This window comes from Paratissierella segnis (assembly GCF_014385195.1).
GTDB classification, from domain to species: domain Bacteria; phylum Bacillota; class Clostridia; order Tissierellales; family Tissierellaceae; genus Paratissierella; species Paratissierella segnis.
Genome location: NZ_JACRTG010000028.1, coordinates 1 through 57,671 on the forward strand (window position 1 = coordinate 1; position 57,671 = coordinate 57,671).

Annotated in this window: 61 protein-coding genes, 3 tRNA genes and 1 riboswitch (1 of these 65 running past the window's edge); of the genes, 2 read left to right on the forward strand and 62 right to left on the reverse strand. The window is 33.5% G+C overall.

Annotation, left to right across the window (positions count from 1 at the left end; all coding sequences use genetic code 11):
* Positions 1–241: 241 nt before the first annotated feature.
* From H8707_RS11445 to H8707_RS11485, 9 genes are all read right to left on the reverse strand, one after another.
* A complete protein-coding gene (locus H8707_RS11445; RefSeq protein ID WP_262430272.1) occupies positions 242–1,297 on the reverse strand; it encodes a hypothetical protein in 1,056 nt (351 codons plus the stop codon).
* Between the two features lie 89 nt (positions 1,298–1,386).
* Positions 1,387–1,806 (reverse strand): type VII toxin-antitoxin system HepT family RNase toxin, encoded by a 420-nt coding sequence (gene hepT, locus H8707_RS11450; protein ID WP_262430273.1) that lies wholly within the window; start codon positions 1,804–1,806, stop codon positions 1,387–1,389.
* Complete coding sequence (gene mntA / locus H8707_RS11455; protein ID WP_262430274.1) at positions 1,796–2,203, reverse strand: type VII toxin-antitoxin system MntA family adenylyltransferase antitoxin; 408 nt, start codon at positions 2,201–2,203, stop codon at positions 1,796–1,798. The genes hepT and mntA overlap by 11 nt, the downstream gene beginning before the upstream one ends.
* A gap of 249 nt (positions 2,204–2,452) precedes the next feature.
* Positions 2,453–2,549 (reverse strand) — tRNA-Sec (locus H8707_RS11460).
* 45 nt (positions 2,550–2,594) lie between these two features.
* A complete protein-coding gene (locus tag H8707_RS11465; protein WP_262430275.1) occupies positions 2,595–3,281 on the reverse strand; it encodes a response regulator transcription factor in 687 nt (228 codons plus the stop codon).
* 21 nt (positions 3,282–3,302) lie between these two features.
* On the reverse strand, positions 3,303–5,204 hold the full coding sequence (gene selB, locus H8707_RS11470) for a selenocysteine-specific translation elongation factor (protein WP_262430276.1): 1,902 nt from the start codon (positions 5,202–5,204) through the stop codon (positions 3,303–3,305).
* 13 nt (positions 5,205–5,217) lie between these two features.
* Positions 5,218–6,624, reverse strand: coding sequence for an L-seryl-tRNA(Sec) selenium transferase (gene selA, locus H8707_RS11475; protein WP_262430277.1), 1,407 nt, complete (start codon positions 6,622–6,624; stop codon positions 5,218–5,220).
* A 12-nt stretch (positions 6,625–6,636) separates the two neighbouring features.
* On the reverse strand, positions 6,637–7,677 hold the full coding sequence (gene selD, locus H8707_RS11480; RefSeq protein ID WP_262430347.1) for a selenide, water dikinase SelD: 1,041 nt from the start codon (positions 7,675–7,677) through the stop codon (positions 6,637–6,639).
* A 6-nt stretch (positions 7,678–7,683) separates the two neighbouring features.
* Positions 7,684–8,328, reverse strand: coding sequence for a helix-hairpin-helix domain-containing protein (locus H8707_RS11485; protein ID WP_262430278.1), 645 nt, complete (start codon positions 8,326–8,328; stop codon positions 7,684–7,686).
* 208 nt (positions 8,329–8,536) lie between these two features.
* On the opposite strand from H8707_RS11485, the gene H8707_RS11490 reads away from it, so the two are divergent.
* On the forward strand, positions 8,537–9,802 hold the full coding sequence (locus tag H8707_RS11490) for a D-alanyl-D-alanine carboxypeptidase family protein (RefSeq protein ID WP_262430279.1): 1,266 nt from the start codon (positions 8,537–8,539) through the stop codon (positions 9,800–9,802).
* A gap of 38 nt (positions 9,803–9,840) precedes the next feature.
* On the opposite strand, the gene H8707_RS11495 is transcribed toward H8707_RS11490, so the two are convergent.
* From H8707_RS11495 to polA, 35 genes are all read right to left on the reverse strand, one after another.
* A complete protein-coding gene (locus tag H8707_RS11495) occupies positions 9,841–10,215 on the reverse strand; it encodes a RidA family protein (RefSeq protein WP_262430348.1) in 375 nt (124 codons plus the stop codon).
* 111 nt (positions 10,216–10,326) lie between these two features.
* Positions 10,327–10,662 carry a ribosome silencing factor gene (rsfS, locus tag H8707_RS11500; RefSeq protein ID WP_262430280.1) on the reverse strand — a complete coding sequence of 112 codons (336 nt, stop codon included), beginning with the start codon at positions 10,660–10,662 and terminating at the stop codon, positions 10,327–10,329.
* Positions 10,655–11,275 (reverse strand): bis(5'-nucleosyl)-tetraphosphatase (symmetrical) YqeK, encoded by a 621-nt coding sequence (yqeK, locus tag H8707_RS11505; RefSeq protein WP_262430281.1) that lies wholly within the window; start codon positions 11,273–11,275, stop codon positions 10,655–10,657. The genes rsfS and yqeK overlap by 8 nt, the downstream gene beginning before the upstream one ends.
* Entirely contained in the window at positions 11,220–11,849 is a 630-nt protein-coding gene (gene nadD / locus H8707_RS11510; protein ID WP_262430282.1) for a nicotinate-nucleotide adenylyltransferase, read from the reverse strand. The genes yqeK and nadD overlap by 56 nt, the downstream gene beginning before the upstream one ends.
* 53 nt (positions 11,850–11,902) lie before the next feature.
* Entirely contained in the window at positions 11,903–12,196 is a 294-nt protein-coding gene (yhbY, locus tag H8707_RS11515; RefSeq protein ID WP_262430283.1) for a ribosome assembly RNA-binding protein YhbY, read from the reverse strand.
* 14 nt (positions 12,197–12,210) lie between these two features.
* A complete protein-coding gene (gene obgE / locus H8707_RS11520; RefSeq protein WP_262430349.1) occupies positions 12,211–13,485 on the reverse strand; it encodes a GTPase ObgE in 1,275 nt (424 codons plus the stop codon).
* Positions 13,486–13,623: 138 nt separating this feature from the next.
* On the reverse strand, positions 13,624–13,914 hold the full coding sequence (rpmA, locus tag H8707_RS11525; protein ID WP_262430284.1) for a 50S ribosomal protein L27: 291 nt from the start codon (positions 13,912–13,914) through the stop codon (positions 13,624–13,626).
* Positions 13,907–14,263: a ribosomal-processing cysteine protease Prp gene (locus H8707_RS11530; RefSeq protein ID WP_262430285.1), complete on the reverse strand. Its 357-nt coding sequence runs from the start codon at positions 14,261–14,263 to the stop codon at positions 13,907–13,909. Before H8707_RS11530 ends, rpmA begins: the two co-directional genes overlap by 8 nt.
* Before the next feature lie 2 nt (positions 14,264–14,265).
* Complete coding sequence (rplU, locus tag H8707_RS11535) at positions 14,266–14,577, reverse strand: 50S ribosomal protein L21 (RefSeq protein ID WP_262430286.1); 312 nt, start codon at positions 14,575–14,577, stop codon at positions 14,266–14,268.
* Between the two features lie 114 nt (positions 14,578–14,691).
* Positions 14,692–15,921: an Rne/Rng family ribonuclease gene (locus tag H8707_RS11540; protein ID WP_262430287.1), complete on the reverse strand. Its 1,230-nt coding sequence runs from the start codon at positions 15,919–15,921 to the stop codon at positions 14,692–14,694.
* 99 nt (positions 15,922–16,020) lie between these two features.
* The gene (locus H8707_RS11545; protein ID WP_316699669.1) at positions 16,021–16,707 is read right to left on the reverse strand and encodes a TIGR03936 family radical SAM-associated protein; all 687 of its coding nucleotides are present in this window, start codon (positions 16,705–16,707) and stop codon (positions 16,021–16,023) included.
* 4 nt (positions 16,708–16,711) lie between these two features.
* A complete protein-coding gene (locus H8707_RS11550) occupies positions 16,712–18,559 on the reverse strand; it encodes a TIGR03960 family B12-binding radical SAM protein (RefSeq protein WP_262430288.1) in 1,848 nt (615 codons plus the stop codon).
* A gap of 119 nt (positions 18,560–18,678) precedes the next feature.
* Complete coding sequence (locus H8707_RS11555) at positions 18,679–19,335, reverse strand: M23 family metallopeptidase (RefSeq protein WP_262430289.1); 657 nt, start codon at positions 19,333–19,335, stop codon at positions 18,679–18,681.
* A 56-nt stretch (positions 19,336–19,391) separates the two neighbouring features.
* On the reverse strand, positions 19,392–19,670 hold the full coding sequence (gene minE / locus H8707_RS11560) for a cell division topological specificity factor MinE (protein ID WP_262430290.1): 279 nt from the start codon (positions 19,668–19,670) through the stop codon (positions 19,392–19,394).
* A 12-nt stretch (positions 19,671–19,682) separates the two neighbouring features.
* A complete protein-coding gene (minD, locus tag H8707_RS11565; protein WP_262430291.1) occupies positions 19,683–20,495 on the reverse strand; it encodes a septum site-determining protein MinD in 813 nt (270 codons plus the stop codon).
* 14 nt (positions 20,496–20,509) lie between these two features.
* Positions 20,510–21,157 carry a septum site-determining protein MinC gene (gene minC, locus H8707_RS11570; RefSeq protein ID WP_262430292.1) on the reverse strand — a complete coding sequence of 216 codons (648 nt, stop codon included), beginning with the start codon at positions 21,155–21,157 and terminating at the stop codon, positions 20,510–20,512.
* Positions 21,158–21,208: 51 nt separating this feature from the next.
* Positions 21,209–24,544, reverse strand: coding sequence for a penicillin-binding transpeptidase domain-containing protein (locus H8707_RS11575; protein WP_262430293.1), 3,336 nt, complete (start codon positions 24,542–24,544; stop codon positions 21,209–21,211).
* Positions 24,545–24,555: 11 nt separating this feature from the next.
* A complete protein-coding gene (mreD, locus tag H8707_RS11580; protein ID WP_262430294.1) occupies positions 24,556–25,056 on the reverse strand; it encodes a rod shape-determining protein MreD in 501 nt (166 codons plus the stop codon).
* Between the two features lie 14 nt (positions 25,057–25,070).
* A complete protein-coding gene (mreC, locus tag H8707_RS11585) occupies positions 25,071–25,919 on the reverse strand; it encodes a rod shape-determining protein MreC (protein ID WP_262430295.1) in 849 nt (282 codons plus the stop codon).
* A 13-nt stretch (positions 25,920–25,932) separates the two neighbouring features.
* Positions 25,933–26,964: a rod shape-determining protein gene (locus tag H8707_RS11590; protein ID WP_262430296.1), complete on the reverse strand. Its 1,032-nt coding sequence runs from the start codon at positions 26,962–26,964 to the stop codon at positions 25,933–25,935.
* A gap of 21 nt (positions 26,965–26,985) precedes the next feature.
* The gene (gene radC, locus H8707_RS11595) at positions 26,986–27,693 is read right to left on the reverse strand and encodes a RadC family protein (protein WP_262430297.1); all 708 of its coding nucleotides are present in this window, start codon (positions 27,691–27,693) and stop codon (positions 26,986–26,988) included.
* Between the two features lie 86 nt (positions 27,694–27,779).
* On the reverse strand, positions 27,780–28,358 hold the full coding sequence (locus H8707_RS11600; protein ID WP_262430298.1) for a Maf family protein: 579 nt from the start codon (positions 28,356–28,358) through the stop codon (positions 27,780–27,782).
* A 10-nt stretch (positions 28,359–28,368) separates the two neighbouring features.
* On the reverse strand, positions 28,369–28,887 hold the full coding sequence (locus H8707_RS11605) for a Gx transporter family protein (protein WP_262430299.1): 519 nt from the start codon (positions 28,885–28,887) through the stop codon (positions 28,369–28,371).
* 13 nt (positions 28,888–28,900) lie between these two features.
* Entirely contained in the window at positions 28,901–29,281 is a 381-nt protein-coding gene (locus H8707_RS11610) for a NusG domain II-containing protein (protein ID WP_262430300.1), read from the reverse strand.
* A 114-nt stretch (positions 29,282–29,395) separates the two neighbouring features.
* Positions 29,396–30,208 (reverse strand): RnfABCDGE type electron transport complex subunit B, encoded by an 813-nt coding sequence (locus H8707_RS11615; protein ID WP_262430301.1) that lies wholly within the window; start codon positions 30,206–30,208, stop codon positions 29,396–29,398.
* A gap of 12 nt (positions 30,209–30,220) precedes the next feature.
* Positions 30,221–30,793 carry an electron transport complex subunit RsxA gene (gene rsxA / locus H8707_RS11620; protein WP_262430302.1) on the reverse strand — a complete coding sequence of 191 codons (573 nt, stop codon included), beginning with the start codon at positions 30,791–30,793 and terminating at the stop codon, positions 30,221–30,223.
* 28 nt (positions 30,794–30,821) lie between these two features.
* Positions 30,822–31,421: an electron transport complex subunit RsxE gene (gene rsxE / locus H8707_RS11625; RefSeq protein WP_262430303.1), complete on the reverse strand. Its 600-nt coding sequence runs from the start codon at positions 31,419–31,421 to the stop codon at positions 30,822–30,824.
* Between the two features lie 16 nt (positions 31,422–31,437).
* Positions 31,438–32,013, reverse strand: a complete 576-nt coding sequence (locus tag H8707_RS11630) for an RnfABCDGE type electron transport complex subunit G (RefSeq protein ID WP_262430304.1) — start codon at positions 32,011–32,013, stop codon at positions 31,438–31,440.
* A complete protein-coding gene (locus tag H8707_RS11635) occupies positions 32,014–32,979 on the reverse strand; it encodes an RnfABCDGE type electron transport complex subunit D (RefSeq protein ID WP_262430305.1) in 966 nt (321 codons plus the stop codon).
* Positions 32,980–32,997: 18 nt separating this feature from the next.
* The gene (rsxC, locus tag H8707_RS11640) at positions 32,998–34,326 is read right to left on the reverse strand and encodes an electron transport complex subunit RsxC (protein WP_262430306.1); all 1,329 of its coding nucleotides are present in this window, start codon (positions 34,324–34,326) and stop codon (positions 32,998–33,000) included.
* A 190-nt stretch (positions 34,327–34,516) separates the two neighbouring features.
* Positions 34,517–34,603 (reverse strand) — tRNA-Leu (locus tag H8707_RS11645).
* Positions 34,604–34,650: 47 nt separating this feature from the next.
* The gene (locus H8707_RS11650; RefSeq protein ID WP_262430307.1) at positions 34,651–36,375 is read right to left on the reverse strand and encodes a peptide ABC transporter substrate-binding protein; all 1,725 of its coding nucleotides are present in this window, start codon (positions 36,373–36,375) and stop codon (positions 34,651–34,653) included.
* 9 nt (positions 36,376–36,384) lie between these two features.
* A complete protein-coding gene (locus H8707_RS11655; protein WP_262430308.1) occupies positions 36,385–37,026 on the reverse strand; it encodes a lytic transglycosylase domain-containing protein in 642 nt (213 codons plus the stop codon).
* 17 nt (positions 37,027–37,043) lie between these two features.
* A complete protein-coding gene (gene coaE / locus H8707_RS11660; RefSeq protein ID WP_262430309.1) occupies positions 37,044–37,661 on the reverse strand; it encodes a dephospho-CoA kinase in 618 nt (205 codons plus the stop codon).
* Positions 37,648–40,320: a DNA polymerase I gene (gene polA / locus H8707_RS11665; protein ID WP_262430310.1), complete on the reverse strand. Its 2,673-nt coding sequence runs from the start codon at positions 40,318–40,320 to the stop codon at positions 37,648–37,650. The genes coaE and polA overlap by 14 nt, the downstream gene beginning before the upstream one ends.
* Positions 40,321–40,442: 122 nt before the next feature.
* Here polA and H8707_RS11670 point away from each other — a divergent pair.
* Positions 40,443–40,526, forward strand: a tRNA-Leu gene (locus tag H8707_RS11670).
* A 254-nt stretch (positions 40,527–40,780) separates the two neighbouring features.
* Here H8707_RS11670 and H8707_RS11675 read toward each other — a convergent pair.
* The 18 genes from H8707_RS11675 to H8707_RS11760 all read right to left on the reverse strand — a co-directional run.
* Complete coding sequence (locus H8707_RS11675) at positions 40,781–41,476, reverse strand: conjugal transfer protein TraX (RefSeq protein ID WP_262430311.1); 696 nt, start codon at positions 41,474–41,476, stop codon at positions 40,781–40,783.
* Positions 41,477–41,615: 139 nt separating this feature from the next.
* Positions 41,616–42,026: a helix-turn-helix domain-containing protein gene (locus H8707_RS11680; RefSeq protein WP_262430312.1), complete on the reverse strand. Its 411-nt coding sequence runs from the start codon at positions 42,024–42,026 to the stop codon at positions 41,616–41,618.
* A 245-nt stretch (positions 42,027–42,271) separates the two neighbouring features.
* Complete coding sequence (locus H8707_RS11685) at positions 42,272–42,766, reverse strand: virulence RhuM family protein (protein WP_262430313.1); 495 nt, start codon at positions 42,764–42,766, stop codon at positions 42,272–42,274.
* A 910-nt stretch (positions 42,767–43,676) separates the two neighbouring features.
* Positions 43,677–44,075 (reverse strand): universal stress protein, encoded by a 399-nt coding sequence (locus H8707_RS11690; protein ID WP_262430351.1) that lies wholly within the window; start codon positions 44,073–44,075, stop codon positions 43,677–43,679.
* Between the two features lie 50 nt (positions 44,076–44,125).
* Entirely contained in the window at positions 44,126–45,124 is a 999-nt protein-coding gene (locus H8707_RS11695) for a GGGtGRT protein (RefSeq protein WP_262430314.1), read from the reverse strand.
* Positions 45,125–45,135: 11 nt separating this feature from the next.
* The gene (locus H8707_RS11700) at positions 45,136–45,828 is read right to left on the reverse strand and encodes an iron-sulfur cluster assembly scaffold protein (RefSeq protein ID WP_262430315.1); all 693 of its coding nucleotides are present in this window, start codon (positions 45,826–45,828) and stop codon (positions 45,136–45,138) included.
* A gap of 405 nt (positions 45,829–46,233) precedes the next feature.
* Entirely contained in the window at positions 46,234–46,371 is a 138-nt protein-coding gene (locus H8707_RS11705; protein ID WP_262430316.1) for a hypothetical protein, read from the reverse strand.
* Positions 46,372–46,405: 34 nt separating this feature from the next.
* A complete protein-coding gene (locus tag H8707_RS11710) occupies positions 46,406–47,599 on the reverse strand; it encodes a cation:proton antiporter (RefSeq protein WP_262430317.1) in 1,194 nt (397 codons plus the stop codon).
* Between the two features lie 433 nt (positions 47,600–48,032).
* Entirely contained in the window at positions 48,033–48,413 is a 381-nt protein-coding gene (locus tag H8707_RS11715) for a hypothetical protein (RefSeq protein WP_262430318.1), read from the reverse strand.
* An 85-nt stretch (positions 48,414–48,498) separates the two neighbouring features.
* Positions 48,499–48,572: riboswitch (Fluoride riboswitch) on the reverse strand.
* 37 nt (positions 48,573–48,609) lie between these two features.
* Positions 48,610–48,903 (reverse strand): hypothetical protein, encoded by a 294-nt coding sequence (locus H8707_RS11720; protein WP_262430319.1) that lies wholly within the window; start codon positions 48,901–48,903, stop codon positions 48,610–48,612.
* 106 nt (positions 48,904–49,009) lie between these two features.
* Complete coding sequence (locus tag H8707_RS11725) at positions 49,010–50,194, reverse strand: hypothetical protein (protein ID WP_262430320.1); 1,185 nt, start codon at positions 50,192–50,194, stop codon at positions 49,010–49,012.
* Positions 50,191–51,351: a hypothetical protein gene (locus H8707_RS11730; RefSeq protein ID WP_262430321.1), complete on the reverse strand. Its 1,161-nt coding sequence runs from the start codon at positions 51,349–51,351 to the stop codon at positions 50,191–50,193. Before H8707_RS11730 ends, H8707_RS11725 begins: the two co-directional genes overlap by 4 nt.
* A gap of 2 nt (positions 51,352–51,353) precedes the next feature.
* Entirely contained in the window at positions 51,354–52,205 is an 852-nt protein-coding gene (locus H8707_RS11735; protein ID WP_262430322.1) for an ABC transporter ATP-binding protein, read from the reverse strand.
* Positions 52,192–52,923 (reverse strand): hypothetical protein, encoded by a 732-nt coding sequence (locus tag H8707_RS11740; RefSeq protein WP_262430323.1) that lies wholly within the window; start codon positions 52,921–52,923, stop codon positions 52,192–52,194. The genes H8707_RS11735 and H8707_RS11740 overlap by 14 nt, the downstream gene beginning before the upstream one ends.
* A complete protein-coding gene (locus H8707_RS11745) occupies positions 52,910–53,455 on the reverse strand; it encodes an RNA polymerase sigma factor (RefSeq protein ID WP_262430324.1) in 546 nt (181 codons plus the stop codon). Before H8707_RS11745 ends, H8707_RS11740 begins: the two co-directional genes overlap by 14 nt.
* A gap of 244 nt (positions 53,456–53,699) precedes the next feature.
* Positions 53,700–56,300 (reverse strand): sigma-54-dependent transcriptional regulator, encoded by a 2,601-nt coding sequence (locus H8707_RS11750; RefSeq protein WP_262430325.1) that lies wholly within the window; start codon positions 56,298–56,300, stop codon positions 53,700–53,702.
* Between the two features lie 82 nt (positions 56,301–56,382).
* Positions 56,383–56,745, reverse strand: a complete 363-nt coding sequence (locus tag H8707_RS11755; RefSeq protein WP_262430326.1) for a VOC family protein — start codon at positions 56,743–56,745, stop codon at positions 56,383–56,385.
* Between the two features lie 12 nt (positions 56,746–56,757).
* On the reverse strand, positions 56,758–57,671 hold the 3' portion of the coding sequence (locus H8707_RS11760) for a zinc-dependent alcohol dehydrogenase (protein WP_262430327.1). 127 nt of this gene lie beyond the right edge of the window; only the last 914 of its 1,041 coding nucleotides appear in the window; its start codon lies beyond the right edge, outside the window; the stop codon is at positions 56,758–56,760.

Below are 57,671 nucleotides of genomic sequence, written 5' to 3' on the forward strand. Positions count from 1 at the left end.
CACATCTCTAAACATTTCCTTCATTGCATTCAGAATATCATCTGGGTTAGAAAAGCTTTGTTCCCTAACGTAATCTCTCAATAGCTCTTTTGAAACCTTTGACATAAAAATACTCCTCCTTGTAATTGGTATTTATCTATTCCAATTATTAACAAAGAAGAGTATTATTTATACAGTTTACACAAAATATTTTACAGGCTCAATGAATTAAAGGTTAGGGCATAATCCTAACCTTTTTTCTTCACTCAAATATTTCATTGATTAACCTATCTCTAACTTGATTGATGCCCTCGTAATTTATGCATTTCTTATAGATATTTTCCAATACTAAATGATTTTTAGTTGCTCCCTCCAATGCGTATATTCCTCTGTCGACTAATGAGCTAAAGAGTCTGAAATCCTCTTGGTTCAAATTCTCGTCATCAAAGAATTCATCAAAATCTATGACAGCATGTATATATTTTTTAGTTTCTATTGAAGTAGATATAATTGTATCCAATTCAATGATTATAACTGAATCCAATTTTGATGGAATCAGAGGATTGTGGTAGACCTCAATATGATAATTTCGCATCTTCGCTTCTTCTATTATCCTATTTAAAAATGTAGTCTTTCCTGTTCCTATATTGCCTTCTAAATAATATCTATATTTTTTACCATCCAGTAAAGATGGCGTATAGTCTATATAGCCTTCCGGAGTATAAGCTTCCGAGAACAAATGTCTCTCCTTAAACCCAATAAAATCATCAACTATAACTCCTTCATTGAATATTCTATCTACATAGTTTAAGGTCAATTTATTTATCCTTTCAAAATCGACATTTGATTTATTTGTGTTCTCAATTTCTTCATATATAGACTTGCTCGCTTTAAAAAAATTGAAAGCTCTTCTATACGATGATTTATTATTTCCTTTAGCCAACATGATTTCATCCTTGTATAATTGCAATTTATCCATTTCAATATATTGCCCCAAATCGATAATGTGGTCTATTAAACCCGGATATACGGGCTCAATTGCATGAGGTAAGGTTCCATCTACTATTGCTATTCGTAGCTTATCTATAACTATTCCATCTATAGAATTCGGATCTGAAGGACAATGCTGATACTCTGCTGAATAGCCATTATCCGTTGCTATTTTCCCTATCTGCTTCATCATTGATGATTTTCCGCCGCCTGGCATTCCTTTGATTATATAGAGCATATTTCGATTTATATCAATTATATTATCATGCAGAGAATAAAAACCCTCAGCAGTATTTCCACCTAAAAAGACTCTTCTTATATTTGCCATAAAATGCCTCCCTAAAAAGATTATATACTACAATTTATTCCTGCGAGGTTATTATGTGCATTAAGATAGAAAAGAAATCATGATGTGAATTAAGCAAAATTGTCATTAACAAATAAAATGAACTTCTTAATATCAACCAAATTATTATGTAAAATATTATATATAATTTCTTTGTCTATTTTAAGATATTCATGGGATAGTATATTTCTAAGACCTACCATTTTCTTGAAAGTTTTAGTTTCTTCATCATTTAAGTATTTTTCATTATTTAAAATATTGAATGCCTCCCCAAGAGTCTCAGGACTACCTAAATTATTGTCCACTACAATATGAGTTGCAATATCAACCATCATATTTATTGCTATAAACAAATTATATTCTACCACATCCTGTACAATATCGTTTTTTAGAAATTCTTCTAAGGATAATTCTTCAAATCTTTCAATTTTATTCAAGGATATTGTCAATTGGTTTAATCTGCGTTTAATAACTTCTGTATTAACCATCATTTTCAACCTCTTTCCTTAATCTTTCAATAGTTTTATTATAAGATAAATCTAGATATCTATTAATATCATTATATTCAAACAACACCTTTACCTTATAATTAGTTTCTTCTGTTTTATCTCTAGTGAATAGCAATATATTATTTCTGTAAATCTCGTATTTTAGTAAAGGAGTTGCATCATTTAAGATAACCAAATCAATCTCTCTTTTACAAGCTTCCATCAAACTAATCTTAATTTCAAAATATGTTTCCATATCAATGCTATTTTCTAAATATATCGCAATATCTATATCGCTATCTGACCTTATCTTTCCTTGAGCATATGAACCAAAAATATACGCAAAGATTATATTTTCATGCTTTATCAGTATATCTTTGCTTTTATTAATAATATCCATATCACTTCATCTCCTAATTAGATATATAACCCTTTATAATATATTATTATACCAGATAATCTATTTTAATTTTATCATTTACATCTAAATATTTTAAAAAATAGCAATACTACTTTAATTGATGAAATTAGTTCTATTTATTAGCTTTTACATTGATTAGCAAAGGAATTCCGGAATATACCACTATCATAAGTAATTTTTGAGAAATAAAATAAGACTTACAAATCTTGCAAGCCTTGAATTTACTAGTGGCGGGAGTATGTGGGAATCGAACCCACCTAGGACGCTCCTAACGCCCCACGCTGGTTTTGAAGACCAGAGGGCACACCAGCACCCATCTACCCCCTTAAACATAAATATTATTATAGCCTAGCTTTAAAGTTATTTCAATCTATTTCCCTTTAAAATAATACCCTACTCCCCATTTAGTGAGTATATATTCCGAAGACTTGGGGTCTTGTTCAATTTTTTCCCTAATCCGTCTTATATGAACATCTACAGTACGTAAATCACCATAATATTCATATCCCCAAACCTTTTCTAATAGTTCTTCCCTTGTAAATACTTTTCCGGGGCTGGATGCCAATATATAAAGCAAATCAAATTCTTTACCGGTTAAATTTATGTCTTTATCCAAACGAGTTATTTTTCTCCCTAACGAATTTATGGTAAAATCATTGATTTCGATAATGTGCTTATTCCCTTCTATTACTTTGTTCACTCTTCTTAAGATTGCCTTGATTCTAGCTTTTAATTCCAAGATATTGAAAGGTTTTACTAAATAGTCATCAGCTCCATATTCTAGCGCTAAAATCTTTTTTATATCTTCATCGTTTTCCGTTAGAAAAATTATAGGTACACTGGAAACATTTCGGATATTCTGACATATGGTAAGACCGCTCATATCAGGCATTTCTAGTTCCAATAACACCATTTCATATGATTTTTTATTTATTTTGTCTACTGCATTCTTACCGGATGTCACAATTTCCGTTTCGTAATTGTCTTGTTCCAAGCTATATTTTAGACCTTTTACAAAAGCTTTATCTGCATCTACAATTAAAATTTTCTCCCCCATTATATCACCTCTATAGCTTATTTACACTAGTACCCTTTTTTCTCCCTCTCGTTTAGTTACCTTCAACTGATCAAAGTATTCTAAAAGCCCTAATGCAATCTTTCTGTTTGTATTGATTAAGTCCCTAAATTCTCCTATTGTTATGCTGTCATTCTTAGAAATATAATCCTTCAAAATATCCAATGCTCTATAGTAATTTTCCATGCTTAGACATATATCCTTTGATAACCTTATGATCTCTTGATTGTTTATCATAGCATTAAAAACTTCATCAAATTCCTCAGTTTTCACATCTAATTGTTTAGCTAAATCATCATTTTTAACAGGTAAGTAGTCTCTATAATTATTTAAGATTTCTTCTCTTATTTTATTTTGTTCCTCAGTAAATATAGGCTTAAATCCTTTTAGTCTAATTAAATCCAATTCTTGCTCTATGATTCCTTCTTCTTTCAATTTGTCCATAATCAAATCGGAGAGTTTAATCTTGCAATTCCCAAGGTATTTGCTTCTTACCTCTTCCTTGGGCATTCCTGTACGTAAGGGGTATCGAGAATGGAATTTATCCAACTCATTAATTATACTTTTTTTAATTTTATTAAAAAAATCAATATGAATCGGATATTCATCCTTCACCAAATTGAATACTAAAACACTCCCCTCGCTTTTAAGGCTTTCAATATATTTAGTTAAATCATCTTCCTTAAATCCGGTTTCTATTAAGACCTCTTTAAGGGTTGGAAAATCCTTGCTCTTATTTTTTATTACTTCTTCTAAAATATGTTTTGAATCCCCAGATTCCAATATCTTTAACTCTTCTATTGAAACATTGTCAAATCTTTTCTTTTTATCCGGATTTGGATCAAGCACTTCGCCTCCTCCTATGGTAAACATAGGAGAATAAAATCTCAATATAAATCTATCTCCTCTTTTAGCCACGATCTTTTCTTCCAAATGCAATTGGGCATATGCTTCTTCATTTGGATTAAGTACATCTCTATCCAATAGAATCATCCGACATAATACCTCTTTTGTTCCAATATATAATTTAAGTCTTATTCTATTGTAAATTTCTTTATCTATAGATTTTAAGAGCTTGACTTTTACATCAAGCATCATAGTATCTTTCATAGAATTAACAAAAGCTATTACAGAGCCTCTATTCACATCATCTTTTTTTACTCCTGCCAAGTTGATAGCGACCCTCTGACCTGCATAGGCTATATCAGAGTCCTTGTCATGTACTTGAAGATTTCTTATCCTTCCGTAATTATCTTCCGGATAGATTTGAACTTCATCTCCAATTTTAAATTTCCCGGATAGTAAAGTGCCGGTCACCACGGTTCCAAATCCAGATATGGAAAATACTCTATCTACGGGAAGCCTTGGCATATCGTCTACTTCTCTATCGTCTATTTCTAAGGAAATTTCGTTTATAAGTGCTATAACATCCTCAACTCCGTCTCCTTTTGTTGATGATGCTCTGACTATAGGGGAGCCCTTAAGAAATGTGTCTTCAACCTCAGTTTTGATGTCCTCTTCAACTAATTGGATCCACTCTTCATCTACTAAATCCGTTTTTGTAAGTACAACAAAGCCCTTTTTAATTCCCAGTAAATTGAGAATTGCAAGATGTTCTAACGTTTGAGGCATAATACCTTCATCTGCAGCTATAACTAATAGGACTATATCTATGCCAATTACCCCAGCCAGCATATTTTTGATAAATTTTTCATGACCGGGAACATCTATGATTCCGGCTCTTTGTCCATTTGGCAAGTCGAAATAGGTAAACCCCAATTCTATAGATATGCCACGTGCTTTTTCTTCTTTTAACCTATCGGTGTTCCGTCCTGTTATTGCTTTTATCAAGGTGGTTTTACCATGATCTATATGCCCAGCTGTCCCAATGATTATATGTTTCATAAAAATACACTCCCTAAAAATCTAATGCAAATTCAATACCTGCAACAATTACCGGAATTTCTTGATCTTTGATTGTCCTTAAATCAAAATAAATGCTATCCTTATATACCCTTGCAATAATTGGAGTATAAAATTTTCTTAAATTATCTTCAAAGCGCTGAATACTCATATTATCCACTCTTAAAACCAAGCATTTGGTAGGTATTTTCTCTAAAGGCAAAGAACCTCCTCCAACTTCTGAAAAATCATCCTTTATCTCATATCTAATATTTTTATTGTCGATATTTTCATTTATCAGTTTTTCTAATCTAAAAGCTTTTTCATCTATCTTCTCTATCGATGCAGTTAACATATTTAGAGTAGGTATCTCTCTTATTGCCAAATTTTCATCATAATAATATCTTAATGTTGCTTCCAATGCTGCAATTACAAATTTGTCAACCCTAAGTGCCCTGGTTAAGGGGTTCTTTTTCATATCATCAATATATTTCCTTTTTCCCACAATAATCCCGGCTTGAGGTCCGCCCAATAGCTTATCTCCGCTAAATGAAACTACATCTACTCCTTTTTTGATAGAATCCTGAACTGTAGGCTCATACTCCAGTCCATATTTTGATAAATCAATAAGAACTCCGCTTCCCAAGTCTTCTATTAGAGGGATATTATATTTTTCTTTTAATAAAAAAAGTTCAGAAGAATCAACAGAAGACGTAAACCCTAAAATTTTATAATTGGATGTATGAACTTTCAACAAAGCAGCCGTATTTTCATTTATTGCTCTTTCATAATCATAAATATGAGTTTTATTTGTAGTTCCTACTGATACCAAGGTTGCTGAGCTTTGTTCCATTACATCGGGTATTCTAAATGATCCGCCTATCTCTATTAACTCACCTCGAGAGACTATAACTTCCCTATTTTTAGCAATGGTATTTAATATAAGCATAACAGCTGCCGCATTATTGTTTACAACCATTGCAGCTTCACTGCCTATAATATCTGCAATAATTTCTTCTAAATGCTTATATCTGGATCCTCTAACTCCTGAATCTAAATCCAACTCAAGGTTTGAATAATTCGAAGCAACCTCTGTGATATTACCGATTACAGCTTCATTGATAGGTGATCTGCCCAAATTCGTATGGATAATTACTCCTGATGCATTTATAACCTTTTTTAACTTAAAACTATGATCCTTTTTTACTCTTTCTTTAATTTTGTCGGCTAAATTGTCTATAAAATATATAACTTCTTCCTCTGACGCATCATCTTTGATTTTATTTCTTAAAGTATTTACTTCTTCTCTTATTGCATTGAGTACAATTTTCCTTGGAAATATTTCTAACAGCCTCTTAATCTCTTCTTTGCCCAAGATTTCATCTACTTTAGGTATCAATGTAAATAAGTTGTTTTTTTCCATATAGCTCATCCTTTATTCAACTATCAAATAATAGCCGGCATTTTCGCATACTTCCCCAATTATACCATATTGAGTTGGAGAATTTTCAAGCGCTTTTAACAGACTGGAAACTCTATCCTTTCTTACGGATATTAACAATCCTCCGGAAGTTTGCGGATCATACATTATATCCTCTAAATACTTTGGAATATTGTCTTTAAAATAAACCCTATCTTTAATATAATTTTTATTTGAGTAAGCTCCGGCAGGTATCAAGCCCATATTAGCATATTCAATACTTCCTTCAATAACAGGTATATCTTTTGAATTAATCTTTATAGTCACATTGCTCCCCATTGCCATTTCAAGTGCATGACCCAATAATCCAAAGCCTGTTATATCCGTTACACTGTTCACTCCACCTGTCTTATCTATAGCTTTCTTACCATATTTATTTAGAGTTGTCATTACTTCCACAGCTTCATCATATGTTTTTTTATCTGCTATTTCTCCTTTTATAGCAGTATTAATAATCCCTATCCCTAAAGGTTTTGTAAGTACCAATACATCCCCTATTTTTGCGTTGCTATTTGTAAGAATGTTGTCCGGGTGGATAAAGCCTGTAACGGATAACCCATATTTAGGTTCATCATCAGAAACACTGTGACCTCCAACCAATATAGCACCTGATTCCGTTACCTTGTCATTGCCTCCCCGTAAAATTTCGCCTAAAATATCTGGAGATAGGCAATTTGGAAAACATACTATATTTAATGCTAATCTGGGTTCTCCTCCCATAGCATAAATATCGCTCAATGAATTTGCTGCTGCTATCTGCCCAAAGGTATATGGATCATCGACTACCGGAGTAAAAAAATCCAAAGTCTGAATCAAGCTTAAACTGTCATTTATCCTATAAACAGCAGCATCATCAGAGGTATCTAATCCTACTATAAGGTTTTTATCATTTATTTTTGGTAAGTGGCACAAGACCTGTGCCAATATATCGGGACCGATTTTTGCTGCTCACCCTGAGCTCTTTGTATATTGAGTTAATCTAATATCCACTTTTATCCCTCCCTACTTAACGGTAATAAAATCTTTCAACCCTTCAAATTTTTTATCCCCTATACCGGAAACATTTTTTAAATCATCGATTGTTTTAAAGGAATCGGATTTTCTATATTCAACAATCCTTCCTGCTATGACTTGACCTATTCCCGGCAAACTTTCAAGTTCGGAGATGCTGCATGTATTTATATTTATTTTATTTGAAGTATTATCATTTGAAGATGGCATTTCTGTAGAAGCAATTAATTCAGATTTATTTATTTCTTCGCCGATTTTAGGTATATATATTTTTTCTTCATCTTCCAATTTTTTAGCTAAATTTATTCTATCTAGGTCTGCTTCCTTCTTTAATCCGCCTGCTAACTCTACGGCATCTACAACCCTATCACCTGAGAACAATTTGATTAACCCAGGATTATATACCTCGCCGCTTATATGTACCATTATAATCTGATTATCTTCCTCTTTTTCTGTTTCTTCTTCTATTTCACCGGGATCTTCAATATCACCTTCATCTATTATATCATTAATTAAGCCAATATTTTTATTTTGTTTTAAAAGATTGCCATCTATAAAGTGAAAACCCAATAATGAGATTATAAACAAAACTACTACAAGTATAGCTATTTGTTCTTTTTTTGTAAAGGAATCCATGCAAATACCCCCATAATATTTTATTAATAATTTTTCTACTTACGTATTTTTACATAATAAATAAATATACCTCTTAGTATATATTCGAGTATATACTCGACAAATTTAACTGGTTTCCTCTATTTTAACAAATATTATTTAAAAGTTTAAAATTTAAGGCTTTTCTGATATAATTATTATATTATACTTTAAAAGGAGGGTGGTATATTTGAGAAGGGCTAGTTTTCTCTTAATTATTGCTATTTTGTTATGTACATACGGTGTCTGCTATGGTGAAAGCTTAAATATAACCGGAGAAGCTGCAATATTAATTGATTATGATACCAAAGCAATACTTTATGAAAAAAACATGAATGAACAACTTTATCCAGCAAGTACCACAAAGATGATAACAGCTATTTTAGCAATTGAACGAGGCAATTTGGATGATATAATAACTATTGATCAAGAAGTCGTAAGTTTAACAAAAGGCAGCCATATAGCATTAGAACCCGGAGAAAAGTTGACTTTAAGAGAATTATTGTATGCATTGCTTGTACAATCGGCAAATGATTCAGCTTTTGCAATCGGCAAGTATGTATCAGGATCCATAAATGGCTTTGTCAATCTCATGAATGAAAAGGCAAAAGAAATAGGAGCTATAAATACTAATTTTGTAAACCCAAACGGTCTTCACGTGGATGATCATGTATCAACTGCATATGATTTAGCTATGATTGCGCAATATGCAATGCAAAATGATATATTTAGAGAATATGTAAATACTGTGTCACATACTATAGAACCTACAAATATTAAAACTGAAGCCAGATATCTAAAAAGTACAAATAAGTTATTGTATAGCAATGAATTGATTAATTTGGATGGGAAAAATGTACCAATAAAATATAAAAATGCTTCGGGAGTTAAAACCGGATATACTAGTCAGGCTCAAAATTGCTTAGTATCCTATGTAGAAGAAAATAATCAAAGACTTATTGCAGTAGTCTTAAAATCCAGCGGAAATGATGTTTATTCAGATACTCATAGATTACTGGACTATGGATTTAATAATTTCCGCAATACCCCTATAGGATATGTAAACGAGTTTGTTGATAACGTAAAGATATCAAAAGGGTTACAGCCGGTTGTTGCAGGAATCCTTGATAAATCCTTTGTATATCCCCTCTTAAATGGAAATATAGAGAATGTTGAAAGAAAAATAGTTTATAATGATGATTTAGTTGCCCCCATTAAAAAAGGTGATGTTTTAGGGAAAGTTGAATACTTTATAGATGGGCAATCTATTGGTGAAAGCAATATAATCTCTACCATGGATGTGGCATTGGATCCTATGACAAAGACGCTTAATAAGATTTTAGATAAATGGTATTTATTTGTCTTTGCAATTATTATAATCTCTAGAATTCTTGTTTTAAAAAGTAAAAAAAGAAAAAGGAGACATAGAAGAAGATCTTATGCTCCATACGTCTAAAAAAACAACTTGGTTAAATGACCAAGTTGCTTTTTAGTTTATATTATTGCCATGGCTTCAATCTCAATATCTCCGCCTTTTGGCAATTTAGATACTTCTACTAAACTTCTTGCAGGTTTATGTTCGGAAAAATATTCTGCATAGACATCATTTATCAGTGGAAAATTATTCATATCAGCAACAAAAACAGTAACCTTAACAACATCATTTAAAGTAGCCCCTGCTTCTTCTAGAATAGCCTTAACATTCTCCAAGCTCTGGCGTGTTGCCCCCTTTATATCGCCTTTAAGTAATTCTCCGGTTTCTGGTACTATCGGAAGTTGACCGGAGGTATATATTATATGCCCTCTCTTGATACCTTGTGAATATGGTCCTATAGCCTCAGGTGCCTTTTTAGTTGAAATTAATTCCATTGTCATTTATGCCTCCCTATTTATCTATTATTTATTTGTAAACTACACATTGTAATTGTAATTGTTCTTCACTCTTCATTATGTTTTCAATTGTGCATTGTAAATTGAACATTAGTTGTCTATGCGTGTCCAAAGTCTTTCTAAATTATAAAAATCCCTTTCATCTTTGTGGAATACATGAACTATAATATCATTATAATCAATTAGAATCCATCTACCGCTATGATATCCTTCCATATTGGACATTTTATCATACCCTGCTAAAAACATCTGACTTTCAATTTCATCAGCTATAGCCATAACCTGCGTAGATGAATTACCACTTGCAATAACAAAGTACTCGGCTATGGGAGTCAAATGCGAAACATCTAATACCTTCACATCAAAACCCTTCTTATCATCTATTGCCTTTGTTATTACCGAAAGTTTCTTATCGCTTTCACTCATTAAAATTATCATCTCCCTCTATTTTTTCTTGTATCATATAATTTCTTGCTTTTATCGTATTTAAGTGAATAAGACTTTTTTGATCTATTAAATACTCTATTGTATTATCAATAGCCAATAAAATACTCCCATCCAAGTCATCAAAGGCTAGACTTCTCACTTTTTCGACTCCGGGAAAGTCTCTGCCAGGCTCAATATAATCAGAGATATATATGATCTTATCTAATAACGTCATATTCTCTCTCCCTGTAGTATGAAATTTGATGGCATCTAAAATTTCTCTATCTTTTATATTATATTCTTTTTCGGCTATTATCGCTCCCAACGGTCCATGAATGAGCTCATAATTGTATTTCAATACATCATCTAAAATTATATCAAAGTCATTTGCTAAATTCAATAAATAAGTTTTGTCAGGAAACTTTGCACAATCATGCAACAGTCCGGCTAATTTAGCTTTTTCTATATCACAATTATATTTTTTAGCTAATCTTACCGAGGTTTCCATAACTCTAAGCGAATGGTTATATCTTTTTTCACCGATTTCTTGTAACAGCTTATGTCTTATAAATGTCTCTATAATGATCCTCCCCTTTGTATAAATGGTTCTCATAGATATATTTTTCAACTTTTCCCGGAACTAGGTATTTAATTGACATTTGATTCTTTATTCTATCCCTTATTAAAGTAGAGGATATCTCTACTAAAGGTCCTCTTATATAATAGAAACTCGAATTATATTTGTTTTTAAGTTCATCTATTCTGCCTATAATAGATTTTTCCGAATTTTCTTTTCTACCATATACAAGAAAATTTGTTTTAGTAACCAGAGATTCAAAATCTTTCCATGAAGTTAAATCCAATAAAGAATCAGATCCTATGATAAAATACAATTCATTATCAGGATATATATTTTTGATTTCTTCTATGGTATCCACTGTATAACTCTTGCCAACCCTATTTAGTTCAATTTGAGATATGTCAAAATACGGATTTGAATTTATTGCTAATTTTACCATAGCCATCCTATGACTACCTTCAGCAATATCATTATCCTTATGAGGTGGTAATCCACTTGGGATAAATATCACCTTATCCAAAGGAAACATTACCCTGATAAATTCGCTAATTATCAGATGCCCCATATGTATGGGATTAAAAGTGCCACCCATTAAGCCAATTTTCATAGATTTTCCTCCTAAATTATAACTTCAGAGAAAAAGCTCTGAAGTTATAAATATTATCTAGGCAATTCGATTTTTTTATTTTCAATAGATTCCCTATATAAAGTAAATTTTCTACCTATGCTCTGTACAAATTCCGCATTTAACTCATCTGTTAGCTTATTTACTACTTCCATTATGTCCAAATTACAATTCTTCAAGACATTTATTTTAACCAACTCACGTGCTTCAAATGCCTCATCAACTTGTCTCACAAAATTTTCAGTTAATCCATTTTTACCCAATTGAAAAATTGGTTCTATATTGTTGGCAAGCCCTCTTAAATAACTTCTTTGTTTTCCTGTTAACAAAATATACCCTCCATTTACTCAAAAAATTCAAATTCATACCCACAAATAAAAACCGACTCTCCTTCATCTATATCAAGTTCTTTTAGCTTATCAATAACACCTTTTTTTCTTAAATTGTCCTGAAAAAATCTAAGCGAATCTACATCATCGAAATACGTAGAATATATTAGCCTTTCTATGAAACTACCTTCAACGATGTATTTATCATTTTCTTTTCTTACAATTATTGAATCTTCTGTTTCTTTTATTGCTTCCTCTTGATATTCTTCATCAAAAGTTTCATAATCGATTTCTATAGTTTGCAATAGATTCCAAATTCCATACTTTAACTCATCAATACCCTCATTTGTAACCGCTGACAATGGATATACCTTTATACCTTGAGGTTCAAACTCTTGTTTTATTTTTGCTATATTTTCTTCGCCCTCCATTATATCCATTTTGTTAGCCACAATTATTTGGGGTTTATCCTTGAGTTTTTCATTATAGTTAAATAATTCTTCATTGATAGCATAGAAGTCCTCAATAGGATCCCTTCCTTCGCTTCCGGAGGCGTCTAATACGTGAACCAATACTCTGGTCCTCTCTATATGTTTTAAGAAATCATGCCCCAACCCCGCGCCTTCTGAAGCACCTTCAATAAGCCCGGGAATATCTGCTATAACAAAGCTCTTCTCTTCACCAATAAAAACTACTCCTAAATTAGGTTTCAGAGTGGTAAAATGATAATTTGCAATTTTAGGTCTAGCAGCAGAAAAAATTGAAAGAATAGTTGATTTCCCAACGTTTGGGAAGCCAATCAATCCAACATCTGCAAGTAGTTTAAGTTCCAACACAATATTTCTTTCTTCGCCCTTAGTTCCGGCTTCGGAAAATCCGGGCGCTTGTCTTGTAGCTGTCGCAAATCTTGCATTTCCTCTTCCGCCCCTTCCGCCTCTTGCGATCACATATTTCTGCCCATTTTCTTTTAAATCAACTATAACTTTACCGGATTCTTCATCCTTAACCAAAGTACCTACGGGTACCTTTAAAATAATATCCTCCCCATCTTTCCCAAATTGCTTTTTACTTCTGCCGTTTTCACCATTGCCGCCGTTATATAAACGTTTGTAACGAAAATCCATAAGAGTGCGTATACCTTCATCCGCCTTTAAGATAATCGAACCTCCTCTACCCCCATCTCCTCCATAGGGACCTCCTGAAGGCTCATATTTTTCACGTCTCCAAGCTACTACTCCGTCTCCGCCCTTTCCGCCTTTTACAAAGATCCTTGCTACATCTATGAACATCATCATCATTCCTTTTAAATACTTTAATTTTATTATACCCACTTATCCCTTACTGTCAATGTTTATTAATTGCGGGCAGACAGGGTTGCCTTGACCCTACCAAATGAAAAAAAGCTTACCAATATGGTAAGCTAATCTCTATGCTAATTCTTCTCTTGGATAAACACTAACTTGTTTTCTATCTTTACCTTTTCTTTCAAACTTAACAACGCCATCCACAATTGCAAATAAGGTATCATCTCCACCTCTGCCTACATTGTTTCCCGGATGAATCTTGGTGCCTCTTTGTCTAACAAGAATATTGCCTGCTAAAACAAATTGGCCGTCACCTTTTTTTACTCCTAACCTTTTGGACTCACTGTCTCTACCGTTCCTAGAGCTACCTACTCCTTTTTTAGAAGCAAATAATTGCAAATTTAATTTAATCATCACTAACACCTCCCCTATATTTTAGAATAATATATTTAGGGTAACTTTCTATCAAAAGTTTTATTCCAACTAAAAATGTATTCAACACTATTTGTGTATCTTTCAATAAAGATTCGTCCAGAATATCCGGTAATCTCACATCCATATATCCTGTATCCTCATCTATTTTATATAAGATTTGATCTTCATCTATATTACATACATCCATAAGAGATTTTAATGCTGTATATCCTAAAATAGATACGGCAGCACACACTATATCATCCCCATAGGGTTTAAAGTTTGCATGTCCTGATATAGTAAATCCTTTTATTAAATAAGAATCCTTATAAATTTTTACTTTAATCATAATTATCCGATTATTTTTTCAATCTTTACTTTAGTAAATGGTTGACGATGTCCTTGTTTCTTTCTGTAATTTTTCTTTGCTTTGTATTTAAATACTACAATTTTTTTAGCTTTTCCCTGTTTCATTACAGTACCTTCAACTTTTACACCTTCAACATATGGTTTACCGGCATTTATATTGCCTTCATCTGAAAGGACTAAAACCTTATCAAAATTAACAACATCGCCTTCGTTAGCATCTAGTTTTTCTACGAAAACTACATCGCCTTCTTGTACTCTATATTGTTTACCACCTGTTTCGATAACTGCGTACACTAATCGCACCTCCTCTAACATAAGTCTCGCCAATGTTAGGTGCAAAATCTGCTTCAAACCCACACTGAGCGGCTCCACCAAGATAGTTTACCATAGAGCTTAACATATTGTCAACTAAATATTTGTAATCCTGCCCCGTCCGTTACAATGAGGACATACAATTGAAGTTTTTCTATCCAATGTCGGCCTTATTTTTTTTCTGGTTATTTCTACTAAGAAAAGCTTCGTAACATCTATTATATGAGGCTTATTTCTATCTTTATTGAATTCTTCACTCATCTTTGATAGCACATGAGATATATGTTCATTAATCTTCATGTCTATAAAATCCACAATAATTATGCCGCCAATATCCCTTAATCGAATTTGCCTAGCAATCTCTACTGCAGCTTCTAAGTTCGTTTTCAACACCGTATCATCTAAAGTATGGCTGCCTATAAATTTCCCCGTATTTACATCTATAGCTGTTAGAGCTTCAGTTTCATCAATTACGATGTAGCCTCCGCTTTTGAGATTAACCCTTCTTTCCAATGCTTCCTTAATATCCATTTGTATATTGGTATTATTATCTATAGAAAAATTTTTATTAAGAATTATCTTTCCCTTTAATCCATAGGAAAAACTCTCTTCGTAGGAAATTATTCTATTATATACGTCTTTATCATTTACTATTATTTCAAAATTTCTATCATTAAAAGTATCTCTTACAATCTGATAAGCTAAATCAAGCTCCTTATATATAAGCTTTGGAGTCGGTAAGAATGTCCTCTCTTTCTCTATTTTTCTGTATATAGACAGCAAACTATTGTATTCGCCGGAAAGTATGTCTTCTCCGATATTTTCTGCATTAGTTCTAAATATCATTCCAATATTACTCTCTTTAATTTCATTACCGATGTTTTTTAATCTATTTATCTCTTCTCCATCTGTTATTTTCCTTGAAACATTTATATTCTGCGAATGTGGTGTAAGAACTATAAACTTTCCCGGAATGCTTATATGTGTAGTAATCTTAGGACCTTTTGTACCTAAAGACTCTTTAACCACTTGAACGATTACATCTTCTCCGCCTTTTAATACATCAGATATCGCATATTTCCCTTTATCATATAATTGCTCTTTACTCAAACTGTCTTTAAGATATAGAAAAGCATTTTTCTCTTCACCAATATCAACAAAAGCAGCCTCCATACCATTTAAGACATTCAAGACCTTTCCCCTGTATACATTGCCGACTATTGATTCCTTTTCAACTTCTTCAGTATAGAATTCTACCAATCTATTACCTTCAATTATTCCAATTCTATTTATTCCTTCCTTTGAATCAATAAAAATATAATTCATCACCAAATCCCCCAATTTGAACAAATTAATTGAATTATTGTGAAAAAACGTAGCCTCCACTATCTTTTCAATTGTGAACTGTGAATTGTAAATTGCACACTACATCGGACTGTAGAGCTTTCCATTTTCTTCAGCAAATAAATTCAACCTTTTTATATAAACTAAATCCATATCTATATCTAATTTTAAATCCCTATTCATTGCCCCTATAAAGTCCATTGGCTTTAAATTGCCTTTCTCTCCAACTTTAAACAATGCATTGATAACAAGGAAATTATGATCATCAAAACCTTTAACAACAACATTCCCTATCAATGGTTTTATATTTTCATCTACCAAAATCTTATTTTTACCCTTTTTCCTGTATCTAGTTATTAGGATTTCATCATTTTTTAGCCATTCCCTTGTAATATTTTCAATATTTTCTATCTCCGTTTCTTTAGAAATCAGAAGTTTTATTTCATAAAAAGCATAGCTGATTAATTTAGTAACTGATTCATCTCCATCTACATATTTTGCCTTTACAATTTGTATATCCTTAGGTAAACTGTAATTCATTTTATCAATAAAATCTTCAATCGAGATTTCTTCTGCCAGATCTATTTCCATAAATTCCCCTTCACTTTCAATTCCTAAAGATAGAGGGTGAGCAATTGAGAACTTAGGATGAGGATTGAAACCCTCTGAGTATTTAATCGGTATTTGGCTTCTATTAAAACACCTCTGGAACAGTCTCATTAAATCCAAATGTGACAAATATCTTAAATAGTTCTTTTTTGTAAACATAGCTCTAATTACCAACAGATTCACCCCTCATAACACAATCAGGTATTCCACACCCTGTGCAGCCTAATCTGCAATCATTCGTTGTCTCCCCTGCCATTGCCTTTTTATATTCCCTTAGCAAATATTTTTTTGATACGCCTATATCAATAAAATCCCAAGGAAATAATTCTTGTGTATCTCTATCTCTGAGAGCATAAAATTCACCATCTGTGTCGGTTTCCTCCATTGCCTCTATCCATAAATCATATTTAAAATACTCAGACCAGCCGTCATATTTGCAGCCTTTTTCCCATGCTTTTAACAGCAGTTTGGACAATTTTCTGTCTCCTCTTGCAAATATTGCTTCTAAATAGCTTAGAGTAGCATCATGATAATTGAATTTTACCTTATTATCCTTGATGCTGTTTTTAACCAAATAAATCTTTCTCATAAACTCATCTACGGAATTTTGTCCAACCCATTGAAATGGTGTAAAGGGTTTCGGCACAAAACAAGATGCACTTGCTGAAACTGAAAAATTACCTAAACGTTCTTCCTTAGGTCTATTAAAGAATAAATCTCTGACTAAATAGGCTAAATCTTTAATTCCCAACACATCCTCATCGGTTTCAGTCGGCAACCCTATCATAAAATAAAGTTTTATTCTTGACCAACCTTCTTTAAAAGCATACGAAACAGCATTTATTAAATCTTCTTCACTTACGCCTTTGTTGATTACATCTCTCAATCTCTGACTTCCGGCTTCGGGTGCAAACGTCAATCCGGTTTTTCTTACCTTTTCTATCTCTTTCAGCACATCAATGCTGAATGAGTCAAGCCTTAAGGACGGTAGAGATACCCCTACCTTTCTATCTTCATATTTGTCCATAAGCATAGAAATCAAGATTCTAAGATTCGTATAGTCACATGAGCTCAATGAAGATAAAGATATGTTTTCGTATCCTGTGCTTTCCACTAATTTGTCTGCCAACTCCATAAGTCTATCTACAGACTTTTCTCTAATTGGCCTATAAATCATACCTGCTTGGCAAAATCTGCATCCATGAGTGCACCCTCTAAACAATTCCATGGATACTCTATCATGAACAGTCTCTATATATGGGACAATCATCTTTTCAGGAGAAAACATTGTATCAATGTTTTTTATTATTCTTTTCTTAATTTTTTCTTTTATTCCCTTCCTATTTGCCTTCATTGATTTTAAGGTTCCATCATCATTATAGGAAACATCATAAAACTTCGGAACATAAATTCCTTCTATTTTTGCAACATCCTCTAGGAATATATCTTTAATATAGTTTGCTTTATGTTCTTTATACAAATTTAAGACCTCTAGAACTACTTCTTCCCCCTCTCCAATTACAAAAAAGTCAATAAAATCCGCCAATGGCTCGGGATTGTAAGCACATGGACCTCCTGCTATTATTATGGGGTAGTTTTCATCTCTATCTTTAGATAATAAAGGAATATTTGATAAATCCAAGATATTTAATATATTTGTATAGCTCATTTCATATTGAAGAGTAAATCCAAGGATATCAAAATTTATAACTTCTTCCTTACTTTCTAAAGTAAATAAAGGTAAGCCAATATCTCTCATTTCTTCTTCCATATCTACCCAAGGTGCAAAAACTCTCTCACAGGCAAAATCATCTTCATTATTAATCAGGTTGTATAATATATGCATTCCCAGGTGGGACATACCTACTTCATAAACATCCGGGAAAGAAAAGGCAAATTTAACGTACATTTCCTCTAAGTCTTTTTGTACTGAATTCTGCTCCATTCCAATATATCTTGCAGGTTTCTCAACCTTTTTTAAAATCTTATCCAATTTCTGTTTATCTATCATATACTCACCTTTCGTAAATATTTCACATTAAGCATTACAATTCATATTATATATTATCACTTTTTACGGACATTTACACAAGCAATCTTCACAAAAAAATTTAACCTCGTAAAACGAGGTTATAAATCTATATAATCTGATGGATCAACAGGAATCCCATCTATATAAATTTCAATTCTTAAGTATTGATTGCCATCTTTGTTGGTGCCTAGTAATCCAACAATATCACTTACTTCCACGGTGCTCCCCTTTTCCAAATATGTTTTGGATAAATATCCATAAACTACATCCATATTATCATTTTTTATTGTAACAAAATACCCTTTTTTTCCTCTCATTTCAATATCTGAAACAGTACCTGAAATTATTGCCTTAGGATCCATTTTACTCTGGGATTTGATATCTACTCCGTTATTTTTAAGTATTTCCCCATTTACATTTACATCCTGTCCAAAACTTTTGTATACTGTACCGGATATTGGAGTATCATATTTGGTAGTTTTTTCTTTTAGAGCTACTATACTTTCAATTGATTTATCAATTAAGCCACGGGCTTTATTGTAAATTCTCTTCCCATCTTCTGTAATGCTAAAATTATAATTAATACCTTGTTCAAGCTTTCCTAAAACAACGTTAGTCGGCTTTAAATCAATTTTTTTCATAACTAATAATCCTAAAAGAAGGGCAACTGTTACTATAGATTTGATAATGAATGATCTTACATAATTGTGCTTATACAAATTGTTCCTTGAACTGTTCACCTTAAACTTATTCATCTTATCACCTACCTTAGTTAGTACTAGGATATTTTTCTAAGGCAGGTTTTATTCCATTATCTTTTATCTTTTATCTTTATAATTGGTATATTTGCTACTAAAGCTGAGACTGGAGCTTTATTACCTTCTTTTCTCATTCTTGTTAGTTTAATATCTATTCCCTCATTATCAATATCCGCATATTCAGAAATAGTTCTAACGATGTCGCTCTTTATCATATCTAAAATCTTTGGAGATATATCAGCTCTATCTTGTACCAATACGAGTTTAAGTCTTTCTTTAGCAATATTTTTACTGTTTTCCTTATTCTTATTAAATAATTTGAATATTTCCAAGACTATACCCCCTTATTTGCCAAATAGCAATTTAATAATCTTACTTAGCTTACCTTCTTCATCAGCTTCTAAGTTAAGAAATTCTATCTCTTCCCCAATTATTCTCCTTGAAATATTTCTATACGCTTGTCCCGCTTTCGATTTCTCATCTAAAACAACAGGTTCACCTTTGTTCGTTGATATTACTATTGCCTCATCATCAGGGACTATGCCAATCAAATCAATTGCCAATATATCTACTATGTCGTCAATATTCATCATATCTCCTCTTTTAACCATTTCAGGTCTGATTCGATTGACAATTAATTTTGGATTGTATAATTCCTTAGCTTCCAGTATCCCAATTACCCTATCAGCATCTCTAACTGCTGAAATCTCAGGCGTAGTAACTATTATAGCAATATCTGCTCCTGCTATGGAATATTGAAATCCTTGTTCAATCCCTGCCGGTGAATCTATTATTATATAATCAAAGTCTTTTTTCAGTTGAGTTATAAGTTCAACCATTTGCTCAGGCTTTACAGCCGACTTATCCTTTGTCTGCGCTGCAGGAAGCAAGTACAATCTTTCAAATCTCTTATCCTTTATTAGCGCTTGTTTTAATCTGCAATTTTTTTCTACAACATCAACTATATCGTAGACTATACGATTTTCCAATCCCATAACTACATCAAGATTTCTTAATCCTATATCTGCATCAACTATTACAACAGAATATCCTAAAATAGATAAGCCCGTTCCTATATTAGCTGTGGTGGTAGTTTTTCCTACTCCTCCTTTTCCCGAGGTTACTACGATAGCTGTTCCCAATTTTTCGTTCTCCATTTACTTTCCTCCTTTTATTTATTCGGCAAATAAGGTTCAATAAGCACCTTACCATCTATTATCCTAGCTATTTCAGGTAGTTTATACTGCATATCTCCATCTGGCGATCTGACAATTATATCCCCGATTCTCAATTGGGTCGGCAGTAAGCAATATGCTGCAACTACAGCTTTTTCATCACCACCGTCACCAGCTTGTGCTACACCTCTTAAAGTACCCAGAACTATGATATTCCCCTTTGCCTTCAAAAAAGCGCCAGGGTTTACATCTCCTATTATAACAATATTCCCGTCATATTCAACAGTCTGTCCGGATCTTAATGTCCCATAAATAAACTTTGTTTTCCCTTCATCGGTTATACATTTAGAATAACAGTCAGCTTCTCCCTTAAAATTATCCTTTACATTCAACAAAGAGTCAAGTATTTCATCTTTTGATATGTTAAAATCATATTTATACTTCAAAATTAATGTAATTTCCAATAATTGTTTTTGAGTTAATTCATCACATCTAACACCTAGAAATTTAGCTCCTTCAAAGAATTTATAAGAATTCTTCATCTTATCATCTAACTCTTTTTTTATTGCTTCAAAATCCTTGCCTTTAATATCTAGGTAAACACCTTCTGCTGCACCCTTGAAACAAACTAAATCTCTTTTCAATTACAATTCCTCCATCATGCTTTTTGTGATAATTTCAATTATATCATATAATCAATTTTGTAATACATTTTCATAAGGTAATGTTTCCCTGGACTTAAGCCCATTTAGTCCTAAATATTCAGCTATAATATCCCTAACCATGGGACCTGCATATCCTCCGCTACCTCCTTGAAAAATAACTGCCGCTACTGCTATTTCAGGTTCATCGAAAGGCGCAAACCCTACAAACCACGCAAAATCATCGAAGGTATCCCCTGTCGAAGGGTTGATACCACTTCTTTCTGCAGTTCCGGTTTTAGTTGCAACTTTTATAGGGAATTTCTCAAAGACACGTCTTGCAGAACCGTCGGAAGACACCATTCCCATACCTTTCTTTATGTGTTCTAAATTCTCATAATTATTTAGTTCAATTCTCTCCTGATCTATTTCATGTTTATATAGTGTTTTAGTATTATTATAATTTTTTATATTATCTACAAGAGTTAATTTGTTTCTATATCCTCCATTTGCTATGGTCGCTACATAGTTAGCCATTTGTATAGGTGTATATGCATTTTGTCCCTGGCCTATGGTTACATTCAATGTATCCGTTATATTCCAGCCCGCCTGATTTATATAATCAAACTTTATTTTATCTGCCAAGCCGCTTCTTTCTCCCGGCAGTCTCTTTTCAGGGTCAAATCCCATTTTATCCAATCTCCTAATTACTTCATTTCTAGTCAAAGGTGTTTCTAATTCAAGCCATCCTAAAATTTCGTCTATAATTTCCTCAGTACGATTTTCATCCATATCAATACCAGGTTTTAAGTATTTATGCAAATCTTTTTCCAAACTTCTACTTAATAGATATTTAGTATTTATTATTTTCTTTTGAGGATTGGGAACTCCACCTGATTGTTCCCTGGGAATATTTATTTCTATACCGGTTTTATCATTTAAACCCAATTTCTTAGACATTTCAACTATATCTTCGATTTCAAGTTTAACTCCTATACTCTCACCTGTTTTTTGATTTTTTCCCATTGCAAGTGAATAAAAATAGTAGTTACATGAATCTCTCAGAGCCTCATACAGGTTTTCATACCCATGAGTTCCACCTGAGCTAGTATAAATTAGACAATTAAAATCTTTGGTCCCTATAGTAACCTTACCCATATCCCTTATTTTTTTGTTCGGATCAAGTCCCTTCTCCAATGCAGAAAGCCCCGTTACCATCTTAAATGTTGAACCCGGTTGTATAGCTGTTTGTGTCGCAATGTTTAAAAGCGGTCTTGGAGCCAAAGGATTGGATTCGTCTTCAGGAAATAAGCTGTCCCAATCAGTCGAAGAAATTCCTGTAGCAAAAAGATTCGGATCATACGGATTGGAGCTTGCCATAGCCAGTACTTGTCCTGTCTTTACATCTATTGCTACAACCGCTCCGGAGGTTGCATTTATATAAGGGCGTCTTTTTCTTTTATGAGTCCCAAATTGATAATTGCCCCATTGACTTTCATATATTCCCCCGGTACTTAGTTTATCCAGTGTTTGCTGAAGAGATTTTTCTGCCACTTCCTGCAATTTCAAATCGATAGATAAATATAAATTATTTCCGGGAACAGGCCTTTTTTCTTCTATTACTTTTGTTGTATTTCCTACAACGTCTACCTCTACTTTTTTAACTCCGCTTTCTCCCTTGAGAATATCTTCAAAATATTCCTCAACACCTGTTTTACCTATAATTGCATTTGGTGAATACTTATTTTGCTCTACATACTTTTGAATTTCTTCAGGTTGACTTATCTTACCTAAATATCCTAATATATGTGCAGCTGTTGTTCCTTCCGGATAATATCTTACAGGCTCAATCGATATATTTATTCCCGGATATTCCATCAGTCCTTCTTCTATTTTGGCAACTGTAGACTCCTTGATATCATAAGCGATATTTATGGGTTGATAAGCCAAATGCCCTTGTTTATTAAGCTGATCATATATCACCAGAATTGCTCTTGCCTCGTATTTACTTAAGAACTTGTCTATCCCATATTTTCCCCTTACTTTTTGAAATCCTTCTTCTACCGACATTCCTTCCTCAATATTATTTGCTGAATACCAGTTTTTTAAATTGTTCATTGCCACATATTCGAAATCCTCAGAAATAGATATCTTAGGATTTATTCCATCATATAAAAGCTGTTCTTGTGCTAAGGACTTTATAGTATCACTTGATAAAAATTCGTATAATACATCGGATTTACTTGCTTGTTCTATAAGAGTATCAAGAGGATCGCCCTTAGGAGTATCAGTCCCTCCTATGTACTTATAAATGACTGTATTATTGTCATCAACTATTTCGATGTCCACAGAGGTAGCTACACCTTTTTCCTTTAAAATATCCATAAGAATTTTCCCGGGAATTATTGATTTATCTTTAGAATCATCTTCGTTTTTGATTATTCTTTCTAGAAAATTTTTCAATGACACTTCTTTGAATATGTTTACAAAATCATCCTTGGCTGTGGACGTTAGTGTCACATCAGGAAAGTCCCTCATCAACGATAATTTCTGTTTTAGATATTCATCTTCATAGGATATAGAATATTCTTCTAAGGTTATATCATCTTCTAAGGCTCTATTTTCAATCAATTCAAAAATTAAGAGTCTGGATAACGGATGATCCATGATTTTTCTTATAATGGTCTTATCGTTGCTGATTAATTCAATCAACATTCCCAATGGACTTGAATTATCACTTATTTCGTGTTCCTTCTTCCAATTTGATATATTTATTGAATCGTCAAAATATAAATGTAATCCATCATTATCTATATATGTAACAATGGGTACATTTATATTTTTGCTTTTTAAAGCGTTTATAGCCCTATTAGCAGTTATAAATTGATAATGGTCGGAATAGTCGCCATTTATATAATAAGTACTTAGTATTTCAGGTAATAAATTATTATCAATTATTAAATCTACAACCTTTTCGTTGGGATTTGAATCCTCATTTATGTTATCATCCATACTTTTATATTTAAATACATTTAACTGTAATGGATACTCATCTACATAATCTACGCCGTCCTCTTCCAACAACCTGATAAGCGTTAAAAAACTTAAGTTCTTTGCTTTCTTATCTATAATATTTAACTCATCTTTAAGAAGTTGAACTGTAAATACAGGCTTATTCCCTGCAATTAGTCTGCCATATCTATCTCTTATCTCTCCCCTAGGTGCAGTTGTATTGACTTCTTTCAATCTCTTATTATCTGCCATGTATCTAAATTCGTCACCCTGAGCAATGGTTAAAGTGGCAAGTCTAAAAGTTAAAATAAGCATTAAAAAAACCACAACAAATGAAATAATATTGTATCTATTTAAAATCTTTTTTAAAGGTTCCAATGACTTACCTCCTATCTTTTACCAAATCTAATCTTTGGCCCGGAGAATATCTTTTGAAATAACTTATATATAGCAATGGATACTATGCTGTTATAAACAATTTCAAAGGAAAACACACTTCTTACAGCGGTTGTAAAGTTTATATTCCTAGATAAAAAATATAAAAACAGCGAATAAAGTATATTATAGCAAACAGTTGCTACACTTGTAAAAAAAATCGGACTGATAATATTATCCCTTGCAAAAGTATCCTCCACATAACCTATGCAAAATCCCGTAAAAAATAAAATGAAAGCATTGATTCCTATAACAGGGGAATACATAATGTCTTGAATCAATCCAAAAATAAGACCATAAAACCCGCCATAATATTTTCCTTTAGCCAAAGCAAAAATAACAACAATAATAAGAGCTGTATTTGGTACAACTCCAAAAATCTCAAAATAAGGTAAAATAGTACCTTGGAATATGAAATTAATTATCATTATTATAATAATTAGGAAATTTGTCAAAACTATCCCTCACATTAGTCTTTAATCACACATACTTTATATAGCTTTTTAAAATCAATGGCAGGCTCTATAATGACCTTTTTACTCAATTCCTCTTCATCAAGAATTACTTCACTTACTTCACCTATATATATATCTTTAATAAAAGTACCGCCTAAACCGGAAGTATATAGTTTGTCCCCTACTATGACATCGGCTTTATTATCGAATAAATAACCGTTTAAAATTCCTTCTATACTTCCTTCTATGCTTCCTGATAAAACTCCCCCATCTTGAGTTCTTATAACTTTAAAAGATATACTGTTCAATTCATCCACTATTGATATAATCTTTGCCCAATTATCACCTACATCCGCTACTCTTCCTATGATACCTTCTTCCACGACGCCATGTTCGATTTCTATACCTTGGACTACAGTAGCACCTTTGGTGATTCCATCTTTCAATCCCTTGTCAATGTCAAATCTGTTATACCAGTTACTGGGCTCTTTACCTACAATATTGGCCATAACAAGATTATACTTAGTATTTTTTACAATTTCCGACTCATTTTTCAAATAATCGGTTTTACCGATAATATTTGTAAGATCTCTGTTTTCCTTTTCCAATTCTGCCACTTTAATTTTTAATTCCTCATTTTCTTTTTTAATATTGGTTATATTGAAAATAGAATCAAAAAAGTTTTTTATACTTTTGGTCGCACTAAAACTAACCTTACTAATCGGCGTTAGAAGATTTCCTACTAAATTTTCTCCAACTGTTATGTTCATCCTGTCTTTACTTGTATTTCCAATTATTATAAGTAAAATTAAAGCAACCAAAGATATTATCATTCTATCTTTGTATTTTTTAAAAAAATACATAGTTTATCACCATTTAACCCATTCTTCTATATTGTGATAAAGTCTTTTTTAAAACATCTATACTGTTTAGAGCATCACCGGTACCCTTCGCAACACAATCTAACGGATCCTCAGCAATATGAACCGGCATCCCTGTTTCGTTCATTATCAATTGGTCTATGCCATCCAGCAAAGCGCCTCCGCCCGTTAGCATTATACCTAATTCCATGACGTCGGACGCAAGTTCCGGAGGAGTCTTTTCCAATGTTGATTTTATTGCATCTAAAATATTGAAAATAGGCTCTTTCATTGCATCATAAATTTCTGATGAAGATACCTCAATAGTTTTTGGCAATCCGGTTATTAAATCCCTTCCCGTAATGGACATTTTAGCTTCAGGTGTATTTTTATTTGCAGTACCAATTTGTATTTTGATTTCTTCAGCAGTTCGTTCACCTATCATCAAATTATATTCTTTTTTTATATAAGAAACGATGGATTCATCTAATTCATCTCCGCCAATTCTAATGGACTGACTGGTGACAATACCTCCTAGAGATATAATTGCTACTTCCGTAGTCCCGCCGCCAATATCCACTACCATGCTTCCCGTAGCCTCCTGCACAGGCAAACCTGCTCCTATTGCAGCAGCCATAGGTTCCTCAATTAAATATGCATCTCTAGCTCCGGCATGAATTGCTGCCTCTTCTACAGCTCTTTTTTCTACTTCAGTAACACCGCTGGGAACACAGATAACAACCCTCGGTTGAAGAAAAGAACGGTTAGAAGACGCCTTTTTTATGAAATGTTTTAACATGCTTTGGGTTGTATCAAAATCAGCTATAACTCCATCTTTTAAAGGTCTGATAGCAACAATATTACCCGGTGTTCTTCCTATCATTTTTTTAGCTTCCTCACCCACTGCCAATACTTGATTTGTATTTGTTTGTATAGCAACGACAGAAGGTTCCCTCATTACGATGTCTTTACCTTTTATATATACTAAGGTATTTGCAGTACCTAAATCAATTCCCATATCCTTGACAAAACTACTTAAAAAACTCATTAAAATTCTCCTTCCATGCAATTAGATTAAGTTTATTTCTTTAAAACTAAGATATTTATTATCTCCAATAATAATATGATCCAACACTTTAATCCCTATTAAATTTCCTGCATCAACTAATCTATTAGTAATATTGATATCTTCATTACTAGGAGTAGTATCGCCACTGGGATGATTATGTATCAAGATTATTGAGTTGGCATTTCTTTTTATAGCAATTTTAAACACATCCCTCGGATGTACTATTGATGCATTTAACGTACCTACTGATACATTTTCAATAGTCAATATCTGATTTTTTGTATCCAGTACTGCGACTTTAAAATATTCTTTGTTTAGGTATCTCATTTCATCCATCATAAGATCAGCTAAAATATCCGGAGATGTAACCTTAATCTTGTCATGAGTACCAATTTTATTTATTCTTTTACCAATTTCAACAGCAGCTAATATTTGTGCAGCTTTGCAACTTCCAATTCCTTTTATCTGAGTTAGCTCTTGGATGGTGGTATCTGCTAAAAAAGCTATTCCTCTATTATCCATATTTAGAATCCTCTGTGCTAAGTCAATTGCAGTATCCTCTTTGTGACCTGTCCTAATAAGTATTGCAATTAACTCTGCATTTGATAGTGACTGCGGACCATAACTATAAAGTTTCTCCCTCGGTCTCTCACTTAAAGGTAAATCTTTAATAGTGTAACCCTTTTCAACCACTTCTGTTTTTTTCATTAGAGCACCTACTTTTATAACGAGATTATAATGATGTTTTTGCTTTTTAACGGGGTACAATATATCAATTACATTTTTTCACCTCGTTATAATAAATGAGTATCGAAATACTTGTCTAAATAAAAATCTATTTTTGTTAATGGTAAACCAACGACGTTAGAATAGCAACCATCAATTTTTTCCACCAATAGCTCTCCTAAGCCTTGAATACCATATGCACCAGCCTTATCTAAAGGTTCTTTAGTCTTTATATAATTTAAAATTCTCTTAGAATCTAATTTTCTAAATTTAACTTTTGTTATTTCATAATCTATAAATTTTAGGTTTTTGATATCTTGAATTAAAGCTATCCCAGTAATTACTTCATGAGTATTTCCACTTAGTAAAGTTAAAATCTCATATGCGTCTGATTCATCCTTAGGTTTCCCTAAAATAGAATCCTTATAAACCACTACAGTATCTGCTCCTATCACAATATCATCTTTATAACATTTGCTAATGTTCAAAGCTTTATTGAAAGCAAGAGACATAGTAATTTGAATCGGATTCTCATCCGGATTTTCTTTTTCATCATATCCGCTCTTTATTACAATGGGATTTAACCTAAATCTCTCTAAAATTTCTTTTCTCCTAGGACTACCTGAGGCTAAAATTATTTTGTTCATAAAAACCTCCTCATTTATAAAAGAGCATTTTGTAATTAGTTTTTAAATTTTTAACTATATAAATTGATGCTAGCCCTACAAAATATCCTGTAAACAAACTAACTAACATTAAAAACGGTAAATATGCATAAATCTTCAAATTATGTAGCATAAAGCTTGCCACAGAAACTTGAGCCGTATTGTGTGCCAATGCTCCAAGAATACTAACACCTATTAAACTAAAAACATTGGACAAATATTTATATGCTATAAACATTACAATACAGCTAAATATTGCTCCGGATATGCTATATATAAAACTGGAAACACTTCCTGTGATAAGCATTAGAAGCACACTTTTCAGCATAGAAACTATAATTCCGTCTTTAAATCCAAAAACAACCAATGTTACTAATATAACCATATTTGATAGGCCTAATTTAGCGCCCGGTATTGCAATGGGTAAAGGTATAGCTGACTCTAAAACGCTTAAAGCTAGTCCTATAGCTACTAACAAGGATATAAAAATCATTTTATTCAGTCTTTTCATGCCTTACCTCTTTCTAGTGATTCATAATGTCAATCTCTGTATCTTCTTCTAAGCCTTTTATTTCGATTACCATCTTGTTTGGTAAACAAACTATAGTTTCGCCAATTCTAGAAATATATCCCTGTTTTACGTCGATCTTGTCGGGGCAATCCGCTTCAATAACCCTAACCTTCTCATCACCTATTTCAATTAAATTATATCCATATTCAGTTTTTAAAGGTATAGTAGTTCCTATGATTTTTTTGTCGAAAATTATCTTTTTTACCTCTTTTCCATTGACTTGAACGCTAACGTATTTACTATCATTTGAAAAAGCTTGTTTGTTTATATATCCCATGGATAAAAAGCTTAAGATTATAACAAATACAATCAATAATTTGTCGCCTTTGGTCAATTAAATCATCCTTTAATTTGTCTCAAAATTTCTACATAATATAGTTTATCATTTACACAAGCGATTTACAAGACTTAACACATTAAAAAAAGGGCCTATAATAGGCTCTTTTTTTTAACTAACTAAACTTTCTTTTTTTACTACATCAACTATCGTTTTAGTTGGACATTTTTCAACACATATCATACAATTAGTACATTTTTCATAATTTATCTTTGCAAGATTATTCTCAAAAGTGAAGGCATCTTCAGGACAATTTTTAACACAAATTTTACATCCTATACACCCTATAGAACATTTGCCTCTCACTTCTTTGCCTGTATCTTCACTCTTGCACATTACAACTGCGTGATTGTCATAAGGTACAAGGTCTATTATCTTCTTAGGACAAATTTCGATACATTTCATGCACGCTGTACATTTTTCTCTATCGATAACTGCTACTCCATTTATTATTTCAATGGCACCAAATTCGCAAACTTCTTTACATGTTCCACAGCCTAAACAACCATATGAACATCCTTTTTGACCATCTGATAATGTAGCTGCTACTCTGCAATCATTAATTCCTTCATAAATATATTTGTCTTTAGCCTTATCACAGTCTCCTTGACATAGAACCGCAGCAACACTTTTCTCAACGGAAACTGAATTCACTCCTAAAATTTCAGCAACATGGTCTGCTACTTTTTGCCCTCCTATAGAACAAGCATTGGCCGGAGCCTTCCCTTCAAAAAGGGCATTTGCAAGTCCTTGACACCCCGGATATCCGCAAGCGCCACAGTTAGCGCCCGGAAGAGCAGACAATAAGGCATCTACCATTGGGTCCACTTCCACAGCAAATGCCTTGGAAGCAAAAGCTAACAATAATCCAAACAGCAATCCTAATCCTCCCAGAACTGCTATTGGAATTAAAATATCTAACATCGTCTATCCCCCCTAAATAAGTCCAGCAAAGCCTTGAAAGGCTATGGACATCAATCCGGCAGCAACCAACGCAATCGGAAAGCCTGTAAGTGCTTCTGGAATATCTGCAATTTCAAGTTTTTCTCTTATACCTGCCATAAGTACCAACGCCAAAAAGAATCCTAATGCCGCTCCTGCTGAATTTACAATTGTTTCAATTAAATTTAACCCTTCTTGAATATTTAAAATTGCAACTCCCAGAACTATGCAGTTTGTTGTAATCAACGGAAGATATACTCCCATTGCATTATATAATGTAGGACTCATTTTCTTGATAAATAATTCAACAAATTGAACCAATGATGCGATTACTAATATAAAAACAATAGTTTGTAAATATCCCAGTCCCAGTAAATCCAAAATATATTTTTGAATAATATAGGTTATAATACCTGCTAAGGTTGTGACAAACGTTACAGCTATCCCCATACCTGTGGCTGTTTCCATCTTATTAGATACTCCTAGAAAAGGACATGTACCTAAAAATCTGGCAAATACAAAGTTATTTACAAATACTGTTGAAATTATTATTGTCAACAAATTCATTTAAATTTTTCCTCCTTTTCTAATCGTATTAATCTGTAGCTTTTTTCTTACTAATTATCTTAAATAATGCTATAAATATTGCTAAAAGTATAAAAGCTCCCGGTGGCGCCACAAATACAGCTGCCGGTTTGAAGTTCTCTCCAAATAACGGAATTCCAAAGAATGTACCCGCACCTATCAGCTCTCTCACTATAGCAAGTATTGTAATGGTTAAAGTATATCCTAAACCCATACCAAGCCCGTCAACTATTGATTCCAAAGGATTGTGCGTATATGCAAAAGACTCTGCTCTTGCCAATATAATACAGTTAACAACGATCAACGGTAAAAAGATACCTAAAGCTTGATATAAAGGTTGTAAAAAAGCCTTCATGAACATTTCCACCATAGTTACGAAAGTAGCCACAACAACTATAAATATTGGAATACGAATCTTGTCCGGTGTAAACTTTCTTATAAGTGATACAACAAAATTAGAGCATACTAAAACGAAAATAACCGACAATCCCATTCCCAAACTATTTTTAGCATTATTACTTATTGCCAATACGGAACATAGTCCAACTAATTGTACTAGAACCGGATTTTCATTGAAAATACCATTTTTAAATATTTTAAATAAATTCATGATTACACCTCCATTCCTAGTTTAGAAAATTATCAACAAATGCTTCTCTAGCGCCATTGATACCTGCTAGAACGCCTTTTGTTGATACAGTAGCACCTGATATAAGTAAGACTTCATTGTCAGCGGATGGCGCCTCTGAAGGAACTAATTCATTTGCACTGTTCTTTCCGGTAAATGAGCCTCTAAATGGTTCTTCTTCAATCTTCCCACCTAGGTTTGGAGTCTCTCCATGTTCAACTACTTTAATTCCAGCTATTGTTCCATCCATGTTAAACCCTGAAACCGCTACTATATCTCCGCCATATCCATTAGATACTGTTTTAAAAGCATACCCAATGATTTCTTCACCTTTTTTAACTTCATATATTTCTTTTATAAAGCTGTTGTTTGACATTATATCAGCTAATAAAGCTTCATCAACAGCAACCATATCATCTGCTTCAGGAAAAAATTCTCCAAAAGCACCCATGCTGCCTTCTTTTTCAATCTCAGCTATAATTGGGGCTGTTATGCTGTTGGATACGGCTAATACTCCTCCGGAAATTGCACATACCAACAACAACACTAATCCCAATTTTAAAGTTTCATTCATCTATTTTACCTCCCCAAACACTTTAGGTTGAGTCCATCTTTCGATTAAAGGAGCAAAAACATTCATAATAAGGATAGAATATGAAACTCCTTCAGGCATTGAACCCTTAACCCTTATTAATGCAGTTAAAAGACCGCAACCTACAGCAAAAATTATTCTACCTATTGGCGTTACCGGGGTTGTCGCATAATCAGTGGCCATAAAGAAAGCGCCAAGAATCAATCCTCCGCCCAATACATGATATAAAATACTGTTTGCATCTACACCAAAGATTGCCAGCATAACACAAGTACTTGCAATGTATATAACAGGGATTTTCCAATCTATAACTTTTCTTACTATAAGATAAACGGCTCCTATCAAAAGCAATATCGCTGAAGTTTCACCAAGTACTCCACCTATATCACCAATTAACATTCTTTGTATTGATGGTAAAGATCCGCCTCCTGTCTTTAATACTGTTAATGGAGTTGCAGAACTAATTCCATCCGGATTTATATAATTAGTCATAATACCGGGCCACGATGCTACCAAAGCAGCTCTAGCTCCCAATGCCGGGTTCATAAAATTGTGTCCAATGCCACCGAAGAATTCTTTAACGATTATGATTGCAAAACCGGCACCAAATACCGCTATCCACCATGGTGCATTTGCAGGTAAATTAAAGGCAATTAAAATACCCGTTACAACTGCACTTAAGTCTCTCACCTTAATATCCTTTTTAAATAATTTTTGAATACCTGCCTCAAATGCTACAGCAGAAATAATTGATACCAATAATAATTTTAAAGCGTTAAATTTAAAGAAGTAAATACTGCCAATCATCGCAGGTGTCAAGGCAATAATTACATCCAACATAATCCTACTAACTGATTCATTTGATCTTAAATGAGGTGTTTGCGATACAAGCAACTTGTCATCTAAAACAATTGTACCAGAATTAGGATCAATACTTCTTCCTTCCATTTAAATTTCCTCCTAACATTATGATTTTTTTCTTCTGGATTTAATTTCATGTTTAGCATGTTTAATCGATTCAGTCAATGGTCTTTTTGCAGGGCACACATATGAACATGCACCGCATTCTATACAAGCAGTTGCATTATACTTTTCAGCTTCATCGAAATTATTTTTCAAAGAGTAGGCACTAATAAACAAAGGCTGCAGTCCTACTGAACAAACTTCAAGGCATTTCCCGCACCTGATGCATTCGGAAATAGGCTGAGGTTTAGACTCCTCATCTGTAAGCACTATTATACCACTGGTACATTTAGTTACAGGCGTATCGAGAGTAAATTGTGCTGTACCCGTCATCGGACCTCCGGCTATAATCTTTCCAGGTTTACCATTGAATCCACCACATTGTTCTATCAGATCTCCTATGGTTGTCCCCACTTTTACCAATAAGTTCTTAGGCTCTTTGATGCCACTTCCTGTAACGGTCACAACTCTTTCATATAAAGGCTTGCCTTCCAATATGGCTTCTGCTATTGCGTACGCGGTTGCAACATTATTTACCACAACACCGACATCTTTGCAGCGTCCGCCTTGAGGTACTGTTTTCCCTGTAATAGCATATACCATTCGATAAGAATCCCCTTGAGGAAATTTTGTTTTTAAATTTGCTAGTTTAATATTGCTTCCCTCGGGTATAACTTTACTGAAAGCATTTATGGCATCCATTTTATTATTTTCTATACCTATAAAACCATTTTTAGATTCCGTATATTTCATTAATACTTTAAGACCATATATGATTTTTTCGCTTCCTTCCAGCATCAATCTATGGTCACACGTTAGATATGGTTCGCATTCAGCTCCATTTAGTATTACCTCATCTACTTTTTTTTCATCAGATTTGACTATTTTTGCATGACAAGGAAATGCTGCTCCACCAAGTCCAACAATTCCGGCTTCCCTGATGATGTCAAAAATCTCTTCAGAAGTCAATGAATCTAAATCACCTTTAGGTTTCACTGATTCGAAAAGTTCGTTTTGACCATCGGATTCAATAACTATACATTCGGATTTCTTCCCGGTTGGTATATACATTGTTGTTATGCTTTTAACAACTCCTGACACACTTGAATGAACTGGTGCGGATACAAAAGCCTTTGAATCCCCAATCTTTTGACCAACTTTCACTTGGTCACCAACTTTTACTAAAGATTCACAAGGAGCTCCTACATTTTGATGCAATGGAATAAATACCATTTTCGGATCATTTGCCCTCTCAATGGCCTTATCCTTTGTCAACTCCTTATGATCTGGAATATGAATACCTCCCTTAAACGTGAGATTATCAAGTCTCATTCATTCCACCTCTTCTATTTATTTTTGAGCATAAAATAATTAAGCTTTAAAAAAGCCTAATACTATGTTTATATTATAACATTAAATTATAAAGATGTATATACGAAAGGTTCTAAATAAAATACGCTTTTATATAACATAAAAATCAGGTTGAAGAAGCAATAACACATCTTTTTCAACCTGATTAATTTGGTGCAGGAGAAGGGACTCGAACCCTCACGCTTTTTAAGGCAATAGCCCCTCAAACTATCGTGTCTACCAGTTCCACCACCCCTGCAAAAGACCTAATTAATATTATAAACAATTTTAAAAAATATACAAGATTTATTCCGCAGATGTAGTCAGTACACATCGTTCCAATCCTTTATAAAGGTTGAAGAATGATGGAGTCAAATCCCCTACAATAGATGAATCCACAAGTATTGCACTATTGTCAAAGAAAAGAGAAATGTTTGGAATATCCTCTATTACATATTTTTGAAGTTTTTCATATTGAGCGACTTTGCCTTCTCTATCAAATGACATATTTGCTTCAATTAGCAAATTGTCCATAGTTTCATTTTTATACCTTGAAAAATTACTTAATTTACTTGCATCGCTCATGTATAAAAATGAAAGTTCAGGAATAACAGACATTTGCCAGCCGGTTAGGACTATATCAAAATTTCCTGAGTCCAATATATTAGCTATTCTATCAACTTCATTTGTCCTCATTTCCTCAGTTATATTATCCATATAGCTTGTATCAAAATCAAGAACAATGTTGATTCCTATTTCTTTTAAATCATCTTTTATCATTTCTGCCATCTTTGTTCTATAGGGATTAAAAGAGTTGGTTGTAAGTCGAAATGATAATTTATTGCCATCTTCACCCTCCAGTATATTATCTCCATCTATATCCCTAAATCCTGCAGAATTCAATATTTTTTTCGCAAGTTCCGAATTGTACCCATAATAATTAGCAACATTTGATATTAACCATGACTGCGGATGAATCGGAACGTCAATTTGAGTTCCATGACCTAATAATACTTTGCTTATTATATCTTGGCGGTTAATCCCATAATAAATAGCTTTCCTAATCTCCAAACCTTTATCATTAGAGAAAACTTCTTTATCAAAATTGAACCCTAAAAACTCATAATTGTTGGAAAGATACTCAATTACATTTATACGGTTGTTGTTTTTATATTTATCCCAGTCTACTCCACTGGCTTTTGCCAAACTTATCTGCCCTGTTTCAAAAGATGTCAATATCAGTTCTTCATCTTCCAATACCTTTCCTACAACAGTATCTATGCCGGGTTTTCCTTCTCGATAGTTATCATAAGCTTTTAGAGTTATACTTTTAAATTTATCATAGCTTTCATATTTAAAAGGTCCTGTCCCTATTGGAATATAATTATCCATATCTAATGCATTTTTATATCCTTGATTCTTATTTTTATTGTCAAAAATATGTTTGGCAATTATAGGAAAAGTCAATATTTCTAAGCTGTTGCTAAATCCACCGCTAAAAAAAATATCAAGATTATATTCATCAATAACTTTAACATCTATTATCTTATTTACGTCTTGAGTGCCAATTAAACCAACTGAGTCAGAAATCATCTTCTTATAAATTGTATTATTATCAGCATATTTTAGGGTATTGATAGTAAATAACACATCTTCTGATGTAAATTTTTCCCCATCATGCCAATATACATTATCATTCAATTTTATGGATACTTTTTTCCCTTCATTATCTATAGTGTAGGCAGATGCTAACTGAGGAACAGGTTTTAAATTTTCGTCAAAGTCAAACAATCCCTCAAATATCAATTTACTAAAGTAAAAATAGTAAACATTTTCTGTAATCAAGGGATTTAATGTGCTAAAATTTGTCAACGGTAATATGACTTGTCCAGATCCAGTAATCAAATAATTAAGCTCCTCTTGTTTATTGTCTATATCCACCACTTCTTTATCATTATCATAATCACAAGAAGTTATAAAACTTGAAATTAGGCATATTATTAATAAAATTGTTATTCGTTTTGATTTCATATGATCCCCCTATCGAAAGGACTTTAAAACTTTAATTAGTATATTTCTTAAATTGATTATACCATCAATATATATTGAACTAAAAGTATCAGGTTTTGCCATATATGACTTATACAGTAATTTATAAACCCTATGGTTTTTCTTAACCTTAGTGACATATTCATCGGTTTCATTAAATGGTATATTCGTTAGATCTCCGTCTTTAGAGTAATTATCATCCGATAACCATTTATTGACATTGCCGCTTCCGGCATTATAAGCTGCAAGAACCAAATCACTTCTATCTCCAAATTCTTTTTTTAATTGATCTATATACCAAACCCCTATTAATATATTGATTTCAGGTTCAAATAACAGCGATTCACTATAATTATCAATCTTCAAACTTTCGGCTGCCCAAAGTCCTGTTTGAGGACCAATTTGCATCAATCCTCGCGCATTTTTATTTGATACAGCATCTTTGTTGTATTTACTTTCCACATTTATCATAGACAATACCAAATATGGATCTACTCCATACTCCTTAGAGTATTTATTTACAATATTTTTATATCCCACCGGATAAAACATGGTCACAATTAGACTTATTACAATCAGTAAAACAATTAATGAAGCTATCTTTTTTAATAAACGATTGATGATTTTGAACAATAGAGACCCTCCAAACTTTAAGCAAATTCCTCTAGTAAACTATCTATATTTTTCTTTAAACTGTCAAGATCTCCTGAATTATCAATTATTCTATCAGCATATCTCTTTTTATCTTCTAATTCCATTTGAGAATTAATCTTGTCTATGGCATATTCTTTAGAAATACCATCCCTTTTCATAAGGCGCGAAAGTTGAACCTCATAAGATGCATATACCAACCAGATCTCATTTAACTCAATATCGTATTTACCCAATTTATCTATTTCTTCTATCAATAAAGCTATATCAAGAAAGATGATATGATTATTAATGCAATCCCTCGTAATTTCATTTTTTATAGATTCCCAAACATACGGATGGACAATATCATTCAATCGATTTCTAAAATCTTCATTTGCAAATATCAATTTTCCAAGCTTTTTCCTGTCTATGCTTCCATCCTCAAATAAAATTATCGTTCCAAATACCTCTACTATTTTCTTATATGCCGGTTTCTCAGTCTCTACAACTTCTCTTGAGATTTTGTCTGCATCAATAACCTTATATCCTTTTTCTTTTAACATATCTGAAACTGTTGATTTCCCGGTTCCTATACCCCCTGTCAGTCCGATTAGGGTACAATCATTTTGTATCATACCAACTATCCCCCATCAAAATATCAACTTTCAGCGGAGCACATAAATCTATACAGTTTTCCATTGTGTCTTTCATAATTTCTCTGACCAAGTCTATTTCATCTACATATGTTTCGATAATCAGCTCATCATGTACTTGAAGGATCAATCTGGATTTCAAATTTCTTTTCTTTAATTCATTGTATACCTTAACCATTGCCATCTTAATTATATCAGCAGCACTTCCTTGAATTGGAGTATTCATGGCAATCCTTTCACCAAAAGAACGTACATTGAAGTTTTTAGCTTTCAATTCCGGTATAAATCTACGTCTATGAAGAAGGGTTTCCACATATCCTTGCTCTTTACCCTTATTCACTATATCCGACATATATTCTTTAACGAGTTTGTAATTTTCCAAGTATTTTTGAATATACTCCTTTGCTTCTTTTCTGGAAACATTTAAATCTCTGGACAACCCAAAATCCGAAATACCATATATAATACCAAAATTTACTGCCTTAGCTCTATATCTTAAAACAGGTGTAACTTCTTCCAAAGGAACATGAAAAACTTCTGAGGCTGTTTTTTGGTGGATATCATCATTGTTTTTAAATGCTTCAATCATTTTAGGATCGCCTGAAATATGAGCAAGGACTCTAAGTTCAATTTGAGAATAATCTCCATCAAGCAATTTATAATCCGGATTCTTGGCAATAAATGCCTTTCTTATCCTTCTCCCATCTTCCGTCCTGACGGGGATATTCTGCAAGTTAGGTTCTGTGCTTGATATCCTACCTGTTGTGGTTATCGTCTGATTGAAGCTTGAATGAATCCTATTAGTCTCTTTATTTATAAGATTTAATAACCCATCAATATAAGTGGATTTTAATTTTACGATTTGCCTGTATCTTAAAATATTATTTACTATTGGATGCTGATCCTTTAGTTTTTCTAAGACTTCAACATCAGTTGAATATCCTGTTTTTGTCTTTTTAATAATGGGTAAGTTTAACTTTTCAAACAAAACTTCTCCTATTTGTTTAGGAGAATTGATATTAAACTCCATTCCGCCCAATTCGTGGATTGAATTGGTCAAATCATTTATCTCATCATCATATTCTTTCCCTAATTTAATCAGTTCATCTTTATCGATTTCAAAACCGTAAAATTCCATACTAGCCAATACTTCTATTAAAGGAAGCTCCACATCAAAAAGTAGTTCATCCATATTCTGTTCCTCAATGGTATCTAACATAGTAGGTTCCAATTTGAAGACAGTATCAAGCATAAAGGATATATATTTTGATATTTCTTCTAAATCTATCTGATTAAAATTTTTAGCATTCTTTCCCTTCCCCAATAGATCTTCTTCGCTTATTCCATATGTCCCAAAATAATCCTCACTCAATTGATTTATTGAGTAATCCGTTTGACTTGGATTTATAAGATACTGCGCTATCATAGAATCAAACACAAAATTATCCATATGAATATTCAGTTTAAACAGCTGAACTATGTCCAGTTTGAGATTATGCCCAATTTTTTTTATAGTTTTATCTTCAAATATTGGTTTAAAAATAGAAACAAATTCATCCATATTATTTTCTAGATTGATATAATAGGTAGCCTCACCCTTGGGCTTTATACCTACTCCAATAATACTGCTTTCAATATAATTTGAATTGCCATTAACAAATTTAAATGCAAATTTCCCTGATTTTTGTATATAATTTGCTAAATCCTCAAATTTACTTTTATCAACGTTTTTAAAATCATATTCATAATTTATTTCTTCATTTTTTTGGGTAAATTCTTTAGGTATCTTATCCAGTAAACTTTTAAATTCTAAATCTTCAAATTGTTGTTTTAAATTATACCAGTCTGCTTCCTTTACTATTAGATCATCGACTTCCACCTCCAAAGGAACAGTGGTAATTATCTGACCTAATCTTTTACTAATATATGCTATGCTTTCATTTTCTATTAAGTTTTCCTTTAATTTTTTGCCGCTTACATTGTCTATATCTTTATATACATTCTCTATGCATCCATATTCTCTTATAAGCTTAAGTCCTGTCTTCTCGCCTATCCCCGGAACACCCGGTATATTGTCGGATTTGTCTCCCATAAGTCCTTTCAAATCTATGAATTGTTTGGGCTCTATACCATATTCAGAAATTATTTTTTCTCTATCGAATATTTCTAGCTCTGTGATTCCTTTTCTGGTAATTAGGACTTTGGTTTTATCACTGGCAAGCTGAAGATAATCCCTATCTCCTGTCACCAAAATAACATCCAAATCCTTTTGTTCTCCCATCTTTGCCAATGTACCTGCTATGTCATCCGCCTCATATTCTTGCATCTCCAATATGGTAATATTCATAGCATCAAGTATTTCTCTTATGATAGGAAATTGCTGAGCCAATTCGGATGGAGTTTCTTGTCTAGTCCCCTTGTATTCTTTATACTCCTTATGCCTAAATGTAGGTCCTTTTTTATCAAAGGCAACACATATGTATGCAGGAGTATAATCTTCTTGTATCTTATATAACATAGTTAAAAAACCGTATACGCCATTTGTATAAATTCCCTTTTTGGTTGAAAGCAACGGCAATGCATAAAAAGCTCTATGTAAAAGAGAACTGCCATCTATTATTACGAAATTTTTTGTATCCATTTACACCACTCCTCACTAGTCATATAAATAGTATACCTTATATAATGTGCTAGGTAAATATAAGTGGAAATTTTTATTGATTTTTTATTTGATATGTGTTAAGATGATTTTTGTAGTTACTTGCCGGTGTGTCGGAATTGGCAGACGAGACAGACTCAAAATCTGTTATCCGCAAGGGTGTGTGGGTTCGAGTCCCACCACCGGCACTACTTAAAAAAACTCTTTAGTCCATGGACTAAAGAGTTTTTTGTTATCTCCATCTACTCATAATTTTGAGCCTCTATCTGAGAAGAACACAGTAGAGTTCACAGCAAATTAATTTAAACATGCTCTTCACCTACAAAATACCCTGTTCAATAAAGCCAAAGCGGGTTACCCCCAAGTCAAGCTCATAAAGCCCATTTGATAGCGTGTGGTAAGCAATTCATACTCACCGTACCCCGTTTATTTCCATCGTCAATTATCCGAAAAATGTTGATATGAGATACAACAGGCCGATATGTGCCGGATAGAAGATATAAAAGAAGTTTTTCATTCCGCGCCCACGCTCTCCATTATATAATGCCATAGGAATTGTCGCTAAACACACGAGCCATTGAATACTACCAACAGGATTTCCTATATAGAGTATTACCGACAACAAAAGCAATATTAAAATCTGAACAAACCTGTGCTTTCTAAAAATGTAGTATAATAGGCCTAATATAACAAAAATGTAGGTACCTTCCACCGTCATTATATTTGGTATGAACATTCCAATCAGCACAAGAATTTGCGGAACAAAGAGCGGTACATTCTCATTGGAAGCAAGCATACCAGCGGCAAAAAGCGGGAGTGCAGATAAAATCGGTATTAACCCCAATAATATGGCTTTCATTATTTTTTTGGGTGATTTATTCCGTATACCCTCCACAAGCCAATCCCAAAACAGCATATATAATCCTGACACAAAAAAGGTGCTAAATGCATTATTCATCAACACTATATTTTTGTTCGGAACAATGCGCTCTAAAAGAGTTGTGAAAATTATCATTCCCCAACTGGCAAAGAGCAGGCGCGTCAGGTACTTCTTCTTACTGCGTGTGTAGTGGAAACTTTCAGCGGCAATGAACAAGAACATCGGGAAAACGGGTCTGCCAAAGATGTCAAGCCACATCGGGGCCCCTGCATGTGCCCCATTTGATAAATATGGTCTACGAACATTAAAACGACTGCAATCAGCTTAATGTTTGTTGCGTCTAATATCTGCCACTTTCGGCTATTTGATTTAATATTTAGAATTGTGTTAGTTTGCATTACTCACCGTCCTCCTTTGAAGCATTTCCACTTTTATCTTGTTGAGAATAGCTATCCGTTTCCCGTATTAGCTCCTCCGCAGATATGCCATAAAGTTTGGCAAGTGCCATAAGGTTAGAGGTACTTGGGTCTGATGTTCCATTTTCCCACTTTGAAACAGCCTGCCTGCTGACACCCAATGTTTCCGCGACAAACTCCTGTGTCATTTTGCACCTTGTTCTATTTTCTCTAAGCACCTGCGACAAGGATTTTAAGGTAACTCTTTTTTCCTCCCTGACATCTTTAGAACGAACATATTTTCTCAATGCCTTAATAATCAGTATAAATAGATATACCGCTGCAACAGCTAACACCAAAAAAAACAGTATACTTACAATGCCAGCCACTCGATAAACCCACAAGTCGTACATTTTAATTTCTCCTTTCGATTTTATGGCTCTATGATACTTAAAAAGGGTGGTTGCTTCCACCAACTATCACGCAATTATCGGTTGACAACAGTATCTTTGAACCTAAATTACCATTTATACATGACATTCCTTACCTGTTATGTTTCACTCGTACGTCAGCTCGGATTGTATCGTAAGCCTATATTTTTTTCCACTACGAAACTATATCTTTGTTGGATGATTATATTTTACCATACCATAATATTTTACACCATTCTTAGCATCGTTTCATAAAAAAGTGCTGGACGCAACAAACGAATATCCCTAATATGGACAAGCAACTCTTTCCAGTAGTTACCGCCGCCATTTCCTTTCAATCGTTCATCATCCATAGTAAAACCTTTGATCATATATTCTTTTAAGCGCTCCGTTGCCCAACGTCTAAAATTAGTCGCAATTACAGGCTTTACCCTATACCCAAGGGGAATAATCATATCAAGATTATAAAATAGCATTTCTCGTGCCACCTCACGATTGCCTTCTTTTCGAACCTGTCGGAAATTCCGACAGGTTGAATCTTCATCAAGTTCACCCTCTTCATAGATATGTTTAATATATTCTACCACATTTGTGCGAGAGGTCTGGAATAAATCAGCCATTTGCTGCTGTATCAACCATACAGTGTCATCATGGACTTTGACCTCGATATTTGTTAATCCATCATCCGACTGATAATTTAGAATCTCACCATAGTTATCCACCTACATTCACACCTAATCTTTATAATATTTCATTTTCAAAACAGGATTACTCTTGTCTTTGCATTCCTTATATTCGTAGATTTCTTTAAAATGTTCTGGAGTTAGTTTCACTTCACAAAAAAATTGGAGAACAAAATGTCCCACAAAATTCCATCCTCAAATAACAATTCGGCTATCTACAATTGTTAATAAAATACCATCTATCTTTAGCTTGAGGTTTATTTATCACCGAGCATTTCTCTAAGTTGTTCAAATGTCACAACCATCTGGATAATTTTTAAATTTTTTTCGATAATATTGTTTATCTCTCATTTTTAGTCAACTCTTATAATCATTTATCAGTGATAGATCTGACTGCGTAATCTAAAATTTGCGGTACCTTATCTGCAGTAGATAATAGAAATTCCTCCATGTCCCTCCTAATATCTCTCCAACGTGATTTATATTCATAAAATTGTGGTTTTCATAGGTGCTAGTAACTACAGGAAAGCATGCTCGTCATGCTTAAAGCTGCTTTTATGCAGGTTTTACGAGTTCTAAAGTTCCAATTTGTTCCACTGCATTCCAGATACTTCTAAATGACTTGTAAACTCAAAATCTGTTATCCACATGAGTGTGTGGGTTCGAGTCCCACCACCGGCACCACTTAAAAAACTCTTTAATCCATGGACTAAAGAGTTTTTTGTTGTTTCAATTAGGAATAAATAATCACAGATTCTTATATAAAGTTCACTTCGCTATTCCCCCATTTCATATTTTTTCCCCGAATAAATATAAAGAGGAGTTGCCAGTCATCAGCTTGAAAAGCGATTTAGACTATTGCCAAGGGAGAACTTCATTTCCTCTATATTAATCATACAACCTAAGAGGATATGAGTCAATTCCAACTTACTTTTTAATAATTCCTCTATTATTCTGGAACAATCATAACAATGCAAGTAGCGTATTTGACAACATGCATTGCAACTGATCCGATCATACTTACCCAGCCTTTACGTGTTGATTTAGTCATAACAATAATATCGGCATTTCCCAATTTTGCAGTTTCTAATATTTCTTCGCCGGCACGACCAAATGAAACATGCTTGCTAATATTATAACTTTTCAAAAGTTCTTCAGCCTCATCCAATATTGGCATTATTTCTTTTTTTGCATCTTCATACTCCATCTTTGAGCGTATCATATCTAAGTCTTCCCTAACTACAAGTAATATTACTTCTATGCTTTCCGGCATATATAAATCTTGAACAAGCTCAATTGATTTTTTACTTCTTTCTGTACCGTCAAGTGGGATAAGTATTTTTTTCATAGTACACACCCTTTCTTTAGTTAATGAATTATTTATATTTAATGACAATACTAGGCCATAGATTGCTCGACGGCAACAGCAACAGCGACAGTTGCACCCACCATTGGGTTATTTCCCATTCCTAAAAATCCCATCATTTCAACGTGTGCAGGCACAGAGCTGGAACCGGCAAACTGGGCATCGGAATGCATACGTCCTAAGGTATCTGTCATGCCGTAAGAAGCAGGTCCAGCCGCCATATTGTCGGGATGAAGTGTACGTCCAGTACCGCCGCCGGAAGCAACAGAAAAGTAGTGTTTACCTCGCTCTACACACTCCTTTTTGTAAATTCCTGCAACAGGATGCTGAAAACGTGTAGGATTGGTAGAATTTCCGGTAATTGAAACATCTACATCTTCCAAATGCATGATAGCTACACCCTCACGCACATCATCAGAACCGTAACAGCGAATTTCTTTACGTTCCGTATCTGAATAGGATATTTCATCAATTACAGATAATATTCCCGTATTATAATCAAATTGGGTTTTCACATAGGTAAATCCATTGATTCGTGAAATAATCTGTGCCGCATCTTTACCTAACCCATTCAGAATAACCCTTAATGGTTTATTACGACTTTTGTTTGCTGCACGGACAATTCCAATTGCACCCTCAGCAGCAGCAAAAGACTCATGGCCTGCTAGAAACGCAAAACATTCAACATTATCCTGTAAGAGCATGGCTGCAAGTTTTCCGTGACCAATTCCAACCTTCCTATCATCTGCTACAGAGCCGGGAATACAAAAGGACTGAAGACCGATTCCAATTGCATCTGCCGCTTCAGTGGCTTTCAAACATCCTTTTTTAATTGCAATAGCTGCACCAACAACATATGCCCAGCATGCATCGTCAAAAGCTATAGGCTGAATTTCTTTTACAATTGCCGCAGGTGAAAAACCATTATTCAAACATATCTGTTCTGCTTCATCTAAAGAGTTTATCCCATACTGCAATAAAACTGTATTGATTTGACTGATTCTACGATCATAGTTTTCAAAAAAAGTCATCATTTACCCTCCTATTCATGACGTGGGTCAACGAAAGTAATCCCTTCGTTAAATCGTCCATAAATTCCTGTTGCATCTACAATCGCTTGGTTTGCATCAATGCCTTGCTTAACTAACTCCATTACCTTACCCATATTAACAAACTCATAACCGATTATTAGACTGTTTCTATCTAACGCAATACGTGTTACATAACCCTCAGCCATTTCTAGGTACCTCGGTCCTTTATCCTTTGTATCATACATAGTTCCAATCTGGCTGCGAAGTCCTTTACCCAGATCTTCCAAACCAGCTCCAATCGGCAGACCACCTTCCGAAAAAGCTGTTTGACTTCGTCCATACACAAGCTGTAAGAACAACTCACGCATCGCTACATTGATTGCATCGCAGACAAGATCACTGTTGAGTGCTTCCAATATTGTCTTGCCAGTCAGGATTTCTGCTGCCATAGCCGCAGAATGCGTCATGCCGGAGCAACCGATGGTTTCAATCAGTGCTTCTTCAATAATCCCGATTTTAACATTCAAGGTGAGTTTGCACGCTCCCTGTTGTGGTGCGCACCATCCAATGCCATGCGTTAATCCGCTGACCTCGTGAATTTCTTTTACTTTGATCCATTTGCCTTCTTCCGGAATTGGTGCAGGACCATGATATGTTCCTTGTTTTACCATACACATAGCTTCAACTTCTGATGAATAAATCATATACTATCTCCTTTCCATTTAATACTTCATATAATCACCTTATATTTATTATTTCCTTCAGCTACAAGCAGATCAAAGAAAAACGATCCACAGCATCAATATACTTTTGATATAATATAGCTTTTACAATAAACTACACTTCTTTTTTCCATACTAACTTGCAACTCTTTACTGCGATCGCTACTGTAATTCTGTAATCATCTGATTATCTTCTTATAATATCAAAAGAAAGGGCTTCATTTATAAAATTAATTATATACTACTTAAGAAACCAAATAACTTACAGCCTGTAGATACAAACTGAACAAAATGGCTGCCAAAATGAAAACTCTGACTATTTTTATAAATCTATCAGCTCTCTTTATTTTAAGAGTGCTTTCAAGGAGCTGCAACAAATCGGATAATTCATTGATTAGTATCTTCGACAGCCTTATCGCAATAGGAGAGCTGTTCCTTATGAAAGATAGAAACAAATAAAACAACATAACTAAGATATGGTATTGTGACGTTTTCAATACTAGATATATCTTTGATTTTAGGCATGAGTATTTCCTCCTAAAAATATTACTTTATTATTTTAAGCACTTCTTTTTAATTGCCTTATGAGAAGCTTTTTGTAAGTCAAATCTATGCCAAATGCGCCAAGCGGAGCAGTAATTAGAATGGACAATACCGCCACAGTTAAGACAATTTGTCCGCAAAGAAGACCCATTGCCAAAGGCAGTGAACCAATTGCGGCCTGTACAGTCGCCTTTGGCGTATAGGCGATCATGCAGAAAAGGCGTTCCTTCATGTTAAGCTTCGTTTTAATCAGGCACACAAAGACACCAAGCATTCTAAATAGCAATGCTCCAAAAATGAGTAGAATCGTTGCGCCACCAGATACCAGTGCATATTGAATATCCACTGTCACCCCAACAAGGACAAACAACAAAATCTCCGCAGCGACCCAGAGCTTTGAGAATTTTGAGGATAGACGATCAGCCAACTCAGATCGTTGACGCTGAATTGCCACACCAACCGCCATAACAGCTAGCAGGCCGGAAAAGGGAACAAACCCCTCTAGCACACTTTCTGCCGCAACCAAAAGAAATGAAAGGCTTAGCAAAATAACCACCTTTGCAGAATCTCGCACATGTATCTTTTTAAAAACCACGGAAAGTAGCACACCAAGTAGTATTCCCACAACAAGACCAGTAATAATTGAAATGGGTATTTGTGCAAAGCTTAGAGCCGATATTGCTTCCCCTTTTGCAAGTCCGGTAAATGCCGTAAACATAACAATTACAAAAACATCGTCAACACTGGCTCCCGCCATAATCAGTTGAGGAATACTCATGTTCATACCATATCCGTTTTCCATTAAGTTCAGCATTTTGGGGACAACCACAGCAGGAGATACAGCGGCTACAACCGCACCCATTATAGCGGCTTCCAGCACAGAAATACCAAGTAGCTTTGGTGCCAGCACAATCATGCCTAGAATTTCAAAACATGCCGGAACAAAACACATAAGAATAGCTGGACGCCCGACCCTTTTAAGGTCGTTCAAGTCAAGTGAAAGACCGGCACGGGTCAAAATGATAATGAGTGCCAATTGTCTCAAGTCTGCGGATATGGATAAGATGGATCCATCCAACAAATTTAATGCATATGGCCCCAGAATAATCCCAGTAATCAGCATACCGAGCAAACTCGGCAACCGAAGTTTTTGAAACAGTGAACCTAATAACATCCCACATAAAAAAATTAAAGCAAGGCTTGTTAACATAATTTTGTCCTCCTAATTATTATAATTTTAGTTCGCTTCTCGATGTTCTGTGTTTAGGAAGACATATTTTTGTCCTTCCCTATCAAGTCGCAAAGCAGTTATGGTATTTCTGCCTCACCTTTAGATTCTTCTTTCACAAAAATTTTATGGTATAAATCGTCTCCAAACCCGGTTTGTGTAGGGGCACCCTCAATGATGCGGAAAGTACGGTACCCGTCAGAACGCCGTTCAGCCTGCAGAAAAGCGACATAAGATAGGTTCCGGGTATAGTAGCTGTAAGAAAAATCAAATAGGTGGCTGACAGAAAAGACCTCAATATCGCTATCTAACAGTGCATTCGTGCAAAAGTGGTTTTCCCTCCCTGATTGGGACCGGTAATTACGATAATTCGTTCCGACTGTTCCAGGACAAAATCATTTACCACTGCTTTTCCTTAAGGCCAAAGACTGCTCGCCGCGTGACAGTATTGCTCTGCATAATTCAACAGAGTTCCCTGGGTCAAGTAATTGTTGTTGAAGCTGTCATTTGAATAAAAATCCTTTTTGACGGCTGACATTCCACGATCCAATCTGCGCATATAACTAGAAAACTTCTTAATCCTTTGATGAAGTTCCGGATTTTGCATATCAGTAAGTATCTCCTGTCGATATCGAATTTCATCTGGTTCCTTTAATGCTGTGCAAAAAAGGGGGATGAGGTCAAAATCCTCACCTTTCATGCACGCATCCATAATTTGATCAAGGCATAAGTCCTTGAAATATTCTGGCTGAATATTGCTATGGAATTCATAGTCATATTCTCGATCTGGAAACAAAATACTATAATACATACTTCTTACCTCCGCTTATTTGTCACAGGGCACAAAAAAACTGATGCTACCTGCAGGACAAACATATTGTTTGTAAGCAGAAGTCATCAGCTTAATAAGCGATTTAGGCTATTGCCAAGGGAGAACTTCATTCCCAATGCTAATAATACCCTACTTAAAAATAAAAGTCAATATTTCTTTTTTATAGTGGAAGTAGGGTGAAATATATTATGAAATGAAAAGTCGAAAAATATAATTTAAAACTTTGGGCTCTCCCACTGGAATTTATATTGAAATCAATAGCATAATTTTCTTTTAATTGCATTGTGAAAGTTCCAGTTAATTGCTCGACAGGTTTCCTGTCTGTACCTATTGAAATAGCCCCACCACCAATACTACTCCAATTTTTGTCGCCTTCAAGTTTATAAATATTTATATTTAAAGTTATTGCCTCCTTTGGTGCATGAAAAGAAATAATTTGTGAATTATCTTCCATTCCAAATGATTGTAATATATATTTTTCACTTTCAGATAGTTCATAAGGTGCTATCCCTTCTTCTGTTAAGAGTTTAGGCGAATCTTTCTGATATTATTTTAAATTATCATAGCAAATCGGCTTTTATCTCTCTATGCAAAATATATACAGACGAAGTTAGTCCCATTATCAGTACAAATAAACACACGATTGGTTCCAGCCATGGTAATCCCGTTAATCTATAAAAGAAATTGACATTGCTGAAGGTCTTAAAGAATACCTTAAAGCTAATTAAACAGAATACACCAAATACGGGAATAAGTTTCATGATTAATACTACCAAGTTCTGGCTGAACCTTGAAATCACAAAGGCTACTGTCGCCGAACCTATGCTTAAAATATAAAGTAGCAAAATATAATATATAATATACTGACCATAAGTTAAATCAAACCAGAAAAAATCTACTGCTACATTCAAAAATGAGGTAAGTCCATTGTTCCAAAATACAAATGTACCATTTGCGGTATAAATAGCTCCAAATATTAAGACCAACAATGTAGTGATTATAAATGCTGAAATGATAATAGAAATAAACTGCTGGAGCAAAATCTTTCTTCCATTTTTGGAGCTATATTGCAACAAATGAATATTTCCTGAACGATCATTAACAACAAGTGGTGAAACCAATACAAGTGTTATTAAAATAGTCAAAATAGCTAAATAGATTGAGTATGAGACTGTATTCTCAAATGAATATGCATCCATAATATTTAAATATTCTTCTTTTTCTTTTATTTCCTGTAGACGAATCAGCTCTCTTCCAGGTGTATCATCTGAGTTTAAAGCTCTATCCAATACATATAAAGGATAATTATGATATCGCCCTTCAATCGAGTCCAAAGCTTGTATTTTAAATCTTACAAAATCACCTTCTTCTCTAAGCAAAGTCCAAATAGCCTCATGCTCCCTCTCGGTTTGATCATCCTTTTCATGAATTCTTTCATAGTCTTCAAAGCTATATATTCCAACCTCAGAAAAAATAGGGAATTTATCAATATATTCTTCTGCCTCAGATATAAGAACATCTCTTTCTTTCATAAAATCAGAGAACTCCGCATCCGTAATCTTGGCACCATATCTTTTTGACATTTCTATAGCATATTCTATTTCTTCAGTTATAGAATGTCCATTTTTAAAAAACACTATAAAGTTACTCATAAAAATTGTATAAAATAAGCCACTAATTATAAAAGCCACTAAAATAAGCTTTAAATCCCATATTTTCTTTATCTCGTTTAAAATTATTCTCATATGATATCCCTCCTTTTAAATCTAGCTGCAGCCAATATAGAAAAGGCTGTTAAAGCAAGTATTGATACACAAAGTCCCATTGTCTCAAAATATTTCCATAAGGTATCAGTATCTCCATCAGTAAACCACAGACTATGCTTTAGCCATAGCCAAACCGGTGATAACATAGAATAATATTTGATATAATAGCTAAACAATGTGGTATTTGGTATCATAAGTGGTATAGCAATCATCAGTGCGTTGATGATTAGAAATACGAAAAAGCTTATATAGCTGTTTTGTATTATAGTCCCTATAATAAATGCCACAAGGATAAAGGAACAAATTAATCCAATACTCATAGCTATAGTTGCAAGGAAATAAGTGAAAACACTATAACTATGCCATGTAACAAAGGGTCTTACCCCTGCAATAATATCATTTCTATAATTAAATATACTGGAAACACTACTGCCCCAAATTCCACTATAATCGTTCATACTAAAATAAATCAAAAAAGTAACCGTAAATAAAAGCAAATAGCCTCCAAGAGCTGCTGATATTGAGGCAGCAAATTTTGACCTTAGAATATTTCTCCCTGTTTTGGTTGAATATACAATGCCTTCAGTCCTATTGTTATTTTCATATCCTAATGAGAGTAAAATTAAAAGTGCGGAGATAAGCACGCCTTCGACAATCAGCCATCCCATCAAATCTTTAAATAGCAGTTGATGCATATAATAAGTAGCTCCTGCAAAATAAAGTGTCATTGCTTCATTACTTTCACCCTTTTTATTTACTACATTTTGCAAATCAGAGTATTTGTTTCGCATAATTTTAGCAAATCTCTCCGGCGCACCAGTTGCTTCTATATACCTTTCTCCTACTTCATTTATATTATATTCATCAAATACGTCTTCAACTTGGTACGTATCAAGTTGAAGCTGCTCTAAATAATCAGCCTCTATATCATTTGCCTGTACCTGTGATAATTTATTATAAAAATCTTCATTTAACACATATCCTGTTTCATGAGATATTTCCCCTATAAAATCAACATATTTATCACCGGAATTGCTTATAACCAGAAAAATATTGAATACCAAAAAGAGTATGATTAGAACCCATAATGTAACTGATGAATACAATTTCTTAAGCTCAAGTCTGTAAATATTCATGATTACACCCCATCATTATACACATATAAAAATACATCTTCTAAGGTAGGAGTTACTCTGCGTGCTTCACCATTATATTCTATATCTGTTGCAAACTTTACAAGGGTATTGTCCCCCTCCTGTCTCTGGGTTAACAATATATGAGGTGTCTTAACATTCTCAATATCCCACGTTTCATATACTTTTCCTTCCAAAGTATTGCATATATGGGATGGAGAATCATTGCAAAATAGCTTATGATCCTTAAACATAATGACCTGATTTGCAATTGTCTCTATATCAGAAACTATATGAGTTGATAAGATAACTATTCTATCCTTAGACAAACCGGAAATCATATTTCTAAATCTAACTCTCTCCTTTGGATCAAGACCTGCTGTGGGTTCATCAAGTATTAGAATCTTTGGATCATTTAATAAAGCTTGTGCTATTCCGACACGCTGAATCATTCCGCCTGAAAACTTTCGCATTTTCTTATCAAATACATCTTCCAATGCAACCAATTCCATAAGTTCTGTTATTTTTTCCTTTGAATCGTGCTTATCAATGCCCTTTAATGCTGCCAGATAGTCAAGAAACTGTCTCGGTGAATAGTTCTTATAATATCCAAATTCTTGTGGCAAGTACCCAATTATATCCCTATATTTTTCATCTAATGCTCTGATGTCTGTACCCTCCCAGAGTATCTCCCCTTTTGTTGGGAAAAGAAGTGTGGTGAGCATTTTTATCAAAGTAGTTTTCCCAGCCCCATTTGGTGCAAGTAACCCATATACTCCATTTTCAAATTCAAGATCTATATTCTCAAGTGCAGTAAAGTCATTGTATTTTTTTGTAACATTATTAACTGCCAACATAATATTGAACCTCCATTTTATTCATATTAATTAATTTCTTTATTTCATTTAGATATAAAATAAACCCAATTACACTTACGGTTAAAGTTATTCCTATAGGGATTTGTGATAATAATAATTCCCAGCTTTCACCGAGAATCAAAACCGGTAGAAGCACAATTGTTACCCATACTACTAGTGAAGTAAAATGCACCCATCTGCCATTAAAATTCCTCATAATGTATATGGTAAATGCTGCACATATAAATAGTGCACTTAGGGTAATGGAAACTGCTCTAAGAAAATTATATTTATCAGGTATACTTATACTTATGAAAATGCATATTACCATACTTATCAGCGAATAACACAAAATTCGAAAGATAATTACCTCCTGGATTGTATATTTAAAGGTCATCTTAAGCTCATACAGACTGCCATTTCTTTCAAAAAATTCTGTAAGGAATACGACTGTAATAAAAAACAATGGTGATACTGCATATAACGTGGAGTACACATTTCGCGGTGAAGATAAGGAGTAAAGCAGGAAAAATCCCACGGTTACAGCAACTGCCATTATTATTGCCTGCGATATATCAAAAAAAATAAATTTAAATCCAAGCGTTCGGTATATTTTATTTGAAAATTGCATAAGTCCATCGGGCTTGGATAACCCTTTTGATAAAATATTTTCTATTGCATTTTCTTTTTCGCTATTTGTAGGTTTAATAATATTCATCCTCAAACTCCTCCCTTATAATTTTTAATAACCTATAATAATTTGACTTTACCGTAGATTCCGGCAAGGATAAGATGCTGGCAATCTGGGGAAAGGTATACTCTGCAAATATCTTCAATCTAAAAATCTGCTGTGATTTCATGTCCAGAGAATTAATATAATCTTGCAGTCTCAACAACAATTCCTTATTTTCAATATCTATTGTAAACATCCTTTGATCCTCAATATCGTATTCTCCTAAATCAATTATTCTTCTTTCAACAGAGTTCTTTCTAAAGTAGTCAATGATTTTATTTGTACCAATTCGATACAGCCAAGTTCGAAAGCCAGCTTTCTTATTATCATAGGTTGAAATAGACTTAAGCATAGATATAAATATATTTTGAGTCACATCCATAGCAGTGTGCTTGTCTGACATCTGTTTATATACATAAGTGTAGATTTCATCATAGTATTTTCTGATCAATTCATCAGCTGCTTTTCTATTCCCTGTTCTTTGTATACGGCTTATTAATTTGTTTTCCTCCTCCAAAGCATCACCACCCCTTATTTATCCTCTCATTTATATGTTCGCATCACAAGAGAAAAAAGTTTCAAAAATAAAAAAATAATTATTTTATCAATACTATAGTTATTACCTAATTTAAAAAAACTTACTCGTTCTTAACAAGCAAAAGGATGTCCATTTCTGAACATCCTACAATCTACAATTTATAATTAAAATCATTATATTTATATTATCACCGGTCCATAAAAAAGCTGCTTTATGGCTATTTTCAAATCACATGAATACTAGTGCCAAGCATTTCCACCACATATGCAATTTCATCATCAGGAATACTGATAGCATAACATTCTTCTATAGCAACAAATTTAGCCCGGACTAAAGCAAATAACTCTTCATATTCACTTTTGATTTGCGAAATCTCATAATTTGAAAACGATTCTTTCCTTATGCTTCTTTCTATCATACAAGAACAGTGAAAGAAAAATTTTGTTATAATACTGTTGCTTATATCTACATTCAATTCATTTAATATTTCCTTTAAGACAGACATTAAAATATCACATACTTTCTGCGGATTTAAAAACGTCAAAGTGCTTTCGATTATTTCCACCATAATATCTTTATAATGTTCAGGATCACAATTGGCCAGATACTTATACGAATATCCCGCATAAGGAATTTCCCTTTCTTGTTTTTTACATGTGCTTATACTAATAACATCTTTATATAGGGTGTCCAAATCCATTCCCGGAACAACCGCTTTTGAAACCGCCTCCAGTACCATTGGCATACTAACCTTATCTATTGTTTTTGTTTTTATTCCCGTATTTGAAGTAATAAGGTGCCCAAAATTTATGGTAGATCCCATGTCAACTAAAATCAAAACACCCTTGCTGCAATCAATTTTTTTAACTAAGCACAAAACACGTTCAAAAGCATCTTGTATTCTCTCTTCCAAAGGCATGTCTATCGCATATCCGTAATCAATTCCAAGAAGACTGCTGGCAACATCAATCATAGTGCTTGCTGCAGATTGCCCATGCGTAATTACCAGCACGATTACACCATTATCATTTTTATTTTCACCTATGGTATGCAAGAACATTGTTAAAAAATGTATTTCATTTTCAGGTATCTGCACAGAATAAACATCTTCCATGGACCTAATAAGAGTTTTCGCCAAAACATTTTCATCTGTATATTCCTTCGAATATTCATCAAAACCGTTAGGCTGCATATTATTTCCATTTAATGTTCTTTCTAATATTGAATTCATATGTAAAGCAAGTCCGTATATCTCTCTTTCACTCATATGTGAATTAGAATACGTTTCCTTAAAGTTTCTGATAATATCCAAAATCCTCGGCTCAACAATTTTAGATATTGTATCCATAATCGAGTTTGATTTAGATAATTTCACCTTTGAAAACATAGCATCAAATTGCCTATTTAATTCAATTGTTATTTCCCTTCGTTTTTGCGTATCGTTTAATCCTTGACCGCTGAGCTCCTCCCATTTTTTTGCTATTGACTCATAAAATCCATCTTTTAAATTAAACTGCTCTTTAGGCTTATCGATTCCGTAATAAAAATAATCATCATTATAATTCGTACCAAGTATATCCATAAGCAATTTATTATTATTACGAATTCTGTAAAATCCATCCATTAATCTACAAGAGGCATATGAAAGTTTTACTTCCATATAATCATACTTATATCTAATATAGTCAAGAAAAGAAATCGCGCAGAGCATTTGAATATCGCTTTTTAATTGCCCGATATTTCCCGGACAGTCATACAATAGCAATGCCTGAACAATTCCCTTGGAAACCTTTATTGGCATATTTACTCTCAAGGATTCTTCATGAAAAAAATAATTTATAAAATCAAGTCGCTCATTAAGAGTCCTTTCCTCTAAATTTGGAATATTAACCAACACAGGGAACCTGCGAACAAATGTGCTCAGCATAATGGAATCTATATTTTCGGTTGTTGCCGCTATTAAAAAAATTTTCGCATGCCTCACGCTCTCTGCTTCTCCCAGTCTGCGGAAAACTCCCTTATCCATTAATAAAAACAGCATCTCCTGCCCTTCAGGTGGCAAACGATAAACCTCATCAAGAAATAATATTCCCCCATCTGCTTTTTCAACCAAGCCTTGTTTATCGTTTTCAGCTCCGGTAAATGCACCTTTAGCATGCCCAAATAAAGCAGAATTTAGCAATTCCGGATTTTCACTATAATCCGCACAATTAAATACAATAAACGGAGCATCTGCTTTCAATCTTCCAACTTCACAGGAAAACATATATATAGCCTCAGCGAGCATGGACTTGCCGGTTCCTGTAGCCCCAGTTATTAATGTATTTAAACCGTTGGGCGGATACAGGACAGCAGCCTTTACCCGATCAATAATTAGTTTTAAGCTATCCTTAGAACCGATGATGTTTTCAAAAGTATTTTTACTTACACAATCCGCTCTTACATAATTATCATTCCAATTACTCAATACTATTTGATCATCATTTTTTCCGCTATCTTTGTATTTAATTAAATTTAAAAAATCTTTCTGATTTTCGAAAAGATATGATTTTAATGCTATATCAAATTTATCCTCTAAATATCCCGAATGGAGAAAACATACTGTTTTCCCCATTATCTTTACTACTTTTTTTTCTCTGAAAAGAGTGTTTAATTCTTTACTTACATTGTTTCTGAGTATTCCTGTTTCCCTGCTGATTATGCTGGCTTCAAAGCCTATCTGCATGTCAGGTTCCAAATCGTCTGAAAAAAGATCCTTTGTAAGACCATACAATGCATCATATACTCTATCTTTTCTTTTAATCGTTATGTTATCAGAATTCATCGATGCACCTCCAATAAAACATAATACCCATGATTATATATATTTTACCAATATCTATGACTTTTTTCAATACTTACACTCTTTATCTTTTTTTCAATATTTCTATTAAATATCCATCCGGATCTTCGACAAAATATTTGCACTTTTCTAACTCCTTGGATACAACTATATTTGATTTATTATGTGCTGAATAGCATTCATCAAAATCATCAGTAAAAAAAGCAAAGTGAAATGATTTATCGCCAAGATTATATGCTCCGCTTCTATTTTTATCTTTAATCAACTCCAAAAAAAAGTCAGGAGCAGACTTAAACCCGATAAAAACCATTTGAAACCTTTCATTATTGATTTCATTCAACTTTTCCATACCAAAATTATCTTCATAAAATTTCATGCTTCTTTCCATATTAGATACGTAATGACAGCAATGATTAAATGTATACATATTTTTTCCTCCTCATAATCTCACAGTAACACGATATGCTCCAGGTGTTGCTGCGCATTCAAATGCCTTTTGTATTTCAGATAGCGAAAAACTGTTCTCCAATAGACATTTTAAGTTGATTTCTTTCCTAGCCAAAATTTTTGATGCTTCCATGAAATCTGAAATTGTAGCATCATATGTCCCTATCAATTCCATAGCTCTGTAATGTATTTGATTTGAATCGATATCCAACTCTGGTGCAGGATATCCTGCAGCAAAAAACAATACTTTTCCATTGTCTCTTTTTAGCATTTTTATAGCTTGTTTATTAGCACTTGTTGTGCTGGCGGCACATATTACCAAATCCGCTCCTTTACCTTCTGTTAACAAATTTACTTTCTCAACTGGGTCGTCTTTACTAATATCAATTACGTCAAACCCAAGAGACATTGCCACATCGATTTTTTTTTGCATCATCTCTGTTATTATTACATTGCTGCCATAAAAGCGATATACCTGAGCATTCAATAGACCCATTGTTCCAGCACCAATCACAACAACATTATCAAATCGAGTTGGCCGTACTTTTTTTAACCCATGAACAACGGTTGCAAGTGGCTCTAAAAAACATGATTCTTCAAATGGTAAAGATGGATCAACCTTTACAGCAATTCTTGCATTAACCACTTTATATTCTGCAAATCCGATAAAGCCGCTAACTCCATCTTCTGTCGGTTTAATTGCATCCAATATATGTTCACATTGGATAGTATTTCCATTACGACACTCTTCGCATAATCCACAGAAAGGTATGCTAAAACCAACACAATCTCCTATGTTAAATTCAGAATTAACTTTATCTCCCTTGTCAATAATAATACCTATATTTTCATGACCTCCTGCAACAGGAAATTGCTTTTTCCTTGAACCAGTCCACACTCCATAAT

Excerpts from the sequence above, each read along its gene's own strand:
- H8707_RS11445 (WP_262430272.1), bottom strand. The coding sequence starts at position 1,297 with ATGGCAAATATAAGAAGAGTCTTTTTAGGTGGAAATACTGCTGAGGGT.
- hepT (WP_262430273.1), bottom strand. The coding sequence starts at position 1,806 with ATGATGGTTAATACAGAAGTTATTAAACGCAGATTAAACCAATTGACA.
- mntA (WP_262430274.1), bottom strand. The coding sequence starts at position 2,203 with ATGGATATTATTAATAAAAGCAAAGATATACTGATAAAGCATGAAAAT.
- H8707_RS11465 (WP_262430275.1), bottom strand. The coding sequence starts at position 3,281 with ATGGGGGAGAAAATTTTAATTGTAGATGCAGATAAAGCTTTTGTAAAA.
- selB (WP_262430276.1), bottom strand. The coding sequence starts at position 5,204 with ATGAAACATATAATCATTGGGACAGCTGGGCATATAGATCATGGTAAA.
- selA (WP_262430277.1), bottom strand. The coding sequence starts at position 6,624 with ATGGAAAAAAACAACTTATTTACATTGATACCTAAAGTAGATGAAATC.
- H8707_RS11485 (WP_262430278.1), bottom strand. The coding sequence starts at position 8,328 with ATGGATTCCTTTACAAAAAAAGAACAAATAGCTATACTTGTAGTAGTT.
- H8707_RS11495 (WP_262430348.1), bottom strand. The coding sequence starts at position 10,215 with ATGGAATTAATTTCAACTAAAAAGGCACCTGAGGCTATAGGACCATAT.
- rsfS (WP_262430280.1), bottom strand. The coding sequence starts at position 10,662 with ATGAGTGAAAGCGATAAGAAACTTTCGGTAATAACAAAGGCAATAGAT.
- yqeK (WP_262430281.1), bottom strand. The coding sequence starts at position 11,275 with ATGAGAACCATTTATACAAAGGGGAGGATCATTATAGAGACATTTATA.
- nadD (WP_262430282.1), bottom strand. The coding sequence starts at position 11,849 with ATGAAAATTGGCTTAATGGGTGGCACTTTTAATCCCATACATATGGGG.
- obgE (WP_262430349.1), bottom strand. The coding sequence starts at position 13,485 with ATGTTCATAGATGTAGCAAGGATCTTTGTAAAAGGCGGAAAGGGCGGA.
- rpmA (WP_262430284.1), bottom strand. The coding sequence starts at position 13,914 with ATGATTAAATTAAATTTGCAATTATTTGCTTCTAAAAAAGGAGTAGGT.
- H8707_RS11530 (WP_262430285.1), bottom strand. The coding sequence starts at position 14,263 with ATGATTAAAGTAAAAATTTATAAGGATTCTTATTTAATAAAAGGATTT.
- H8707_RS11540 (WP_262430287.1), bottom strand. The coding sequence starts at position 15,921 with ATGAATTATATTTTTATTGATTCAAAGGAAGGAATAAATAGAATTGGA.
- H8707_RS11545 (WP_316699669.1), bottom strand. The coding sequence starts at position 16,707 with ATGTTTACAAAAAAGAACTATTTAAGATATTTGTCACATTTGGATTTA.
- H8707_RS11550 (WP_262430288.1), bottom strand. The coding sequence starts at position 18,559 with ATGATAGATAAACAGAAATTGGATAAGATTTTAAAAAAGGTTGAGAAA.
- H8707_RS11555 (WP_262430289.1), bottom strand. The coding sequence starts at position 19,335 with ATGAATAAGTTTAAGGTGAACAGTTCAAGGAACAATTTGTATAAGCAC.
- minD (WP_262430291.1), bottom strand. The coding sequence starts at position 20,495 with ATGGAGAACGAAAAATTGGGAACAGCTATCGTAGTAACCTCGGGAAAA.
- mreC (WP_262430295.1), bottom strand. The coding sequence starts at position 25,919 with ATGTATTTTTTTAAAAAATACAAAGATAGAATGATAATATCTTTGGTT.
- H8707_RS11590 (WP_262430296.1), bottom strand. The coding sequence starts at position 26,964 with ATGAGTTTTTTAAGTAGTTTTGTCAAGGATATGGGAATTGATTTAGGT.
- radC (WP_262430297.1), bottom strand. The coding sequence starts at position 27,693 with ATGAAAAAAACAGAAGTGGTTGAAAAGGGTTACACTATTAAAGATTTA.
- H8707_RS11600 (WP_262430298.1), bottom strand. The coding sequence starts at position 28,358 with ATGAACAAAATAATTTTAGCCTCAGGTAGTCCTAGGAGAAAAGAAATT.
- H8707_RS11605 (WP_262430299.1), bottom strand. The coding sequence starts at position 28,887 with ATGAAAAGACTGAATAAAATGATTTTTATATCCTTGTTAGTAGCTATA.
- H8707_RS11615 (WP_262430301.1), bottom strand. The coding sequence starts at position 30,208 with ATGTTAGATATTTTAATTCCAATAGCAGTTCTGGGAGGATTAGGATTG.
- rsxA (WP_262430302.1), bottom strand. The coding sequence starts at position 30,793 with ATGAATTTGTTGACAATAATAATTTCAACAGTATTTGTAAATAACTTT.
- rsxE (WP_262430303.1), bottom strand. The coding sequence starts at position 31,421 with ATGAATTTATTTAAAATATTTAAAAATGGTATTTTCAATGAAAATCCG.
- H8707_RS11630 (WP_262430304.1), bottom strand. The coding sequence starts at position 32,013 with ATGAATGAAACTTTAAAATTGGGATTAGTGTTGTTGTTGGTATGTGCA.
- H8707_RS11635 (WP_262430305.1), bottom strand. The coding sequence starts at position 32,979 with ATGGAAGGAAGAAGTATTGATCCTAATTCTGGTACAATTGTTTTAGAT.
- rsxC (WP_262430306.1), bottom strand. The coding sequence starts at position 34,326 with ATGAGACTTGATAATCTCACGTTTAAGGGAGGTATTCATATTCCAGAT.
- H8707_RS11650 (WP_262430307.1), bottom strand. The coding sequence starts at position 36,375 with ATGAAATCAAAACGAATAACAATTTTATTAATAATATGCCTAATTTCA.
- coaE (WP_262430309.1), bottom strand. The coding sequence starts at position 37,661 with ATGATACAAAATGATTGTACCCTAATCGGACTGACAGGGGGTATAGGA.
- polA (WP_262430310.1), bottom strand. The coding sequence starts at position 40,320 with ATGGATACAAAAAATTTCGTAATAATAGATGGCAGTTCTCTTTTACAT.
- H8707_RS11675 (WP_262430311.1), bottom strand. The coding sequence starts at position 41,476 with ATGTGGCTTGACATCTTTGGCAGACCCGTTTTCCCGATGTTCTTGTTC.
- H8707_RS11680 (WP_262430312.1), bottom strand. The coding sequence starts at position 42,026 with ATGTACGACTTGTGGGTTTATCGAGTGGCTGGCATTGTAAGTATACTG.
- H8707_RS11690 (WP_262430351.1), bottom strand. The coding sequence starts at position 44,075 with ATGAAAAAAATACTTATCCCACTTGACGGTACAGAAAGAAGTAAAAAA.
- H8707_RS11695 (WP_262430314.1), bottom strand. The coding sequence starts at position 45,124 with ATGACTTTTTTTGAAAACTATGATCGTAGAATCAGTCAAATCAATACA.
- H8707_RS11700 (WP_262430315.1), bottom strand. The coding sequence starts at position 45,828 with ATGATTTATTCATCAGAAGTTGAAGCTATGTGTATGGTAAAACAAGGA.
- H8707_RS11705 (WP_262430316.1), bottom strand. The coding sequence starts at position 46,371 with ATGCCTAAAATCAAAGATATATCTAGTATTGAAAACGTCACAATACCA.
- H8707_RS11710 (WP_262430317.1), bottom strand. The coding sequence starts at position 47,599 with ATGTTAACAAGCCTTGCTTTAATTTTTTTATGTGGGATGTTATTAGGT.
- H8707_RS11720 (WP_262430319.1), bottom strand. The coding sequence starts at position 48,903 with ATGGAAGATAATTCACAAATTATTTCTTTTCATGCACCAAAGGAGGCA.
- H8707_RS11725 (WP_262430320.1), bottom strand. The coding sequence starts at position 50,194 with ATGAGAATAATTTTAAACGAGATAAAGAAAATATGGGATTTAAAGCTT.
- H8707_RS11730 (WP_262430321.1), bottom strand. The coding sequence starts at position 51,351 with ATGAATATTTACAGACTTGAGCTTAAGAAATTGTATTCATCAGTTACA.
- H8707_RS11735 (WP_262430322.1), bottom strand. The coding sequence starts at position 52,205 with ATGTTGGCAGTTAATAATGTTACAAAAAAATACAATGACTTTACTGCA.
- H8707_RS11740 (WP_262430323.1), bottom strand. The coding sequence starts at position 52,923 with ATGAATATTATTAAACCTACAAATAGCGAAAAAGAAAATGCAATAGAA.
- H8707_RS11750 (WP_262430325.1), bottom strand. The coding sequence starts at position 56,300 with ATGAATTCTGATAACATAACGATTAAAAGAAAAGATAGAGTATATGAT.
- H8707_RS11755 (WP_262430326.1), bottom strand. The coding sequence starts at position 56,745 with ATGTATACATTTAATCATTGCTGTCATTACGTATCTAATATGGAAAGA.